Genomic DNA, 57,671 nt, shown 5'->3' with positions numbered 1-57,671 from the left:
TCAGACAAAATTGGCGGTCGTTAGGCGTATCACCGAAGTCGCCGCCGTAGGCCCAATAGGTTTGGCCGCTGTCATCTGTGCGATTCAGTGCCTGATCGACCCAGTCCCAGACAAAGCCCCCCTGGAGTCGCGGATGTTTACGAAAAGCCTGCCAGTAGCGATCAAAGCCACCAAAGCTGTTACCCATCGCATGAGCATACTCACACAGGATCAGTGGGCGGTTTTCATCGGGCATGCCGATCCACTTCTTGATCGACCATTTGGGTACTGCCGGGAAAGGCTGATCCTGATCGACGCGGGCATACATGGGGCACACAATATCCGTTGCCGCCGAATTGGCACCACCGCCTTCATATTGCACCGGACGAGTAGGATCCTGGCTTTTCACCCAGCGATAAAGCGCATCATGGTTGCTGCCGTGGCCGGACTCGTTGCCCAGAGACCAGATGATGATGCAGGCATGGTTGCGATCGCGTTGTACCATGCGCGTAACACGCTCGCTCATGGCAGGCAGCCAGAGCGGATCGTTCGACAGCCGGTTCATCGGCTGCATGCCATGCGTTTCAATGTTCGCCTCATCCACGACGTACAGGCCGTAGCGATCGCACAGCTTGTACCACAGCGGGTGGTTCGGATAATGGGAACAGCGCACGGCATTAAAATTATGCTGCTTCATCAGCAGGATATCCTGACGCATGGTGGCTTCATCCATGACCTGACCCTGCTCAGGATGGTGCTCATGGCGGTTGGTGCCACGTATTAATAGCGGCTGTCCGTTAAGCTTCAGTAAGCCGTTGCTGATTTCAACCTGGCGGAAACCCACGTCATAGGCTTCAGCCTCCACCAGTTCACCCGTTGGGGAGAGCAACTTGACCACGGCACGATACAGTGCCGGGTTCTCCGCACTCCACAAGGCGGGTTGATCCACCGGCAGGCGCAGGGTCGTACGCTCATCATAAGCGCCGCGCTCATCGATGATCTCGCTGCCAAAGGCCTGCGTTTGTTCGCCGATCAGGGCATCTTCACGCCACAGTTGCACCTGCACCCGGTGTTGTTGTGGCTGATGAGCTCGCACCTCTACCACCAGTTCCCCTCGGCGGAAACTGTCGCTTAATGGCGTGGTAATAGAGATATCGCTCAGATGAGTGGCGGGTTTATGCAACAGGCTGACATCGCGGAAAATCCCGCTCATGCGCCACATATCCTGATCTTCCAGATAACTGCCGTCGCACCAGCGTAATACCATCACCGCCAGCCGGTTTGCCCCTGGAACCAAAACGTCGCTGAGATCGAATTCAGCAGGTAAACGGCTGTCTTGTGAATAACCAACCCAGTGACCATTGCACCACAGATAAAACGCAGAATTGACACCGTCGAAAATAATCCGGGTCTGTCCCTGCGCTAGCCATCCCTCATCGACATTGAATGTGAGCGAATAACATCCTGTAGGGTTTTCTACCGGGACGAAAGGCGGATTAACCGGGATCGGATAGGTAACGTTGGTGTAAATCGGTGCATCGTAGCCAGCCAATTGCCAGTTTGACGGCACCTGTATTTCATCAGCGTTGTCTAGGTCGCTCTGTAGCCAGGTCTCCGGCACCCGTTCTGGCTGACTAAAATAGCTAAACTTCCAGGTGCCATTTAACGAAGCAGACTGAGTTGAAGCCCTATCTTCTTTTGCATCTTGCTCATTGCGCCAACTTTGAAATGGCGGATGCGCGGGTAGGCGACGGTATTGCGTACAGGCAGGATTTTCCCAGTCTCGACGAGATAAAACAGCGCTGAGTGATTTCCCTGTTTGAGATGAGTTCATGCTTCCCCTCTAAATGTTATACGCTCACAATTAACAATAAAATGAACAATGCGCGTAGGGGTGTAAAGCAAATATACTTGGGAAAGCGAGGTCGGTCACAAATTAAGCTCAGGGATCGCAACCGATCCCTGACGTTAGCGGCTATTTGCCCTCAAGCGCGGAGATTTGACGTGCGATACGCAGCAACTCCTGAGACAACGATTGCAGCGATACCTTATCCTGATTTATAGCCGCCGTTGTATGCCTTTGCACCAGACTAGTCGTCAGACGCAAAGAACCGGCATGAGGCACATGTCGATCTTCCAGACACTGAACCAGGCGTTTAACGCTTTCCTGCCCTAACATTCGAAAGTCCTGCTTAATGGTGGTCAGCGGTGGGTAATAAAAAGCACTGTCTTCAGTATCATCGTACCCCACTACCGACATTTGCACCGGAATGTGCAACCCATACTCCTGCAGCGCACGCAGCACGCCTAACGCCATTTGATCGTTAGCAACCAATATCGCCGTAGGGTGTTTTGGCAAGCTCAGGATCTGCCCGGCAAGCTGATAACCGGAAGCCGCACTCCAATCGCCATGGAGCACCGAACAAGGCTTCAGCTGATGCTCTGCTAAGGTCGTCAGCCACCCCTGATAGCGCAAACGCGCCGAAATCGAGACCAGCGGCCCGGTAATCAGTGCTATATCACGATGCCCAAGAGCAACGACATGTTCTACCCCTTGACGAGCCCCCTCATAGGGATCAAACAGAATGCTGGAGACATCAGAATCAGGGTCGACGTCCAAAAACAGCGCAGGCACCTCGCCACAAACTTGTTCAATTGCGTGAGAATCTTCAGCGCAGAGCGAAACATTAATCAGCAATCCATCTACCCTTTGCGACAACAGCTCATTTATCGCAGTACGACAGGCATGAACGCTAAGATCTTCCACCATGGAAATCACCACGTTAAATCCCATCTGGTTTGCCTGCGTTTTAATTGCCGACGCGATTTGAGAAGGTGCGTGCAGAGCTAGTTCTGTAGTTGCCAGCCCCAGGCTAAAACTCTGTTTACCTGCAAGCTGTTGTGCTACGCGGTTTGGTACGTAATTCAACGCAGCCATGGCTTGCTCGACCTTCGCGCGGGTTTTACCCGAAACGTGTTCAGCACGATTTAATACCCGCGACACGGTTTGGTACGACACTCCAGCATACTCGGCGACGTCATTCAGCGTGACAGATTTAGGCTTCATACGGTTTCTCGCGTCGATTAATGCAAAGAAATCAAGCTAATGAGTATCAATCATAGCAGTTTAAAAAGCTATCCAACCAGGTATTATTGACAGTACGGCCTGAAGGTATTGATTTCAGGCCTTCGTCCCCAAAAAGCGTGGCCCCATTCATCCCACAACCCTTATTTTTTACTAAAAACTGATGAAAGTTCGTCGACATCACTTACAATGCCAGATAACGAAGTTTGCCGTTCAGGCTGTGAGATAAGGATAGATATGGCAACGCTAAAAGATATCGCGGCCGAAGCGGGCGTTTCATTGGCGACGGTCTCCCGGGTTTTGAATGACGATCCTACGCTCAACGTCAAAGAAGAGACCAAGCATCGCATTCTGGAAATTGCCGAAAAGCTGGAATACAAGACCAGCAGTGCCAAAAAGCATCTGACTAACGCGGTAGTACAGCACCACGTGCTGGCGCTATACAGCTATAAGCAAGAGATGGAAATCAACGATCCTTATTACCTTTCCATCCGTCACGGCATCGAAACCCAGTGCGAGAGGCTGGGGATTGAACTCACTAACTGCTACAAAAATAACCAGCTACCGGACCTGAAGAAGATCACCGGCGTACTGATCGTCAGCAAACCCACGCCTGAGACCCTGCGTAAGGCAGCGGCGTTAACCGACAACATCTGCTTTATTGATTTTAACGAGCCCGGTTCCGAATACGACTCGGTGGATATCGATCTGGCAAGGATCAGCAAAGAGATCATCGACTTCTTTATTGAGCACGGGGCCAAACGCATCGGTTTTATCGGCGGAGCCGATGAGCCGAATAAAGCGGATATCCGCGAAGCGGCCTTTGTAGAATATGGGCGGCTGAAAGGCGTGGTCCGTGAGCAAGATATCTACCGTGGTGACTTCTCTAGCGCCTCCGGTTATGAGTTGGCGAAAAAAATGCTGGCTACCGCGGATTATCCTACCGCGCTGTTTGTCGCCTCAGACTCCATTGCCATTGGGGTGCTGCGCAGCATTCATGAGTTGGGGTTGAAAATCCCACAGGACATCGCCCTGATCAGCGTGAACGATATCCCGACCGCGCGTTTTACCTTCCCCCCGCTTTCTACCGTGCGTATCCACTCGGAAATGATGGGGATCCAAGGGGTCAACCTGCTGCTGGAGAAGTTCCGTGATGGCCGCGCCCTGCCGCTGCAGGTCTACGTGCCAAGCAAGTTAAAGCTGCGTGAAACCACCAAGTAACTGACCGCTCAAGTCTCACCATGTTGGGGCGCCGCATGCTGCGCCCGTTAAAGCACTAATCCCGCATCCAAACGCCCTGTTATTAGTAAAAAACACTAATAATTACGGGCTTTTTTACCTCAAAACCCACCAATTTAGGCCACTTCTCTCCGCCTACCACACCAATCAGCCATTTCTTTAACCCGATCACAGATCCACCAGCGCAATGAACATAAAGCGTGATCGAGTTAAAGCAAAACAAATTATCGGCTACTTTTTAGTAAATGTTTTACTAAAATCATTCCAAGCATTGACGCATTCCATGCCAAGACTGCGGCCTACAGCATTCAGACCAGGAGAGATGACGTGAATAATTGGGAAAACTTTCAACACCTGCATGAGAACCGAATGGCACCCCGCGCCTACTTCTTCTCATATGACTCACTCAAGCGTGCCCAAACCTTTCAGCGCGCCCTCAGCAGCCACTTTATGGCGCTCAGCGGCCAATGGAGCTTTAACTACTTCACCAACCCGCTGCTGGTGCCCGAAGACTTTTATTCACAAAGGATGACTGACTGGGGCCAGATCACGGTGCCCAACATGTGGCAAATGGAAGGCCATGGCATTCTGCAGTATACCGACGAAGGCTTCCCCTTCCCGATCGATGTGCCTTTCGTCCCCAAAGACAACCCAACCGGTGCTTACCAACGTAGCTTTACGCTGAGCGAACAGTGGAACGGGAAGCAGACCATCATCAAATTTGATGGGGTTGAGACCTATTTTGAAGTGTACGTTAACGGCCAATATGTGGGCTTTAGCAAGGGTAGCCGCCTGGCCGCCGAATTTGATATCTCCGGTTACGTGCGCTCAGGGGAAAACCTGCTGGCCGTGCGTGTCATGCAGTGGGCGGATTCGACCTACATTGAAGACCAGGATATGTGGTGGACGGCCGGCATCTTCCGCGATGTCTATCTGGTAGGCAAAGAGCCGGTTCACGTGCAGGATCTGACCGTTCGCACCGATTTTGCCGCCGACTACCAAAGCGCGACCCTGTCTTGCGTACTGGAGATCGAAAACCTATCGGGGACACCGCTAGCGGACTACGTGATTGAATATGCCCTGTTTGATAACGATAACCTGCTGGTACAGCAGAGTCTCGGCGCACAAACCCAAACCCATTTTGCTATCAATCTGGCAAATCCAATCCAGTGGTCAGCGGAAAACCCTTATCTCTATCAGCTGTTTATCACGCTTAAAGACCAAAGCGGCACCGTGCTGGAGGTGATACCTCAACGCGTCGGGTTCCGCGATATCAAGGTGCGTGATGGCCTGTTCTACATCAACAACCAGTATGTGATGCTGCACGGCGTCAACCGCCATGATAACGACCATCTGAAAGGCCGTGCGGTAGGCATGGATCGCGTCGAAAAAGATCTGATCCTGATGAAACAGCACAATATCAACTCGGTACGTACCGCCCATTACCCTAACGACCCGCGCTTTTATGAACTGTGCGACATTTACGGGCTGTTCGTCATGGCCGAAACCGACGTCGAAACCCACGGTTTTGCCAACGTGGGCGATCTGAGCCGCATCACCAACGATCCGGCCTGGGAAACGGTATTCGTCGATCGCATCGTGCGTCACGTTCACGCGCAAAAGAACCATCCGTCGATCGTGATGTGGTCGTTGGGCAATGAGTCCGGCTACGGTTGCAACATCCACGCGATGTACCACGCCACCAAGGCCATCGATGATACCCGCCTGGTACATTATGAAGAAGACCGCGACGCCGAGGTGGTGGATATCATCTCCACCATGTATACCCGCGCGCCATTGATGAATGAGTTTGGTGAACACCCGCACGCCAAACCACGCATCATCTGTGAATACGCGCACGCCATGGGCAATGGCCCCGGCGGCCTGACGGAATATCAGAACGTGTTTTACCAGCACGATCATATTCAGGGCCACTACGTTTGGGAATGGTGCGATCACGGCATTCTGGCGCACGATGAGCAAGGCCAGGCGTTTTACAAATACGGTGGCGACTTCGGCGACTATCCGAACAACTACAACTTCTGCATGGACGGGTTGATCTTCCCGGATCAAACGCCTGGGCCGGGCCTGAAGGAATACAAGCAGGTTATTGCGCCAGTGAAAATCCGCGCGCTTGAGGCTCGCCTTGGCACCTTCCTGGTTGAAAACAAGCTGTGGTTTACCAATCTGGATGACTACACCCTCACCGCCGAGATCCGCGCAGAAGGGGAAACGCTGGCAACGCGGTCTCTGCGGCTGAAAGATCTGGCGGCCAACTCTTCACGGGAGATCCGCCTTGAGCTGCCTGCACTGGATGAGCGCGAAGCCTTTGTGAACTTCACCGTGCGCAAGAACTCCAGCACCCTATACAGCCCGGCCAATCACGACATCGCGGTGTACCAGTTCCAGCTCAAAGAGAACACGGCGCAGGCAGAAACCTATATCAACCTCAACGCCCTGCCACTGCGAGTAGCGGAAAGCCGCCTGGCGTACAGCATCAGCGGCCAGGACTTTACGCTGACCTTCTCCAAGGTGAACGGCAAGCTGACCTCCTGGATGAGCAATGGGGAAGAAATCATCGCCTCTGCTCCGGCATTAAGCTTCTTCAAACCGATGATCGATAACCATAAACAGGAGTATCAGGGCCTGTGGGAACCCGCTCATCTGCAAATCATGCAAGAGCACTTCCGTACATTGGACGTCGTTCAGGCCGATGGCCGCGTTGAAATCACCGTCACCAGCATCATCGCCCCGCCGGTCTTCGACTTCGGCATGCGCTGCTGCTACCGCTACCAGATCAATGCCGAAGGCCAGCTCAACGTGGAACTCAGCGGCAAGCGTTATGGCGATTACCCGTACGTGATCCCGGCCATCGGGCTGGATGTCGGCATTAACGGCGGCTTTGAACGGGTGAACTACTACGGTCGCGGCCCGGAGGAAAACTATCAGGACAGCCAGCAGGCCAACCTGATCGATATCTACCAGACCACGGTGGCCGAGATGTTTGAACACTATCCGTTCCCACAAAACAACGGTAACCGCCAGCATGTGCGCTGGGCAGCGCTCACCAATCGCCACGGTACCGGCCTGCTGGTCAAACCGCAGCAACCGATCAACTTCAGCGCCTGGGAGTACACCAGCCAGAACCTGCATCAGGCGCAGCACACCAATGAGCTGCAACCAAGCGGTTATATCACCCTCAACCTCGATCACCAGGTGATGGGCCTGGGTTCCAACTCCTGGGGTAGCGAAGTCCTCGACTCCTACCGAGTTTATATGGCGCCCTTCCGCTATGGCCTGACCCTGATCCCGCTGCAAGCCGGTGACGTCAGCGCCCAGGCGCTGGCCAATCATGACTTTGCCAACGACTTCTTCACTCCAACCACCAACGAGGCCTGATCCATGCACGTATTAGACAACCTGGAGCAATTCAAAGTGGTTTACCGTGACGGCCGTAAATGGAACCGTTGTGTGGAAGCCATTGACAATATTGCCAATATCAAAGACGGCGTGATGCACTCCATCGGCGATACGCTGGTCTATATGATTGAAGACGGCGTCACCCGTAATCGCTCGACCTTTGAAGGCAATCGTCGTTATTTCACCATCCATTACTACCTCGAGGGCGGCGAAACGGTAGAGTTCGCGAAAAAATCCACCCTTTCCCCCGTTGAGGCCTACCGCGATGAAACCGACCGCGAATATCTGCAAGGTACCGGGCAAACCTGTGAGTTACGTGCCGGGCAACTGGCGATTTTTGACAACCAGGAAGCCTACCGCTTCCACGGCGATAACCGGGTAAGAAAAGTGGTGCTGCGGGTCACCATTGAGGATGGCTACATGTTGAACAAGTGATCCTGCTGGCTATGAAACGAAGCGGGCGGGAAATCACTCCCGCTCAATCCAGATTGAGTTCATCATTGATGTCGTTCATCGGAGGACGCTATGTCCGATTCTTTACGTGGCACGATTGGCAAGTTTGCCCTGTTGTCGATGACCTTTGCGGCGGTGTTCAACGTACGCAATATCGTCAACAACAACATTGAACTGGGCTTGAGTTCAGCCCCGGTATTTTTGTTTGCAACCCTGGTCTACTTCATTCCCTTTGTGTTTATTATCGCGGAGTTTGTGTCCGCCAATAAGAACTCAGAGTCGGGAATGTACGATTGGCTAAAACAGCCTCTGGGCACCCGAGCAGCCTATATGGGGTCGTTCCTGTATTGGTTCGTCAACCTGTTCTGGTTTGTATCATTGCTGCCTAACGTGATTGCCTATGCGTCGTACGCCATTATGGGCCGCGAATACGCCTTTTCACCGGTGATGGTATCGATCATCTCGATCGTACTTTTTGCCGCCACCACCCATATTTCCACCAAGGGGGCCAGTTGGCTGGGCAAGATTGCCGAAGTCGTCGCCTATGGGGTGTTTGCCCTGTTTGCGATTTACGTGCTGGGCGCGCTGATGGCGCTGAGCGGCGATCACGTCCCGGCGCAACCGATCACGCTGGAGGCGATGACGCCGACGGTGAACTGGGCAACGTTGGGTATCATGTGCTGGATCTTCCAGGCGGCTGGCGGTGCGGAAACGGCAGCGGCCTACCTCAATGACGTCAAAGGGGGCCAAAAGTCGTTTATCAAGGTGATTATCATTGCCGGTGCGGTTATCGGCGGGATGTATGCCGTCGGTTCCCTGCTGGTTAACGTGTTTGTCGCGCGTGAAAACCTGACCTACGCGGGCGGCATGGTGGAAATCTTCACCGGGATGGCCAAGTACTTCGGCATTTCAGAAACGCTGGTAGGCCGCCTGGTGGGTATCGTGCTGTTCATCGCCATTTTTGGTTCGATGATGATGTGGACCTCTGCGCCGGTGAAGATCCACTTCTCTGAGATCCCGAAAGGCGTTTACGGCCAGAAAACCACCGAGCTGAACAAGCATGGCGTTCCGGTACGTGCTGCATGGTGGCAATTTGCCTTCGTGTTCATGATGTTGGTGGTTAACGGCTTTGGTTCCGAATCGGTGCAGCAGATGATGAACACCGCGATCAACCTGACGGCGGGTACGGCGATGCTGCCGCCGATCTTTATCATGGTGGCCTACTTCGTGTTCCGCTGGAAGCATGACGATACGCCGCGCGAGTTCCGCATGGGATCGCGCAAGTTCGGGATGAGCGTGGTTTCGGTGCTGATCACCATCTTTGTGGTCAGCATGACGGCGTCGGCATTCCCGCCGGGGGTCGATCTGATGAAAGCCTTCTTTATCAACGTCTGTATGACCGCGGTATTCTCGGCACTGGCCTGGTGGTGGATTTCACGCTTCGAGGCTAAGCAGGTAAGAAATAAAGCGGCGCTGACCGAGCAGTAAGCTACATAGGGGCGAACATGCACATGTTCGCCCCCTACATATCAAGGCATAAACGCCTGCAAACGCTGTATCTGCTGGCCGTCGGAGCCAAAATTCTCGTCAGCCAGCCAACCTTCGAACGCACTACGCATCTGGGGCCAGTTTTGCTCGATCATGGCGAACCAGTCGGTATCCCGGTTGCGGCCCTTGATGACCAATGCCTGCATAAAACGCCCTTCGTAGTGGAAACCAAAGCGAAGTGCCGCCTGCCTGGAAGGCGCATTCAGGCTATCGCATTTCCATTCACAACGGCGATAGCCCAACTCGTCAAAGGTGTGGCGCAACATCAGGTAAATCGCCTCGGTGGCGCAGGAGCGCTGCTTCATCAGCGGTGACCAACAGACGTGACCAATTTCCAACACGCCGCTGGCCTCTTCAATCCGCATAAAGGCCACGGTACCGACGGGCAGATCGGTGGCTGAATCGAACACCACCAGATTTACCAGCGCCGGGTTAGCCTGCAGTTTTTCCAGATGCGCACGCATCTCCTGCGGGCTTTCAGGCCGCTCCCTCATCAGGTAAGTCCAGTCACGTCCATCTGGCGCAAGCTGGTAAGCCGCAAATAGCGCGGCAAAGTCCCGCTCGGCGTCCAACATCGCGAGGCGGCAAAATTTGCCCGTCAGCGTCACCTCCTGCGGCCGTGGCAAGGCATGCCATTGCACCAAGGGTTCGCCCACCGGCTGACCATATTGATTTATCGCCATAAAAGTATTCCGTCTGGTTGCAGCAAAAGTAGGTTCTCCGCAACAGCATATACCGATGCCAGATCTCAGCATACAGACCAATTAATCCCAGCGACTAGACCAATCACCAACCGCCTGTTAGGTGCTTTAGTCAAGGCAAATTGTTAATGGAATGATCTAAATCAAAAATAATGTGAAGAAAATGTTTTGAAACAGATGCTTTATTGTTTGTTTTAGCTGCCAAGACTTAAACTTGAATCACCATACCAGTAGCTCGCTAATTATTATTGGTCATGGAATAGCAACTCCCTCTGCCCGTTTTTACGGCCCAAGACTGCGGCCACGCGGGCATTTCTGTGAAACATATTCAAGGTGGAATTATGTCTCGACAGCACTCTCCAGAACCGCCTCGGCGGAACTTTCTAAAGAAAACGCTAGCACTAATACCGCTGGCAGCCGCTGGAGGTACCGGCGTTCTGACGATGACGCCCATGCCAACCTCGGCGGCAGGTGTCTCCTCTCACTATGTTCCCGCTTATTTCAATAACGAGGAATGGCGCTTCCTGCTGGCGGCCTGCGATCGACTGATCCCGAGCGATAGTAATGGTCCCGGCGCCGTCGAAGAAGGCGTGCCGATCTTTATCGATAAGCAAATGGAAACGCCTTATGGCCACGGTGGCCTGTGGTATATGCACCCGCCGTTTGTCCCTTCGGCCCCCGAACTAGGCTATCAGTCCAAACTGACGCCACGAGATACCTACCGTATTGGCATTCGAGGCCTCAATGCGCACTGCCAGCAGCAGTACCAGAAAGCCTTTGCAGACTTGGAACATAGCCAGCAAGAACAAATCCTGACGGCGCTGGAGAAAGGTGAGCTGGATTCCGAAGCCCTGCCCGGTCAAGCCTTTTTCAGCCAACTGCTGCAAAACACCAAAGAGGGTTATCTGGCCGATCCGCAGCACGGCGGTAACCAGTCGATGGCCTCATGGAAACTGATCGGTTTCCCTGGTGCGCGGGCGGATTACACCGACTGGGTCGATCATCCTAATCAGGCCTATCCCCTTGGCCCGGTAAGTATCTCCAGCAAAAGGAATGCATAAATGAGCACGATAAAAAAGCCACCGGTAGACGTGGTGATTGTCGGATTTGGCTGGACCGGTGCCATTATGGGCATGGAACTGACCGAAACCGGCCTGAGCGTATTGGCACTGGAGCGCGGTGAGCAGCGCGATACTTACCCTGATTTTGCCTATCCACGGATTGCCGACGAATTGACCTATGGCATCCGCCTGAAACTGGAGCAGGAGATGGCGCACGAGACCGTCACCGTGCGCCACACGCCAGCGGATTTCGCCGTGCCTTATCGTCAGCTTGGATCCTTTTTGCCCGGCAACGGCGTTGGCGGTGCAGGCGTCCACTGGAACGGCATGCACTGGCGCGCCCTGCCCGCCGATCTGAAAATGCGTACGACGGTGACGGAAAAGTATGGCGACAAATGGGTGCCCGAAGGCATGTTGTTGCAGGATTACCCTCTCAGTTACACCGAGCTGGAGCCTTACTTCGATAAGTTCGAGAAGGTCTGTGGCACCGCAGGCAAGGCCGGTAACCTGCAAGGCAACATCATCAAAGGCGGCAACCCGTTCGAAGGGCCACGCACTAGCGAATATCCCACTGCCCCCCTCAAGCAGCTCTATTCCGGTTCGCTGTTTGGCAAGGCGGCCGAGTCGCTCGGCTATCACCCGTTCAGCATTCCAGCAGCCAACTGCTCGGAGCCTTATACCAATCCCTACGGCGTGCAACTCGGCCCCTGTAACTACTGCGGTTACTGTGAGCGCTTCGGCTGCTTTATGTACTCCAAGGCCTCACCACAGACCACCATTCTGCCGGTGCTGATGAAGCGGAAAAACTTTGAATTGCGCACTCAGTCGCAGGTCATCAAGGTCAATTTGGACAGCAGTGGCAAAAAGGCCACCGGTGTCACCTATGTCGATGCCCAGGGCCAACAGATTGAACAACCGGCGGATCTGGTGATCCTCAGCGCCTTCCAACTGCATAACGTGCGTCTGCTGTTGCTCTCCGGCATCGGTAAACCTTATGACCCCGTCACCGGCGAAGGAGTTGTCGGCAAGAACTACGCCTATCAGATGAACAGCGGCATTTCGCTGTTTTACGATAAGGACACCCACTTCAACCCGTTTATCGGAGCCGGAGCCGCGGGCACGGTGATCGACGATCTCAACTCGGAAAACTTCGATCACGGCGCGCTAGGCTTTATCGGCGGCGCCTATATTTCCGCCACCCGCACCGGTGGCCGCCCGATCCAACAGATGTCGTTACCGCCGGGGACACCCACCTGGGGCAGTGGTTGGAAACAGGGTATCAAAGATAATTATCAGCACTCGATGAGTATTGGCTCTGAAGGCTCAGTGATGCCCTATCGCGACTGCTATCTCGATCTCGATCCCACCTATCGGGATGCCTATGGGCTACCGCTGCTGCGCATGACCTTCGACTGGAAGGCTAACGAGATCAAGATGACCCAGCACATTACCAGCAAGATGGCGAACATCGCCAAAGCCATGGAGCCGAAGCAGATGGCGATTTCGGTGATGGGCAGCGGTTCGCACTATGACGTGCGCCCGTATCAATCCACCCACACTACCGGCGGGGCAATCACCGGCGACAACCCAAAAACCAGCGTGGTGAACAAGTATCTGCAATGCTGGGACGTGCCCAACGTGTTTGTCACCGGCGCTTGCGCCTTCCCACAGAACCTGGCTTATAACCCCACCGGGATCGTCGGTGCGCTGGCCTATTATTCAGCGGAAGCGATCCGTAAGCAGTATCTGAACAACCCCGGCCCGTTGGTTCAGGCCTGATACGCAAGGAGAAGACGATGAAAGGATTAACCCCCTCGCTGCTGGCCTTGCTGGTATTTAGCGCCAGCGCTCTGGCCGCCGAGGATACCCACCAGGTCGGGAAAATCGCTCATGGCGAATATCTGGCCCGCGCCGGTGACTGTGCCGCCTGCCATACCGCGCCAGGTGGCATGGCGTTCGCCGGTGGGCTGAAGATGACCACCCCGGTTGGCGCGATCTATTCCACCAATATCACGCCAGACAAAACTACCGGCATCGGTGCCTACGATCTACAAGCGTTTGCCGACGCCCTGCGTAAAGGCATTAGGCGCGATGGCACTCGGCTCTACCCGGCCATGCCCTATCCTTCTTTCGCCAAAATCAATGATGAGGATATACGCGATCTGTATCTCTACTTCACCCAACGGGTAACGCCGGTGGTGCAGCAGAACAAGGCTAGCGATATCCCATGGCCGCTGAATATGCGCTGGCCGTTGGCGATGTGGGACGGCATATTCCGCGAGGATGGCGCCTATCAGCCAGACGCTAACCAAAGCGCACAATGGAACCGTGGGGCCTATCTGGTACAAGGATTGGGCCACTGCGGCAGTTGCCATACGCCACGCGGCATTGGCTTCCAGGAGAAGGCGCTGAACCAGACGGATGACGACTATCTGAGCGGTGGGACGCTGGAGGGTTGGCACGCCGCCAGCCTGCGTGGCGATGCAATCAGCGGGTTGGGTAGTTGGAACGCGGCAGATCTGACTCGTTTCCTGAAAACCGGCCACAGCGACAGATTTGCCGCCTTTGGCTCCATGGTAGACGTGGTACAAGACAGCACTCAGCACCTGAGCGATGAGGATTTGCAGGCGATCGCCGCCTATCTGAAATCGCTGCCTGCGGGGGATGAGCAGAAAACGCCAACGGCCAACCAGCCGCTGGCACTCTACAGCACCGACCAAGGCAACCCAGGCGGGCAGGCTTATTTGGACAACTGCGCCGCCTGCCACCGCAGCGATGGCCAGGGCTATCGCAATACCTTCCCACAGTTGGCCCATAATCCGGCGTTGCTGGCGGAAGACCCTGCTTCGGTGATCAGCATCATTCTGCATGGTTCACGTACGCCGATGACTTTAGACGCCCCTACCGGGCTAACCATGCCGGACTTTGGCTGGCGTCTGAGCGACCAGCAGGTAGCCCAGATAGCCACCTTTGTACGCACCAGTTGGGGGAATAACGCCGCTCCGGTCACTGCCGAACAGGTCAAAGAAATACGGGAGAGCAGCGCCGCCAAACCTTCTCAGTAGTAAATACCACAACGGGCCTGGTCTGCCAGGCCCAACCATTTCCACCGATCTCACCCTGCACGGTTGCACCGCCCGGCGAAATCACCTTAAATAAGCTATCGCATTGAGGCTACAGGATTTCGGTCGTCTATGAGCACGGATCCCAACCAGCGCCTGCTGGACAAACTACAACACGATCTCACCAGCGCTGGCGCTATGCCGCTCTACCTGCGCTTTAACGAATCGGTACGACAGGCCATTGAGCTTGGCATATTGAGCCAGGGGGTTTTTCTGCCCAGTGAGCGCCATTTCACCGAACGGCTGGGGATCTCGCGCATTACGGTACGCAAAGCCCTGGCCTGCCTGGAGCAGGACGGCATTATCGGCCGCTCGCGGGGCTATGGCACCTTCATTCAAAATACCGTGGCTCAACCTAAACTGGCCTATTCGCTGGCGGATGTGAAAGGCTTTTCACGCGAAGTGATGCTGCAAGGCCGTAAACCGGACACCATGTGGATCAGCCGTGAGCAAATCCCGGCGGATAGCGCACTGGCCGAGAAACTGTCGCTGGCCGAGCATACGCCGGTGTACAAACTCAAACGTATTCACTTTATCGATCAGCGCCCCATGTCGGTGGCGGTGTCTTATGTGGTGGCGGAGGCGATAGCCAACGTTGATGATATTGGCGTTTCTCTGTATGACTACTTCCGTTTGAACAACGTGGAGTTGGGATCGCTGCGCAGCCAGGTCAGCGCCGCCATGAGCGACGGTGAAACCCTGCAGGCGCTGCAGTTGAAAGAACCCATGCCGCTGCTGATCATCAAGCAAACGCTTTTCGACAGCCAGAAAAAGCCCATCGAATACAGCGAAAGCTTCTGCCGCAGCGACATGTACGAATTTATCAGCGAGGATTGAGTTCCTCGCTGGCCAGGAGCTGGGCCAGGGTTGGCGCACAATCCCCACCGGCCTGCGATACTACGTAACCGGCGATGCTATTGGCTAGCATCATGCTTTGGCGGGCAGTCAGGCCCAGTGCCAGCCCGGCGAGCAAACCGGCGCTGTGGCTATCGCCAGCACCAATGCTGTCTACCACTTTGACCTGACGAGCGGCTATCCAGCCTTGTTCCTCCGGCCCGGCAAAGTAATATCCACCTTCCCCGCCGCAGCGCACAATCACCAGTTGCCCGGTGGTTGACCATAACCGCTGGCAAAAACCGGCAATATCTTCCTGCATACCAAGGTGCTGGGCTTCACGCTGGTTTAGCGTCAGGATCACCCCAGGGCGGATCAGGCGTTGCAACAGGCTCTGCGCCATCACGTCAATGCGCGGGCCAATGTCCAGCACCACCCGCACCTGTTCGGGCAGGCGTAACAGCCAATCCACCAGCACGTGGCCCTGCCGGGCACCCAGTTGATAACCTGAAAGGTAAACTAGCCCGCTTTGTGGCGTCGCGTCTGCCAACCACTCCGGCTGCCACTGGTTCTCAATGCCATCGATAGAGATAAAGGTGCGCTCACCGTCCGGCTCGACCAACGCCAAACACCAGCCGTTATCCTCACCACCCACTTGCAGATCGGAACTCACGCCGCGCTGCGCCATCTCGCTACGCAAACGCTCCGCCCACACGCCTTCTCCCACCGGCAGCAGATTGCGGCTGGTAATGCCCAACTGGCGCAGAGCCACGGCGATATTCAGCGCGCAGCCCCCTAAATGCAGCCCCTGCATCTGGGCCGACACGTCGCCACCGCGCACTGGCAAGGCATCGGCGCTCACCACCATATCCATCACCGCTGCGCCAATCACCGTCACCGGGCACTGCTGATGCCAGCCGCCCTGGGTCAGCGTCTGTAATAACTCGCGTCTTTCGTTACTCATTCAGCCTCCTGCCAGCGCTGGCGGAAACGGAGAAAGGCCTGCGCGTAGTGGTTGATATCCAGCGGATTCACCCGCTTTAATTCTGCCAACATAGCCATGTCAAACGCGTCGATACCGTTCAGGGCACCACAGATCGCCGTTGCCATCGCGCCAATGGTGTCGGTATCACCGCCCAAGTTGGCGCACAGGATCGCACAGCGGGTAGGATCGGTTTGCGCCAGTTCGACCATCGCCAACGCGGCCGGCACGGATTCTATGGTGCTGACCCCTGCGCCAACCAGTTGGTAAACCCGTTCTGAGGCCTGCTCGGTACCGCCAGCCTGTTCAACTACCTGGAAGGCCAGTTCGATACGCGCCGCTAAAGAAGCGCTGAAGGTGGTGCTATGGCGGCGCTGAGCGTAATCTGCCACTCCCGGCAACGCCAGGCGGATCTCAGCCCAACTAGCCTCTTCGATCGCCTTGGCAACTGCCCAGGCAATCACCACCGCACCGGCAACCGCGATATCGGATTTATGCGTCGGGCTGGAGGCCAGCCAAACCTGCTGGCAAAACTGCTCCAACGGCGCAGAAGGCAGCACACAACCCAACGGGGAAACCCGCATCGCCGCGCCGTTGGTCACACCGTTGTTTTCCAAATTGCTAATCGGCGTGCCCTTCTTCTGCTCCCCCAACGCCAGTTTGGAACTTGGGCCAAGGATGTTTTTGTTGAAGGCGTCAAAACTATCGACCCAGTGGATCACGTTGCGAGCAATCAACTCTGGTACCACTTCACCGTCAGCCTCGATCAACGCGTCGGCTAACGCCAGTGCCATCGAGGTATCATCGGTATACTGCGCTGCCGTGAAATAGCAGGCGGCGCTGTTCTCTGCCGGGCCGTCAAGGAAGCGGTCGATCCAGCCAAAGTGGCGCTTAATCCGCTCACGCGGCCACAGCTCGGAAGGCATGCCGAGCGCGTCGCCCAACATCTGGCCATAAAGTGCACCCACCACGCGTTGTTCCTGGGTTAACTGCTTCATCTGTTTCTCCTGAATTTTTACCTTGCCGGACAACACGCCCGGCGCAATGAATTAAGACCGTGCCACGTCAATCGGGGTGATGTTGTCGCTGCTTTCACGGAAGAACAGCAGGAACAGCAGCATGACGCCCACCACCATCACCGCACCAACGCCCCACACGGCGAACCAGTCAAACGTCATACCGTCTCGCGGTTGTTCAAGGGCGAAAGTGGTCATTGCACGGCCCCCGAGCCAGTTACCGATAAAGCTGCCCAATCCCTGGCAAATCAGGGTGATCAGACCTTGAGCGGCGGTACGCATATGCGGCGGCGCTTTTTTGTCGACGTAGATATAGCCGGTCACGAAATAGAAATCGTAGCTGACGCCATGCAGCAAAATGCCCAGGAACAGCATGCTGTAGGCCCAGACGTCGGCGGTGCCGCCGTAGATAAAGAACACATAGCGGATCGCTGCGGTCACAAAGCCCAGCAGCAGCACCTTTTTGATGCCGTAACGCTTGAGCAGCAAAGGTAGCGCCAGCATGGCGAAGATTTCCGAAACCTGCCCCAGCGTCATCCAGCCGGTGGCATTTGGCAGCCCAACCTGCGTCAGATAACCATTGGCAAACTGGTAGTAAAACGCCAACGGCATACAGAACAGGAACGAGCACAGGGCGAAGGTGGCAAATGAGCGATCCTTCAGCAGGCCAAGCGCGTTCAGGCCCAGCAACGCCTTGATATCCACCGGGCCAGAGCCTTTGGCTGGCGTATTGGGCAGCACAAAGCTGTATAAACCGAGCGCGATCGAGGCCACGCCGGTAATGATTAACGGCAGGTTGCTATCGGAAATATTGCCTAACCCCAGCAGCGGCGGCAGCATAAAGCCCACCACCAGACCGGAGGCAATCCAACCCAAGGTGCCCAGTACGCGGATGCGCGGGAACTCTTTTTCGGTATCGGTAATGTTGGCAAAGGCGATGCTGTTGGTCAGCGCCACGGTCGGCATATAGGTGATGGCATAAATCACCAGCAGCGGGAAGAAGGTGGCAAAGGTGGTTTGCCAGGCGATGATAAACATCAGCACCCCGCCAGCCAGATGCAACCAGCCCAAGACTTTTTGCGCGGCGAAGTAGCGATCGGCAATAACGCCAACCAGTACCGGCGAGAGGATTGCCGCAATCGCCGTACTGCTGTACGACCAGGCAATTTCACCCGGCGTAAAGCCCAGTTTGTTGAGGTATTGCCATAGGGGAACAAACCACGCTCCCCAGATAAACCACTCGATAAACATCATGACAGACAGCTTCAGATGAGGACGTTTCATTATTATGTATCCTTGCTGGCTACCTTCCCGGCTTCGGCTCGGGAAAGCGGTGTAGGGTTCCTGGTGTTAGTATCATAACGATACCTATATAATACCTTAATGATACCTTTAATCCTTTGCAGCGATCCTGCTCACACTTCAGGCAGTCAGCTTTGTTTAAGTTTTGTTTACCTTTGGCACTGCGCTGTTTATCCTGCGTTTATCAGCCATTGCCGATAATCAATGGATGACAGAATTAAACGATCAGGGAATGGTCAGCTAATGCGCGTTACCACAACGTGGCCAACAGCGTGTAACCTTTTCAGTGTGGGTGCCTGGAGTTGCTCCCGCCTAAACAACAGGAGTCTGTACCATGCGAGTACTGGTTGTTGAAGACAATGGCCTATTGCGCCACCATCTTAGTGTGCAAATGCGTGAAATGGGGCATCAGGTTGATGCCGCAGAAGATGCCAAAGAAGCTGACTATTTTCTGCAGGAACATGCGCCTGATATCGCCATTGTCGATCTCGGGTTGCCGGGTGAAGATGGCCTGAGCCTGATCCGCCGTTGGCGTGCCAACCAGATGAAGTTGCCGATCCTGGTGCTGACCGCCCGTGAAAGCTGGCAGGATAAGGTGGCGGTGCTGGAAGCCGGTGCCGATGATTACGTCACCAAGCCCTTCCACCTGGAGGAAGTGATTGCCCGCATGCAGGCCTTGATGCGCCGCAATAGCGGCCTGGCCTCACAGGTGATCGTATTGCCGCCGTTCCAGATCGACCTCTCACGCCGTGAGCTGAGCGTCAACGAACAGCAAATCAAACTGACAGCCTTTGAGTACACCATTATCGAAACGTTGATCCGTAACGCGGGTAAAGTGGTCAGTAAAGATTCATTGATGTTGCAGCTCTACCCGGATGCCGAACTGCGCGAAAGCCACACCATCGACGTATTAATGGGCCGCCTGCGTAAAAAACTACAGGCCGAATACCCACAGGAAGTGATCACCACCGTACGTGGTCAGGGCTACCGTTTCGATGCCAAGTGAGCATAATGTTCAACAGAGATAAAAAGCCTTTCTCACTGCGCGCCCGCTTTCTGATGGCCACCGCCGGGGTGATCCTGGCGCTGTCGCTGTCCTACGGGCTGGTTGCGGTCGTCGGCTATATCGTCAGCTTTGATAAAACCGCCTTCCGCCTGCTGCGCGGTGAGAGCAACCTGTTCTTCAGCCTGGCGCAGTGGAAAGACCAGAAGTTGACCATTGCCATCCCGCCCGATCTCGATCTCAACTCCCCAACTCTGGTGTTTATCTACGACGAAAAAGGCAACCTGTTGTGGAGCCAGCGCTCGGTACCGGAGCTGGAAAAACGGATCCAGAAAGAGTGGCTGGAAGAGTCCGGTTTCTATGAGATAGACACCGACACCCGCATCAGTAGCGAAGTGCTGGGCGACAATCCCAAAGCACAGGATCAGCTGAAAGACTACGATGACACCGACCATGAGGCGTTAACCCACTCGGTAGCCGTCAATACCTATGCCGCCACCCCACGCCTGCCCGCCTTGAGCATCGTGGTGGTCGACAGCATTCCGCAGGAGCTGCAACGCTCGGACGTGGTGTGGGAATGGTTCAGCTACGTACTGCTGGCCAACCTGCTACTGGTCGTGCCTCTGCTCTGGCTAGCTGCGTATTGGAGTTTGCGGCCGATCAAGGCTCTGATAACCCAGGTGGGTGAATTGGAAAACGGCGAGCGCGAGCAACTGGATGAAAATCCCCCCAGTGAACTACGTGGCTTGGTACGGAACCTGAATATCCTGGTGCGCAACGAGCGCCAGCGCTACACAAAATACCGTACTACGCTGTCCGATCTCACCCACAGCCTGAAAACCCCGCTGGCGGTATTGCAGACCACCCTGCGCTCGCTGCGTTCCAGCAAGCAGACCACCATCGAAGAGGTCGAGCCGATCATGCTCGAGCAGATTAGCCGTATCTCGCAGCAGATTGGTTATTACCTGCATCGGGCCAGCATCAACTCTGGTCAAACCGTGCTGACCCGCGAGATCCATTCGGTTTCTGCCCTGCTCGACAGCCTTAGCGTGGCACTGAACAAGGTCTATCAGCGTAAAGGGGTAGTCATCACCCTCGATATCTCACCAGAAGTCACCTTTATGGGCGAGAAAAACGACTTTATGGAGGTGATGGGCAACGTGCTGGAGAACGCCTGTAAATATTGCCTGGAGTTTGTGGAGATCACCTCGCTGCACTCGGACAAATACCTGACGATCGTCATTGATGACGACGGCCCCGGCATCCCCGAAAGCAAGCGTGAACTGATCTTCCAACGCGGCCAACGCGTCGATACTCTGCGCCCCGGCCAGGGGATTGGCCTGTCGGTCGCCGCCGAGATCATCGAGCAATATGACGGACAAATTACCATCAGCGACAGCCCACTTGGTGGAGCACGGATGGAGGTCACCTTCTCCCGCCAGCACGACTCCCACCATCACGATTAAATTCTCTCGCTGAGGCCCCGATCCACGGGGCCTAACTTCCGTTATAATCCCTGCAGGCTCACTCTATCCTGGAATAGAACATGGATTACCAATTAGATCTCGACTGGAACGACTTTTTGCAACGCTATTGGCAAAAGCGCCCGGTAATTATCAAGCGTGGTTTTAACAACTTTATCGATCCGATTTCCCCGGATGAGCTGGCCGGGTTGGCTATGGAAAACGAGGTGGACAGCCGCCTGGTGAGCCATCAGGAAGGTCGCTGGCAGGTTGGCCACGGCCCGTTTGAAAGTTTCGACCATCTGGGCGAGAACAACTGGTCATTGCTGGTGCAGGCCGTTGATCACTGGCATCAGCCTTCCAGTGCGCTGATGCAACCGTTCCGTAAGCTGCCAGACTGGCGCATGGACGATCTGATGATTTCGTTCTCGGTGCCGGGCGGCGGCGTTGGCCCGCATCTCGATCAATACGACGTGTTCATCATCCAGGGTACTGGCCGCCGCCGTTGGCGCGTGGGCGAAAAAGTGCCGATGAAGCAGCACTGCCCGCACCCTGACCTGTTACAGGTTGAGCCGTTTGACGCCATCATTGACGAAGAGATGGAGCCTGGCGATATTCTGTATATCCCACCGGGATTCCCGCATGAAGGCTACTCGCTGGAAAATTCGCTCAACTATTCCGTCGGCTTCCGCGCACCGAATGGCCGCGAGATGGTGAGTGGCTATGCCGACTATGTGCTAGCGCGCGAGTTAGGCAGCAAACGTTACACCGATCCGGATATCGCGCTGCGCGATCATCCGGCGATGGTTCTCCCCCATGAGGTCGATGCGCTGCGTGGGATGATCCTGGAGCTGGTGCAGCAACCGGAGCACTTCCAGAACTGGTTTGGCGAGTTTATTTCGCAGTCGCGCCACGAGCTGGACATCGCGCCGCCAGAGCCGCCTTATCAGGCCGGTGAAATCTATGAGCTGCTGCAACAGGGTGAGCCATTACAACGTTTGGGTGGGTTACGCGTGCTGCGCGTTGGCGACCAATGCTTTGTCAACGGTGAGCTAATCGACACCGAACATCTGCAAGCCGCCGATGCGCTGTGCCAGCACGCCAGCGTTGATGCCGCCTTGCTGGGCGACGCGGTGGACGATCCATCGTTCCTGGCCCTGCTGACGGCGTTGATTAACAGCGGTTACTGGTATTTTAACGACTAATCATAATGAGTGGGGGGGCAAACTGGCCCCCTCACTCAATCTATTAACGCAAAAAACTACCGTTTAGCGCGCTCGGCGCTCAGAGTGGCAATGCGCATGATCACCGCAACCGCCTGCTCCATCCCTTCCAGCGTAATAAACTCATGCTTGCCATGGAAGTTATAGCCACCGGTAAACAGGTTTGGACAAGGCAGCCCCTTGAAGGATAGCTGCGCGCCATCGGTACCACCGCGGATCGGCTTCATCACCGGCTCAATATCGCAGTCCCGCATCGCCTGCTGTGCCAGCTCGATCACATGAGGATGCTCGGCCACCTGCTCACGCATGTTGTAGTAATTATCCTCGATCGCCACCTCAATGTAGCAATCCCGTGGTAACCCACGGCCAACCTTTTGCGCGACTGCAATCATCTTGCGCTTGCGAGCCTCAAAGCCTTCACGCTCAAAATCCCGCAAGATGTAGTGCATCTCGGCACGCTCAACGTTCCCCTTAATGCTGTTGAGATGGTAAAAGCCCTGATACCCCTCGGTATGCTCCGGTGTTTCCTCGGCCGGTAGCTCCTGTTGGAAACGGGTTGCCAGCGACAGCGCGTTCACCATCACCCCTTTGGCACTGCCAGGGTGGACATTATTGCCGACGATTTTGACCGTCACCGCCGCTGCATTGAAGTTTTCACACTCCAGTTCGCCCACCCCACCACCATCGACGGTGTAGGCCCACTCGGCATCGAACGCAGCAACATCAAAGAAATGCGCCCCTTTGCCCACCTCTTCATCCGGCGTGAACGCCACGCGGATATCGCCGTGAGGAATTTTTTGCTGCTTTAGCCGCACCATCGCGGTCAAGATCTCGGCAATACCGGCTTTATCGTCGGCCCCCAACAGCGTTTTGCCGTCGGTGGTGATCAGCGTTTGCCCCAGCATCTGATGCAAGATCGGGAACATCACCGGCGATAACACTTCATCACCGATGCCCAAGGCAATGTCACCGCCGCGATAGTTTTCCACTATCTGCGGTGTCACATGCTTACCCGAAAAATCGGGTGAGGTATCAAGGTGAGAAATAAAGCCAATGGCCGGCACTGGCCAGCTCACATTGCCAGGCAGCGTGCCCATCACGCAGCCATGTTCGCTTAGCGATACCCGTTCAAACCCCAGCCCAATCATTTCCTGTTGCAACGCACGCGCCAGCTTCAGTTGCCCTTCGGTACTAGGCACATGTTTGACGTTCGCTTTAGCCTGTGTGTCAAATGAGACGTAGTTAAAAAAGCGATCTAGTAGTTTATCCATGGTTCCGCCCTCAGAATTTCGCGTTTCATTATGCGGAACCGATCCGGATCAAATATTGAGACAGGTCATTAATAATCAGATTTAACACAAATCATTAAAGCAAGTGATGGTTTAATAGGGTAACTACCGACGCAAAAATCGGCCAACGGGCATGACTTATGGGCGGTTTGGCTTTCAATTACCGGATTCAGCGTCTATCATGCGCCCTCTTAAATTTTTGATCGGCGCCGCTGGCTTTGAGCTTCAGTACCTGACGGGTCACTCCCGTAAGCTCGCGCAGTCTTTTCCAGCGGCGGTTCTATCTGCACCACCGTACGGGATAGAGACACTAAAATGACTGAACAATCCTCTTTGGTTACACTGAACGCCCTGAGTAAAAGCTTTGACGGCAAAGAGATCATCCGCGATCTCAACCTAAAGATTAACGATGGTGAATTCCTGACCCTGCTTGGCCCTTCCGGCTGCGGGAAAACTACCGTGCTGCGGTTGATTGCCGGGTTGGAAAATGCCGACCACGGGCAGATCGTGCTCGACGGGCAAGATATCACCGCTATTCCGGCCGAGCATCGGCACGTTAACACCGTGTTTCAAAGCTATGCCCTGTTCCCCCATATGACCGTGTTTGAAAATGTCGCCTTTGGCCTGCGCATGCAGAAAACCCCAGAGGCGGAGCTAACGCCGCGCGTGGAGGAAGCCCTGCGCATGGTGCAATTGGACGAGTTCGCTCAGCGCCGCCCGCATCAGCTATCTGGTGGGCAACAGCAACGGGTCGCGATTGCCCGGGCCGTGGTGAATAAACCTAAACTGTTACTGCTCGACGAGTCGCTTTCGGCACTGGACTACAAGCTGCGCAAGCAGATGCAGAACGAGTTGAAGGCGCTACAGCGCCAATTGGGCATCACCTTTGTGTTCGTAACGCACGATCAGGAAGAGGCGCTAACCATGTCAGATCGGATTGTGGTGATGCGCGACGGGCGAATAGAACAGGACGGCACTCCACGGGAAATCTACGAGGAACCCAAGAACCTGTTTGTCGCCAGCTTTATCGGTGAGATCAATATCTTTGATGCGGTAGTGCTACATCGTATCGATCCGCAGCGGGTGCGCGCTCGTGTGGAAGGCCGCGAATGTGATATCTACGCCGATCTCCCGGTCGAGCCAGGGCAATCCCTGAAGGTTCTGCTGCGCCCAGAAGATCTGCGCGTCGAAGAGGTGAACGACAGCGAGCAGATAGATGGCCTGATTGGCTACGTGCGCGAACGCAACTATAAAGGCATGACGCTGGAGTCGGTGGTTGAACTGGAAAACGGTAAGATGGTGATGGTCAGCGAGTTCTTCAATGAAGACGATCCTGACTTTGATCACTCGTTAAACCAGAAGATGGCGATAACCTGGGTTGCAAGCTGGGAGGTAGTGCTGGCCGATGAAGAAATCGCGTAATTTGCTGCAAAACCTGGTGATCATCGGCACCGTCGGCTGGCTGGTGCTGTTTGTTTTTCTACCGAACCTGATGATCATCGGTACCAGTTTCCTCACCCGTGACGATGCCAATCTGGTGCAGATGGTGTTCACTCTGGATAATTATACCCGGCTGTTTGATCCCCTATACGGCCAGGTGATGCTGCACTCGCTGAACATGGCGGCGATCGCCACCTTGTGCTGCCTGCTGCTGGGTTATCCTTTTGCCTTTATTCTGGCTCGCCTGCCGCAAAGGCTGCGTCCGCTGCTGCTGTTCCTGCTGATTGTGCCCTTCTGGACCAACTCGCTGATCCGTATCTATGGCCTGAAGCTGTTTCTCAGCACTCGCGGCTATCTGAACGAGTTCCTGATGTGGGCCGGGATCATCGATACGCCGTTACGCATCATGTATACCTCTGGCGCCGTGGTGCTGGGGCTGGTCTACATCTTGCTGCCGTTTATGGTGATGCCGCTCTACTCAAGCCTGGAAAAGCTGGATAAATCCTGTCTGGAGGCGGCCCGCGATCTCGGGGCCAGCAAGCTGCAAACCTTTATCCGCATCATCATTCCGCTGACCATGCCAGGCATTATCGCCGGTTGCCTATTGGTGCTGCTGCCCGCTATGGGGCTGTTCTACGTGGCCGACCTGATGGGCGGAGCCAAAAACCTGCTGATCGGTAACGTCATCAAAAGCCAGTTCCTGAATATCCGTGACTGGCCGTTTGGTGCCGCCACCAGCATTTGCCTGACGCTGGTGATGGGGCTGATGCTGTGGATCTATTACCGGGCCGCCAAGCTGCTGAACAAAAAGGGGGAGCTGGAATGATCGGACGCCTGTTGCGCGGTGGCTTTATGAGCCTGATTTACGCCTATCTCTATATTCCCATCGTGATCCTGATCGTTAACTCGTTCAACACCTCGCGCTTTGGCATCAACTGGCGAGGTTTTACCACCCACTGGTACAGCATGTTGATGAACAACGACAGCCTGTTGCAGGCCGCTGGGCATTCACTGACCATGGCGGTGCTGTCCGCCAGCTTTGCTACCATGATCGGCTCTTTGGCGGCGGTGGCATTGTATCGCTATCGTTTTCGTGGGAAGCCCTTCGTCGGTGGCATGCTGTTTGTGGTGATGATGTCGCCGGATATCGTCATGGCCATCTCGCTGTTGGTGCTGTTTATGCTGCTAGGCGTCTCGTTGGGCTTCTGGTCGCTGTTATTTTCGCATATCACCTTCTGCCTGCCCTTTGTGGTGGTTACCGTCTATGCGCGTCTGAAGGGCTTTGACGTCAAGATGCTGGAAGCCGCACGCGATCTGGGTGCCAGCGAAATGGTGATCCTGCGCAAAATCATCCTGCCGCTGGCGATGCCCGCTGTCGCCGCCAGTTGGTTGCTAAGCTTCACGCTGTCGATGGATGATGTCGTGGTCTCTTCGTTCGTGACCGGGCCGAGCTACGAGATTTTGCCCTTGAAGATCTATTCGATGGTCAAGGTCGGCGTATCTCCTGAAGTGAACGCCCTGGCGACCATTCTGCTGGTGTTATCGCTAGCGCTGGTGCTCACCAGCCAACTGCTGCTGCGCGATCGGCAAAAACACTGATTTGCCAATGGGATAAGCGTCTTTACCCCGTTAGGTACGCCACTTATAATGGCCGCTCTCTGGGGTATGGCGCATCACGCTATACTGTAAAAACATGCACTGCTAAAGGATCCGCACCATGAAAAAGTGGTCACATCTGCTCGCAGCCGGGATGATGGCTCTGAGCATTGGCTCAGCAAACGCCGCGGACGACGGCAAAACGCTCTATTTCTACAACTGGACCGAGTATGTCCCACCGGGGCTGCTGGAACAGTTCACCAAAGAAACCGGTATCAAGGTGATTTACTCCACCTATGAATCGAACGAAAGCATGTATGCCAAGCTGAAAACCTATCAGGATGGCGCGTACGATCTGGTGGTGCCCTCCACCTATTTCATCGCCAAGATGAGCAAGGAAGGGATGCTGCAAAAGATCGACAAAAGCAAACTCAGCCACTTTAACGATCTCGATCCCAACCTGTTGCACAAGCCGTTCGATCCCAACAACGATTACTCCATTCCCTATATCTGGGGCGCCACCGCCATTGGCATCAATACCGATGCCATTGATGCCAACTCCGTAACCGCCTGGGCCGATCTGTGGAAACCGGAATACAAAGGCCGCGTGCTGCTCACCGATGATGCACGTGAAGTGTTCCAGGTCGCGCTACGCAAACTGGGATATTCAGGCAATACCACCGATCCTAAACAGATCGAGGCTGCCTATAACGAGCTCAAGAAGCTGATGCCAAACGTGCTGGCGTTTAACTCCGATAACCCGGGTAATCCGTATATGGAAGGTGAAGTCGATCTGGGCATGGTATGGAACGGTTCGGCCTATGTCGCGCGCCAGGCCGGTACCCCACTGGAGATCGTCTGGCCGAAAGAAGGCGGCATTTTCTGGATGGATAGCCTGGCCATTCCGGCTAACGCCAAGAACGTCGAGGGAGCGTTGAAGCTGATCGACTTCCTGCTACGCCCGGAGATCGCGGTGCAGGTGGCGGAAACCATCGGTTACCCTACCCCTAATCTGGCCGCGAGAAAGCTGTTGCCGAAGGAGATCGCCAACGACAAGTCGCTGTATCCGGATGATGCGGTGATTGAGAACGGTGAGTGGCAAAACGATGTGGGTGATACCAGTACGCTGTATGAGACCTACTTCCAGCAGCTAAAAGCTGGACGCTGACCTAGATTAAGGTGTGGAGAACATATTGAATTTCCCCACACCTTTTAACCCGACGCTCGATTAAGGCTTATCCGCCCGCTCGACCTTGCCCATCAGGAACTTGTGCACAAAGCGTGGCACCACTTCGCTGGCCGGACCGTAATGCTTCTCTTCGAACTGGCTTTCCACCAGGCTTGGCTCCAGGTTCAGCTCCATGGTATAAGCCCCGCCCAACCGTGCCTCGTGAACAAAACCTGCCGCCGGGTAAACATTGCCAGAGGTGCCAATCGCGATAAAGAAATCGGCCTTGGCCAACGCGGCGTAAATCTCATCCATCCCCAACGGCATTTCACCAAACCACACCACGTGAGGCCGCAGAGGCGCAGGGAACTGGCAACAGTGGCAACGTTCATCCACGCTCAGGTCTCCCAACCACTCCACCACCTGCCCAGAACTGGTGCAGCGTACTTTCAGCAGCTCGCCATGCATATGCAGCACATGCTTGCTACCGGCACGCTCGTGCAGGTTGTCGATATTCTGCGTAACCAGCAGGAAGTTCTCCTCCCCCAGCCACTCTTCCAAATCGGCCAGCGCACGATGAGCCGCATTAGGGCCGATATCCGACTGCTGCAGCTGCCGGCGGCGCGCATTATAAAACTCCTGCACCAAGGCCGGATCACGCTGATAACCGTCCAGGGTGGCGACATCTTCTACCTTGTGCTCTTCCCACAGCCCATCGGCAGCGCGGAAAGTACGGATGCCAGACTCGGCAGAGATCCCTGCTCCCGTCAGCACCACGACAAACGGCTTTTTCAGCTCTGCCGCCGCCATGGTATCGCGTTGGAATATCCGCGAGCGAAAACGCTGATGCCGCACATGCTTACTCTTGCGAAACTGACACAACCGATGGCGAGTGTGCATGAACTCTCCTTATTTATGACTTTCCACCAAATTGAGGAACGCTGCCCCACGAACACCGCCAGCATCGCCATAGCGTGCCTTCTCGATGCGTGGCAGTTTGGCTACCCGTAACAAATGGGCGGGCAAACGCTGGGGCAACGCCTGATAAATTGCGGCAAAATTCGATAAGCCGCCGCCAATCACCACCAGGTGGGGGTCGATGATGGTCAGCAGGTTGCCCAGGCAAATGGCCAGGACATCCAGAAATCGTTCTACGTGCGCCACGGCCTGTGGCTCACCGGCCTGATAATGCGCAATGATTTGCTGCGCTGGCAACCGTTGTTGATAAAAATGCGCATACATCCACTCAAATCCGCGGCCCGAGATGTAATTCTCGATGCAACCGTCATGGCCGCAGCCACAGGGAACGCGAGGAATATCACGCCCGAGCACCTCCAGCGCATCCACCGGCAAACGGAAGTGGCCAAACTCTCCAGTGATAAAGTTACGCCCAGAGACCACTTTACCATTAACGATCAAGCCACCGCCAACTCCGGTGCCCAGGATGATGCCTAGCACCGTCGGGTAATGGCGGAACTCTTCGTCCCAGGCTTCCGAGAGCGTGAAGCAGTTGGCGTCGTTATCGACCTTGACCTCGCGGCCAATCAGCTTGCTCAAATCGCGCGGCAGCGGCTGCCCCATCGCGGCCGGGACGTTGGCGGTAAACAAGGTGCCATCTTCATTTGGCAACCCGGGAATACCTATACCCACCAGCCCCTGCGTACCACAAACGGCATCGGCCTCAAGGGTGAGATCTCGTAATACCGCCAGCAGTTGCCGGTAGTCATCACGCGGCGTCGGCACCCGCTTTTGCCAGATACGCTGCAGATTGGCGTCGAACACCCCAAGTTCAATCTTGGTGCCGCCCATGTCGAAACCGTAGTACATATCTCGCCCTCAGGGTAAAAAAATGGGGCCCGCTACCGGCCCCAGGTTTTTATTACTGCCCGCTCAATACGCGGGCCGGATCGATGCGGCTGGCACGTCTGGCCGGATACCAACTGGCCAGCAGGCTAAGCACGATTGCCGTACCCAGTACGATAGCGACATCCAGCCAGTGCAGCTCGGACGGCAGGAAATCGATAAAGTAGATGTCGCCAGACAGGAAAGAGTGGCCCATCAGCTTTTCGATGCCTTTCATGATATTGGTCAACTGTAGCGAGGCAATCACGCCAACCACTACCCCGCTAAGGCTACCTACCAGCCCGGCCAACAAGCCATACCAGACAAAGATGGCGCGGATAAAGCCGTCTTTGGCCCCGAGCGTACGCAGCACGGCAATGTCGCCACTCTTGTCCTTCACCGCCATCACCAGGGTGGAAACAATGTTGAAACAGGCCACGCCGATCACCAGCACCATCGCCAGATACATGATGGCGCGGATCATCTGAATGTCGCGATACATAAATCCGTAGGTGCCAATCCAGCTCTTGATATAGACGGTGGCATCGGCGACTTCCCCGGCGTCACGCACCAGCTTGTTAGCGGCGAATACGTCGTTAACCTTGATGGCAATGCCGGTGACACTGTCACCCATATCCAGATAGTGCTGGGCATCCGCCAACGGCACCATGGCCAGACTGTGATCGAGCTGGCCACTAAGTTGTAAAATACCGGTGACATGCAGGCGAATACGCTTCGGCTGCAACAGTTTCATCTCAGGATCGCTGTTGGGGATCATCACCGTGACGTAAGAGCCCTGCTTCACGCCCAGAGCGTCGGCAACCCCTTTGCCCAGGATCACCTGCTGCTCACCGCTTTTGAAATTGGCCCAGGCATCGCCCTGCACATAACTTGGCAGCGCGCTAAGCTGTTTTTCCTGCGCAGGATCGACCCCTTTTACCTGCACGGCGCGTAGCTGAGCACCATTTTCCATCAGGCCGGTAAAGTTGATATAGGGTGCCGCAGCCAAAATGCCCGGTACCTTTTCGACCCGTTGCAGGATCTCCGGCCAGCCGGTGAACGGTTGCTTAACCGGTTCGATCTCACCGTGCGGCACCACCGCCAGAATACGGTTCTGCAGTTCACGTTCGAAGCCGTTCATCGCGCTTAGCCCGACGATCAGCACCGCCACGCCCAGCGCGATGCCGATGGTGGAGATCACCGAGATCAACGAAACCATGCCGCCGCGCCGCCGGCCACGGCTGAAGCGCAGCGCCATCAGCAATGAAAGTGGCGAAGCGCTCATTACTCGGCCCCCATCAGGGTCAATTGTGCCTGTAGACGGCCATCTGCCATTTCCAACTGGCGGCTCAGGCGTTTAGCGAGTTGCAGATCGTGGGTGACCACCAAAAATGCGGTGCCCTGGCGTACGTTCAATTCACCCAGTAAATCGAAGATGCTGTCTGCGGTGCGCTTATCCAGGTTGCCGGTCGGCTCATCTGCCAACACCAGTGAAGGATTATTCACCAACGCACGGGCAATCGCCACGCGCTGACGTTCACCGCCGGAAAGCTCGGAGGGCCGGTGTTTGCTACGTTTTTCCAGGCCCACGGCCGCCAGCATCTCCAGCGCCTTTTCCTTCGCCAGCGCCGGTTTCGTGCCACCGATCAGCAGCGGCATCGCGGCGTTTTCCAGCGCGGTGAAATCTGGCAGCAGATGATGGAACTGATAGATAAAGCCAAGCTGGCGGTTGCGCAGTTCGGCTTTGGCAGTGGAAGAAAGCTTGTTCAACGACTGCCCTTTGTAGATCACCTCACCCGAAGTGGGCGAATCCAGCCCCCCCAGCAGGTGCAGCAAAGTACTTTTACCGGAACCCGAGCTGCCGACGATCGCCATCATCTCGCCCGGTTGCATGGCAAAACTGACATTGCGCAGCACGTCGGTATGCAGGTTGCCTTCCTGATAGGTTTTACACAGGCGCTCACACTGCAATAAAAGATGGTTACTCATAACGTAAAGCCTCAGCGGGTTGTACGGCGGCAGCGCGCCATGAAGGGTAAAGCGTGGATAACAGTGAGACCGCCATCGCCACCACGGCAATGATCGTCACCTGAAGAGGGTCAACCGCCACCGGCAGAGAAGCCCCATCGATCAACGCGCCAAGGATCGGCATCAGGGTGTTCAGATTAATGGCAAACAGAACGCCTAACAGGGTGCCCAGCAACGAGCCGATAATCCCGGCGCTGGCCCCCTGCACCATAAAGACCGACATGATCTGCCGCCGCGTCAGGCCCAGGGTTTGCAGAATGGCCACTTCGCCCTGCTTCTCCATCACCAATAGGCCCAGCGAGGTAATGATATTGAATGCCGCCACCGCCACGATCAGGCTGAGCAGCAGCCCCATCATGTTTTTCTCCATGCGCACCGCCTGGAACAACTCGCCCTTGCGTTCGCGCCAGTCTTTCCACTGGGTGCCTTCCGGCAGCGTTTGCTGGCTAAGGGTGTCCACCGTCAACGGCTGTTGCAGGAACAGACGCCAGCCGGTGATATTGCCCGCCGGGTAGCGCATCAGACGTGAAGCATCTTGCTGGTTCGCCAGCAACTGATAGCCGTCCACTTCACTATTGGCATGGAAAGTGCCAATCACGGTGAACAGACGTTGGCTTGGGATGCGGCCCATCGGGGTAAACTGGCTCGCGCTCGGTACCATCAGACGCAGCTGATCGCCACGCTTGACGCCCAACTGCCCGGCAAGCTGTTCACCGATAATCAGGTTGTACTCACCCGGTTGCAGCTGTTGCTGTTTAACGTTGACCAGATAAGGCGTCAGCGGATCGGGCTGCTGCGGGTCAACCCCCAACATGACGCCAACGGCCACGCTGCGAGCGCTTTGCAGCACCACATCGCCGGTAGTCAACGGGGTGACTCGGGTGACACCATGCAGGTTTTGCATGGCAGAGGCTGGCAGCTGTTCAGGGTTGATTGAACCCTGCTTGCTGGTGATCAGCGCCTGCGGCATGAGCCCCAGGATGTTGTTTTCGAGATCTTTCTCGAAGCCATTCATCACTGAAAGCACCGTCACCAGCGCCATCACCCCCAGCGTAATGCCAATGGTGGATAGCCAGGAAACAAACCGCCCAAAGCGGTCTGAGGCTCGCCCACGCATATAACGCAGGCCAATAAATAACGCGACAGGTTGATACATGAAATCCGTTTTGTTGCCGTAGCTTAAGCAAAGTGATCAAGGATAATAAAGGCTCTACCGGGTTTATGGAACCACCCGGCCGGTTTTATTCATCATGTTTGCACGGGTTTACAGAAAATGCCGGATTTTGACCTTCCTGATGGCACGGTTGTTTCGACTGACAGCCGCTTAACCGTTTGACAATCCGTTTACAACGGGCAAATTAATAGACTGAACGAATCAATGCCAACCACATGAGGTAGCCATGACCGTTACGTCCCACTGCATCACCGCCGCCGATATTGCCAAAGCGGCCGAAATCCTGCAAAACCACGCGATCCGCACACCAGTAATGACTTCCCGCCAGGCGGATGAGATCGCCGGTGCCCAACTCTTTTTCAAGTGCGAGAATTTCCAGCGCATTGGGGCCTTTAAATTCCGTGGTGCCTTTAACGCCATCAGCCAATTGACTCCGGCTCAGCGCCAGGCCGGAGTGATCGCCTTCTCATCCGGTAACCATGCGCAGGCCATGGCGCTGGCGGCCCGTGAGCTTGGGGTAAGCGTCACCATTGTGATGCCACATGACGCCCCCGCCGCCAAGCTGGCGGCAACCCGTGGCTACGGTGCAAACGTGGTGATCTATCAGCGGCAAACCGAAGACCGGGAAGCCATCACCCAACGGCTAGCGGCGGAACAGGGCTTAACGGTGATCCCACCTTACGATTATCCGCAGGTGATGGCAGGCCAAGGCACCGCAGCTAAGGAGTTGATCGAAGAAGTTGGCCCGCTGGATATTTTGCTGGTTTGTACCGGTGGCGGCGGGCTGCTCTCTGGATGCGCCATTGCGGCACATCACTGGTCGCCCGGCTGCCGGGTATTTGGCGTCGAACCCGAGGCGGGCAACGATGTGCAACAGGCATTCCGCAGCGGTGAAAAAGTGTGGATCCCGGTACCAAAAACCATTGCCGACGGCGCACAGACCCAGCAGGTAGGCAATCTCACCTTCCCGATCATTCAACACTATGTGGAAGATATTCTGACGGTGACCGACCAACAGCTGTGCCAGCAAATGCGTTTCTTTATGGAGCGGATGAAGATGGTGGTTGAACCGACCGGCTGCCTGGCTGCCGCTGCAGCGATGAATCACGTCATCGATTTGCGGGGCAAAAAAGTCGGGGTGATCGTCAGCGGTGGCAACGTGGACGTCGATAAAATCGGCCAGTACCTCGCCATGGCGCAGAATTGATTAAATTACCGCCAACAGGAAGCTTGCTCGCGCTTTTACCGGTGTCAGTTTATACGCCGCTGGGCTAGTATAACCAAGGTAAAAGGTGATGGGCTTGAACCACTTTATAGCCCCCTCTCCCAAAGGGAGAGGGAACCGAATGTGCCTTAGCCATACTCCGTTACCTAACCGCAACACCGTTCCAGCTCCCTCTCCTTGGGGAGAGGGTTGGGGTGAGGGAGAACGAGTTAGCTTTAGCCAAACGCCAGGTAAACAGGATTTTGTGGTATTCACGCGTCGAGCGCCACGGTGAACACCACAAAAACTGTTATTCAATTCATTGATTAAAGATAACTGAATGAGCATTTCTGATAAAAGCCGCAGCTCCGCATCCTCCTACCGTTACTCTCTTCCTGACCGCGCGGGCGATTTACGCCAGCTAGGGCAGCTCACCGGTTCTGCCTGTGCCGTAGAATGCGCCGAAATTGCCGAACGCCATCCCGGCCCGGTGATGCTCATCGCCCCGGATATGCAGAATGCATTGCGGTTACGTGACGAAATCCAGCAGTTTACCGATCAGATGGTGACCACCCTTTCCGACTGGGAAACGCTGCCATACGACAGCTTCTCGCCCCATCAGGAAATCATCTCTGCGCGGCTTTCCAGCCTGTATCATCTGCCGAGCATGGCACGCGGCATCATCATTCTGCCGGTGAATACGCTGATGCAACGCGTCTGCCCGCATGAGTTCCTGCATGGCCATGCGTTGGTGATGAAAAAGGGCCAACGACTTTCGCGGGATCTGCTGCGGGCACAGTTGGAACAGGCCGGTTATCGCAGCGTCGACCAAGTGATGGAACATGGCGAATTTGCCACGCGCGGCGCGCTGCTTGACCTGTATCCCATGGGCAGCGAAGAACCTTATCGCATCGACTTTTTCGACGACGAGATCGACAGCCTGCGCACCTTTGATGTGGATAACCAACGCACATTGAGCGAAGTGGACGCCATCAACCTGCTGCCAGCGCACGAGTTCCCGACCGATAAGGCCGCCATTGAGCTGTTCCGCAGCCAGTGGCGTGAACAGTTTGAAGTGCGTCGCGACGCCGAACATATTTATCAGCAAGTGAGTAAAGGCACCTGGCCTGCCGGTATCGAATACTGGCAACCGCTGTTCTTCAGCCAGCCTCTGCCCTCACTGTTCAGCTATCTGCCAGCCAATACGCTGCTCGTCAACACCGGCAACCTGGAGGGAGCAGCCGAGCGTTTCTGGCTCGATATCAATCAACGCTATGAGAACCGGCGGATCGATCCGATGCGGCCGCTGCTGGCCCCGGATACCCTATGGCTGCGGGTCGATGCGCTATTTGCCGAGCTGAAAGCCTGGCCGCGAATGGCGTTGAAAACCGAGGAGCTGCCTGCCAAAGCCGGTTGCACCAACCTGGGCTATCAAACCCTGCCGGATCTCGCCGTCCAGGCCCAGCAGAAGGCCCCACTGGATAATCTGCGACGCTTTATTGAAAGCTTCACCGGTGGCGCGGTCTTCTCGGTAGAGAGTGAAGGCCGCCGCGAAACCCTGCAAGATCTGCTTGGTCGCATCAAGCTGAGTACCAGTCTGATCCATCATCTGGATGAGGTCGAAGCATCGGGCCGTTACATGATGGTCGGAGCCTCCGAGCGTGGCTTCCTGGATACGCTGCGTGATCGGGCGTTGATCTGTGAAAGCGATCTGCTCGGTGAACGCGTCAGCCGTCGTCGGCAGGATAATCGCCGCACCATCAATACCGATACCCTGATCCGCAACCTGGCAGAGCTGCACCCAGGGCAGCCAGTGGTGCATCTGGAACACGGCGTTGGCCGCTACGTTGGCCTGACCACGCTGGAAGCTGGGGGCATCAAGGCGGAATATCTGATCCTCTCCTACGCCGGTGAAGACAAGCTGTACGTGCCGGTCTCTTCCCTGCATCTGATCAGCCGCTATGCCGGAGGAGCCGACGAAAATGCCCCACTCCACCGTCTTGGTGGGGATGTTTGGTCACGAGCCAGGCAGAAAGCCGCCGAACGCGTGCGTGACGTGGCCGCCGAGCTGTTGGACATCTATGCCCAACGTGCCGCCAAGAGCGGTTTTGCGTTCAAACATAATCGTGAGCAGTATCAGCTGTTCTGCCAGACCTTCCCCTTTGAGACCACGCCAGATCAGGAACAGGCCATCAACGCGGTGCTGAGCGATATGTGCCAGCCACTGGCGATGGATCGTCTGGTCTGCGGCGACGTTGGCTTTGGTAAAACCGAAGTCGCGATGCGTGCCGCCTTCCTGGCCGTCGAAAACGGTAAGCAGGTCGCGGTACTGGTGCCGACAACCCTGCTGGCGCAGCAGCACTTCGACAACTTCCGCGATCGCTTTGCCACCTGGCCCATCCGCATCGAAATGATGTCGCGTTTTCGCAGCGCCAAAGAGCAGCAGCAGATCCTGGAAGAGGCGGCCGAGGGCAAAGTCGATATCCTCATTGGCACCCATAAGCTGTTGCAGAGCGATCTGCGCTGGAAAGATCTGGGGCTGTTGGTGGTTGATGAAGAACACCGCTTTGGCGTACGTCACAAAGAGCGTATCAAGGCGATGCGCGCAGACGTAGATATTCTGACGTTAACCGCCACGCCAATCCCACGCACCCTGAATATGGCCATGAGCGGCATGCGCGATCTGTCGATCATTGCTACCCCACCGGCCCGCCGTCTGGCAGTGAAAACCTTTGTCCGCGAGTACGACAGCCTGGTGGTGCGCGAGGCCATCCTGCGTGAGGTACTGCGCGGCGGCCAGGTGTATTACCTGTATAACGACGTCGAGAATATCGATAAGGCCGCCGAACGCCTGGCGGAGCTGGTGCCAGAAGCACGGATTGCCATTGGCCACGGCCAGATGCGGGAACGCGATCTGGAACGGGTGATGAACGATTTCCACCACCAGCGCTTCAACGTGCTGGTCTGTACCACCATTATTGAAACCGGTATCGATATCCCCAGCGCCAATACCATCATCATCGAACGGGCAGACCGCTTTGGCTTGGCGCAGCTACATCAGCTGCGTGGCCGCGTCGGGCGTTCGCACCATCAGGCCTATGCTTATCTGTTAACGCCAAACCCGAAGGTCATGAGCACCGACGCGCACAAGCGGTTGGAAGCGATTGCCTCGCTGGAAGATTTGGGGGCCGGGTTCGCGCTCGCCACCCACGATTTGGAAATCCGTGGTGCTGGGGAACTGCTGGGGGAAGACCAAAGCGGCCAGATGACCACCGTGGGCTTCTCGCTGTATATGGAGCTGTTGGAAAGCGCCGTCGACGCCCTGAAGAACGGGCGTGAGCCTTCGCTGGAAGATCTCACCAGTAATCAGACGGAAGTGGAACTGCGCATGCCTGCGCTGCTGCCCGATGACTTTATCCCAGACGTGAATACCCGTTTGTCCTTCTATAAACGCATTGCCAGCGCTAAAAATGAGGGTGAACTGGAGGAACTGAAGGTTGAGCTGATCGATCGCTTTGGCCTGCTGCCGGATGCGGCGCGTAACCTGCTGCAAAGCGCGGCGATGCGTCAACAGGCGCAGATACTGGGGATCAAACGTATCGAAGGTAACGAGCGCGGGGGCTTTATCGAGTTTGGCGAGAAGAACCGGGTCGATCCGGGTTATCTGATTGGCTTGCTGCAAAGCAAACCGCAGGTTTACCGCCTGGATGGGCCAACCAAGCTGAAGTTTATGCTGGATCTCACTGACCGGGCCGAACGACTGAAGTTTATCGGCGAGCTGCTGGCGGCGTTCCGGGAACATACTTTGGCAGTTTGATTACTGCACCGTTCTAGCGCCCTTTTAAGGGGAAAGCAGTTCCCTGATAAGGACGCCAGAACGGCTCCCTCTCCCTGTGGAGAGGGTTGGGCCGAGGGTAAACTCCGAAGATCAGACCTTGGTCAGCACCAACTGGCCACTTCTATCCAGCGGGATCTGGGTGCCTGGATCGTGATCCATGCGGATTTTGCCCTGCTGGTCGCCAATCTTGTAAGTCACGTCATAGCCCAGCGTTTTCTGCGATTTGTCATACACCGTTTTGCAGCGCTGCTGCGTGCTGGTGGTAGTGTCGTTGTCTTGCAAGGCCCCCTGCACCTGGTGACCGGCATAGCCCCCCCCCAACGCACCTACTACGGTCGCAACATCACGGCCACGGCCACCGCCAAACTGGTGACCAATCACCCCCCCAGCAACCGCGCCCAGCACGGAGCCAGCGATGCGGTTTTCATCCTGGACCGGCGCACGATGGGTCACCGTGACGTTCCGGCACTCCTGCCGAGGGGTTTTGATGGTTTCTTTGATCGGTGTTGCGGCGAGAACCTGCGCATATTGTGGGCCGGGAGTGAATACGTCCAGACCAGCTACGGCAGCAATTCCCAGAGCGGCTGCAATACCAATCCCAACACCGGCTAACATTGATTTGTTCACAGGAAATCCTCCTGAATGTGTTACCACGCATTATGCACCGGGCGAGCTCGCAGCGATCACAGGCGATTCCCCCGGTTTACGGCGTGCGTGACGCGCCGTCTGTAAACTCCCTAAAGTCTGCACAAGGAAGTTCACCCTCGCAATAAGACTCAATGAGCAAAACACCCTGAAAACGGGCCAAAACCAATGAATTGAGAAGAATCCTATCCCTGCCGGTCCCCTCTCTCACGGCAAGAAAAAACCCACGCGGCAAGCCTACGTGGGTTTTGAACAACCGAACTAGCGGATTAAAACATCAGTGCATCTTCAAGCGCGGACGGATCACGCGGTTGATACCACCCACCAGCATCATCAGGCCGGTTTTGGTATAGCCGTGCAGCGCTACCTGGTGCATACGGTACAGCGAAATATACACCACGCGGGCGATACGTCCTTCGACCATCATCGAACCACGCATCAGGTTGCCCATCAGGCTACCTACGGTGCTGAAGCGGGAAAGCGAGACCAGTGAACCATGATCCTTATATACGTAAGGCTTCATCGGCTGATCGTGCATCATCGCCAGGATATTGCTATAGCAACGTGATGCCATCTGGTGGGCAGACTGTGCCCGTGGTGGTACAAAACCGCCGCCTTCACGTGGGCAGGACGCGCAGTCACCAATAGCAAAGATGTTGGCATCGCGGGTAGTTTGCAGCGTTGGCTCAACCACCAGTTGATTGATGCGGTTGGTTTCCAGCCCGGCGATCTCTTTCATAAAGTCCGGTGCCTTGATGCCCGCTGCCCACACCATCAGATCGGCATTGATAAATTCGCCGCCTTTGGTGTTCAGGCCATGCTCATCGGCACTGGTCACCATGGTATTGGTTAATACCCGCACGCCAAGCTTGTTCAGCTCCTGGTGCGCCGCTGCGGAAATACGCGGCGGCAGAGCTGGCAGAATACGCTCACCGGCTTCAACCAGGGTAACCTTCAAGGCGCTGTTATCCAGCCCTTCAAAACCGTAGCTGTGCAGCTGTTTGACCGCGTTATGCAGTTCTGCCGACAGCTCAACGCCGGTAGCCCCACCGCCCACAATCGCGATATTCACGCTCTCCTTCTCTTCCGGATTGGCAGAGAACTTGAGGAACAGGTTCAACATCTCGTTATGGAAGCGGTGCGCCTGATTCGGGTTATCCAGGAAGATGCAGTTATCTCTTACCCCTGGGGTGCCAAAGTCGTTAGAGGTGCTGCCGAGCGCCATCACCAGGATGTCGTAGCTCAACTCGCGGGCGGGAACCAGTTGGCAGCCCTGCTCATCGCAGATCTGCGTCAACTGCAACGTTTTCTTTTCACGGTCAATGTTGACCAGTGAACCCAGTTGGAAGTTGAAGAAGTGGTTACGCGCATGCGCCAGGTAGTTCAACGCATCCACACCGTCGTCCAGGGAGCCGGTAGCCACTTCATGCAGCAACGGCTTCCACAGATGGCTGTGATTGCGATCCACCAGCGTGATCTCCGCTTTATGCTTACGACCCAGTTTATGGCCCAGGCTGGTTGCCAGCTCCAGACCACCGGCACCACCGCCGACAATAACGATTTTCTTCTTTGGCGTTGTCAAAATGACCCCCTGAATGTGAACCAATTGTTGCCTAAGGGTAAATAAATAATATCCTTAGAATACATAGGGTTCGCTTAAGTTAAACCTGCAATCTGGGGCCAGAATAACACGAGAGGTTATTTGGTCATACCAAAATTGATGTACGTCAAAGTTTTTTGGTTAAAGGCTGGACGAAGGGGTTTTTTGAGGATTGTGATTCAAATAGTTAGCGTGAGATCACAGTTTTGCATTTTGCTGCCCACCGGCGAAAACGGGCACGATAAAAACAAAAAAGCCGCAATTGCTGTCCTGTAGGAACAACGTTCACGGCTTGGTTAAGCGTTATAGGACTGTTACGCCAGCGTCTTGAAAGCCTTGATACGCTGAAGGTGTGGCGAGATGTTTTTAAACTTGTGACTCTGCTGCTCATCCCAGACGATTTCATAATACTTGTGCAGCAACTCGGCACTACGTTGGCTGTCCAACACTTCGTCCTGACGAGAAAGCACCACCAGGCAGCGATCGCGGTTCTTCTCGCGGAAATCTTCCACGCATTTGGTGGCGATATCGCGATACTCTTCCGGCCGGTCGATCTTGCCGTGCATATGCTCTTCCGGGTACAGGTTCGGGTTGAAGATCACCTGACGGATACCGCACAAGAAACCGATACGTTCGGCCCAAAAGCCCCCAAGACCCACGCCGCAGATCAGAGGATGGGCATCCCCTTCCTGCTGAACCGCCTTGTCCACCTCTTTCAATAAATGCTGCATATCATGGCGCGGATGCAAAGTGCTGTAGCTGATAAAGCGCACGTCCGGATCGATGAACTGTAACTGCATAATCTTTTCATGATTGCCGGGACTGGTGGAATCGAAGCCATGCAAATAGATAATCATGTGGTTCCTCGCAACAAGCTGGGGGCCGCTGGCAGCCCCCATTATTAACGCCGCCTTCTTGCGGCGCCCTGGCCGTTCACCCCGCTGAGCGTTGCTTATGCTCTTCCCAGCGTTCATGCAATTGACTCAGCGCACTATGCGCCTTTTGCCAACGGTCGGAATCGCGCAGTTCCTGACGGGTGAACTGACCGCGATGATATAACCGCTGCAATTTCTCTACTTTGACCGGGGACAGGTTATCTAACACGCTGACCGCCCCTGCCCGATTATTACAAACCAGGATCATATCGCAACCGGCATCCAGCGCCGCCTGGCCACGCTCGGCATAGCTGCCCATGATCGCCGCCCCTTCCATCGACAGATCGTCAGAGAAGATCACGCCCTCAAAGCCTAGCTCCTGACGCAAGATTTGCTGCAGCCAGTAAGGCGAGCCGCTGGCCGGGCGCGGGTCTGCTTCAGTATAGATAACATGGGCTGGCATGATGGCATCCAGCAATCCGCGTTGGATCAGCTCGCGGAAAATAGTCATATCATGTTCGCGGATTTGGGCCAATGGCCGCGGATCGCGCGGAGTTTCTTTATGCGAGTCCGCCGTGACTGCGCCATGCCCTGGGAAATGCTTGCCGGTGGTTTTCATCCCGGCGCTGTGCATCCCCTGGATAAAGCGTTCGGCCATCACTAACGCCTGCTGCGGATCGCTATGGAAAGAACGTTCGCCAATTGCCGCACTGGCGTGGCCGATGTCCAATACCGGGGCAAAGCTGATATCGATATCCTGGGCAATCATTTCCGAGGCCATCAGCCAGCCAGCTTCCTGAGCCAGACGCCCGCCTTCCTGAGCATCGTTGAGCGCCGCAAAGGACTGCGCCGCCGGTAAGCGGGTAAAACCTTCGCGAAAACGCTGCACGCGCCCGCCTTCCTGATCCACTGCCACCACCAACCGCGAATGCGAGGCCGCGCGGATTTGGCGAACCAGCTCACGCAACTGCTGCGGATCGGCAAAGTTGCGGGTAAACAGGATCAAGCCCCCTACCAGCGGGTGTTTTAAAATCTCACGTTCTTCTGCGTCCAGCTCATAGCCGACGACATCTAGCATTACTGGGCCCACGGCCACCTCACATCAGTATTCATGATTAATTTGACGATGATAAACAAAAACGCCGGTATAACGTTGCGCCCCAACGCAAAAATTCCGCATCCCGACACTGCTGCCAGCGCACTTCACACCACATCAGAATCAGGTAATCCACCCACGGCAACCAACGCTGGACCTGTGAGGCCAACTGCGGCAAATCGGCGTAGCCGTGAGGTTGGTATTGCTCCAAAAAGCGTTGTTGCTCAGCCGGGGAAAATTGATTGAAGCGAAACATCGCCGCCAGCTCCAGGGCGATATCGCCATCGGCGGCATACTCCCAGTCGATCAGCCTGAGCTGCCCGGTCTGTCGCAGCAGATTGCCAGCATGAATATCCATGTGCAGCGTTGCCAACTGCAACGGGCGCGGCATGGTGCCGTTGATGAAATAGCGCTGCCAACGCAGCCAACCAGGTGTGATCCGCCGGCGATCAATTTGCTGCCAATAGCGGGTAAATTGCTGTTGCAGATCCAGCCGGTAACCACTCAACCCTCGGTTATGCAGCCGAGCGGTCAGCGCTGCCAACTCCCCGTTGGCCAGTATGGAAGCAAACGCCGTTTCGTCAACGCTCTCACCGGCAAGCCATTCGACGATCAACCACTCAGGGCTCTGTAACCACACCTTTGGACCTATGCCCAATCCAGCACGCTTCAGCACTTGCCCCTCACGCCGACGGTTAACGCCGAGCATGCGTTTTTCCGGCGTCTGCGGACGGGCCAGTAGTTGCACATCGCCACTGTCGATCCGCCAGCTCTCGCCGCTCAACCCTTGTACCAGGCTAAAATGACAACCGGCGGTATTTACCGCCGGCAGTCTGTTACTCAAGAGTCGCCGCAGCTGGGATTCAGTATTTGACGTCGCCATTGCCTGACCAGACGATCTCACCGGTTTGCACCAGCATCAGCTGCATTTCCATCGACGGTGACTTCACATCGCCACTGACGGCGCTATACAACACGTATTGCGCGTTGACGATACGCGCCAAGCCAATCGCCTTGCTGCGCGACCCGAGGCTATCTTCCGCCGACAGGCCCAGCGTCTGTTTGGCGCTCGCCAACTGCGCTTCCGGCACGACGGCAAAGGTCTTGTTGGATGCCAAAGCCTGGTGCAGCGCCGAGGTAGCGTTGCCGATGCTCAATGAGCCATTGGTATTGTTTTTCACGCTGTCCAACAGCAATACGCTGCCAGGGGTGACGCCATCGGCCTTCAGCATCTGATTGACCAACGGCTGCACGCTGCCCAGCCAGTCAAGCTGCTGGATCTTCGGCGGCTGTGGCACCGGCTCGGTGGTTGGTGGCAACGGTTCAGGCTGAGGCTCTGGTTGCGGCTGTGGCTCGACCGTCACCGGGGCCGTAGGCTCTGGCGGGCGTGATGGACAACCAGTTAACACCAACGCGGCCAGCGCCACCCATAGGAACTTTTTCATTACCTTCTCCAACGTAACCCAAAACTTATAAGTATAAATACAGACGTACACGCTTGGCATCAAGGTTGCCATTCAACGAATAAATCTCGGCGTCTGAATTGGCAGCGACGGTGACCGTGCGCGGCTGTTCAAAAGGCAGGATGTCCAGCCCCTGTTTGTCATACCAGTAGAAACGATAGTGGAGGGTCACCGGCGTCGTCTGGGTGTTACTGAGCACCGAACTGGCCCGCAGACGGCCAGACGCGTCGGCAATAGACGGGTTATCCGCCAGAATACCTGCCGTCAGTACCGGTGAATCCATCACCACCGTTTGCCGTTCATTGACCGAGATGCCCTTCGGGCTGCTACAGCCCATCAGCATCACGGCGGGGAGCACCAGCGCCATCAAGTAACGCGTCGTGTGAATATAGCGCATGGCCTTCCTCGGTTAACGTGACAACAACGGGCCCAGAGCGTGCCCACCTACTAAATGCATATGAATATGATAGACCTCCTGCCCGCCGTGACGATTGCAATTGATGAGCAAGCGGTAACCGTCTTCGGCAATCCCTTCCTGCTCGGCAATTTTGGCCGCCACGGTGATCATACGGCCTAATGCGGCCTCGTGTTCCACGGTCACATCGTTCACCGTTGGAATGAGCACGTTCGGCACGATCAGGATATGGGTCGGTGCCTGTGGGGAAATATCACGAAATGCGGTAACCAGTTCGTCCTGGTAGACCACATCGGCAGGGATTTCACGGCGAATAATTTTACTGAAAATCGTTTCTTCGGCCATCTGGAACTCCTTGTTCAGCGAAAATATTGGTTTACGCAGTATCGTGACAAATTCTACTGCTATCAACCCGATTGCGCACTTTCCGTATCGAATGATGGAGAATCACTCAACCTTACGACTTTACCGGCGGTTATTGGCTACCGATCAACTGAGGCGCATGGTCACGCATCCAATCGGCCAACGAGTCTAGCGTGGGGCGCAACGTTTTACCCAGCGGCGTTATCTGGTACTCCACCCGTGGTGGCACCTCTGGAAACACCTGGCGAGTGACAAGACCGCATTGTTCAAACTGGCGGAGCTGACGCGTCAGCTCTTTTTGCGCGATTGGCGCCACCGCGCGCTGTAATTCGCTAAAGCGTATCGGGCCATCGATCACCATCAGGCGATACAGGATTGGGATGGCCCATTTGCCCGAAACCAAATTGACGAAGCTCACCATTGGGCACGGCTCCCCCGCAGGCGGTAACGTATAATTTTTTTCAACCTGCCCTTTCACTGTTGACGCCATTGCATCCCACCTTGTCCTTTAGTATCCAAATGGTACCTACTATGCAAAAGGTACTGACAGACCAATAATGGCGTAACTGACCAACGAGAGGAAGGGTTATGTCACGATTAGCAGGTAAATACGCGTTGATTACCGGGGGAACCAGCGGCATAGGGCTGGAGACGGCCCGGCAGTTTATTGCCGAAGGCGCCACCGTGGCGATCACTGGGCGCAGCGCTGGCGGGTTAACAGCAGCTGGCGAAACGCTAGGGGATGTCGTGCTGTTGCACAATGACGCTGGGGATATCGGCCAACAACCGATTTTGGCCGCGCAGTTGGCCAAAAGCTGGCCCCGTTTGGATATCCTGTATATCAACGCCGGTGATGTCACCCACCTGCCGTTGCAGGAATGGGATGAACAGCGCTATGACCAACTGATGAACACCAATCTCAAAGGCCCACTGTTTTTGATCCAGGCTCTGTTGCCGTTGTTGGGCAACCCTGCCTCTGTGATCCTGTGTGGTTCCGTCAGCGCGCATATTGGCCTGGCGCAAAGCAGCGTCTATGCCGCCAGTAAAGCCGGGATTTTGTCTTTGGCGCGTTCACTTTCAGCCGAGTTGCATCCGCGCGGAATTCGCGTCAACGGCCTCAGCCCTGGCCCAACGGCAACTCCGGCACTGGGTAAGCTGGGTTTACCGGCACAGGCTGAACAGGCGTTGCGCGAAGAGATCCACGCGCTGGTGCCGATTGGCCGCATGGGGACCGCGCTGGAATTGGCCAAAGCCGCCGTATTCCTCGCGTCTGACGAATCCAGCTACATGGTGGGCAGTGAACTGCTGATCGACGGTGGCGTGGGGAATTTAGCGCGGAGTTGAAAGGCTGTTGTAGGGGCGCTGCATCTGCGCCCAATGAGATCATGCCACTGTTTGTTCCACACGTTTAGCGCTTCAGCAAAACGTCTAACCTGGCTTTCACTCCACACCATTCATCATCGATGATGCTGAACCTGACCGAGTTACGTTTGCGCCCGTCGGGCATGATGCGCTCATGGCGTACAATCCCCTCCTGCTTGGCACCAATGCGCAGAATTGCCGCGCGTGACCTGTCGTTCAGTTCGTCGGTGGTGAACTGCACCCGTACCGCCTGTAAAACCTCAAAGGCATAGTTGAGCAGCAGGTATTTCGCTTCGGTATTCACGCCGGTGCGCTGCACCGACTGGCTCAGCCAGGAGTGGCCGATTTCCATTTTGCGATTACCCCGGTCGATTTTCCAGAAACGGGTGCTGCCGATAATGCGTCCGCTATCCCGCTGAACAATGACAAACGGCAGCATTGAGCCAGCATCACGGCCAGCCACGGCAGTGGCGATATAACTGTCGATCGTACTGGCACTCGGCACTGCGGTAACCTTCAGGTTCCACAGTTCGCCATCAGCAGCGGCGCTCAGCATTGCCTCACGGTGCTCTGGCTGCAAGGGTCGTAGTTCGATTTGATTGCCGATCAACGTTGGTGGATTGAGCACGGATTGGTTGGGCATTTTCCCCTCTCTTGCAGCGATCGATGGACAGCCATCAGCATCGCAATAAACAGGGAAAAAAACCAACAAATTAAGCAGGATGTACACTGAGCCCGTTCAGCTTACTTGTTCTATGTAACAAAGCGCTGATTTATTATCAGGCGGGATTAGGGGTAAAATTCGCGTGGGTGCTCTGGATCTTTTTGTCCTGAGCATGAGCAAGGGATAGAAAGAGAAAAGCCCCGAATCGATGTAAATCAACCCGAGGCCACTCTTATGCCCAAACACCATAAAGGTAGCCTCTTACCCGCCGAAAGGCAAGGACAAGGAGGCTATCATGCCGCAAAAATTAGTAGTAATGACTCTGGTTATTCTCTGTATCACCGTACTGGTGTTTACCTGGATGACCAGGAAAAGACTCTGTGAGATCCGCATTCGTAGCGGAGAAACGGAGGTTGCGGCCATGATGGCTTACGAATCCGTAAGGTAAGGCAACCCAACGGCGGGGCTTGCCCCGCCTGTTGGTTGTTTGAGCTGAGATCCATGAGCGCCCCTCCCCATGTTGTTAATCAACCCATAAAAAAAGGGAGGCCTAAGCCTCCCCATTAACTCCCCTACCTGAATCAGTTGTTACGGATGTATTCATCCATATCGGTTTTCAGGTTGTCGGATTTGGTACCAAAGATCGCCTGAACACCTGAGCCAGCCACAACTACACCGGCAGCACCCAGTTTCTTCAGACCAGCCTGGTCGACCTTGGATACGTCGGCCACGCTAACGCGCAGACGGGTAATACAGGCATCCAGGTTGGTGATGTTTTCTTTACCGCCGAATGCCTGAACCAGCGCAGCAGACATTTCAGAACCGCCCTGAGCCACCTGCTCGGAAGCATTGTCTTCACGGCCAGGGGTTTTCAGATCCAGTTTGGCAATCAGCACGCGGAAGATGGTGTAGTACACCAGACCGTAGATGACACCAACGATTGGGAACAGCCAGATTTTGCTGCTGTTGCCGCTCAGTACGATGAAGTCGATCAGGCCGTGTGAGAAGCTGGTACCGTCACGCATACCCAACAGAATACAGATTGGGAACGCCAGACCGGCCAGGATCGCATGGATTACGTACAGGATCGGCGCAACGAACATGAAGGAGAACTCGATCGGCTCGGTAATACCGGTCAAGAACGAGGTCAGCGCAGCGGAGATCATGATACCGCCGACTTTGGCACGGTTTTCCGGCTTGGCTGAGTGCCAGATGGCAATCGCAGCAGCAGGCAGACCATACATTTTGAACAGGAAGCCACCAGACAGCATACCCGCAGTTGGGTCACCCGCCATGTAACGTGGAATGTCGCCGTGGAACACTTGACCGGCCGCATTGGTATATTCACCAATCTGCATTTGGAACGGAACGTTCCAGATGTGGTGCAGGCCAAACGGTACCAGCGCACGCTCAACAAAACCGTAGATACCGAATGCCACCACTGGGTTCTGATAAGCCGCCCATTCGGAGAAGGTCTGGATAGCCGTACCGATTGGCGGCCAGATGAAGGAGAGGATCACACCCAGAATGATTGCGGCCAGACCAGAGATGATCGGCACAAAACGCTTACCGGCAAAGAAGCCCAGGTATTCTGGCAACTGAATGCGGAAGAAGCGGTTAAACATGTAGGCAGCAATGGCACCGGAGATAATCCCCCCGAGCACACCGGTATCCGCCAGGTGTTTGGCCGCAATCTCTTCGGCTGGCAAATGCAGCACCAGCGGCGCAACCACGGCCATGGTTTTCACCATGATGCCGTAAGCCACTACCGCGGCCAATGCAGAAACGCCGTCGTTGTTAGTGAAGCCCAGGGCAACACCGATAGCGAAGATCAACGGCATATTGGCGAATACGGAACCGCCGGCTTCCGCCATTACGTGAGAGACTACCAGCGGTAGCCAGCTAAAGTTGGCGGAACCGACGCCCAGCAGGATACCTGCGATAGGCAATACGGAAACCGGCAGCATCAGCGATTTACCTACTTTTTGCAGGTTGGCAAATGCGTTCTTGAACATAGTTGAGTGTGCTCCTGAGTAATAGTACTTTGCTACTTCTCGCGAATTTTCGCGTTGCAGAGGGGGGAGAGAAAACCCCTGCATTTTCAGGGTGTCTGAGCACCCCTTTAATTTTTACGCAGAGTAAAATAAATACCCTGAACAATGTTTGATGGCAGTCACGTTTCGATGAATCTGACCGGCCATTTTTCAAAAATCGTCTACTTTTTGTGAAGAAAGATGAAAATTTGCCCGGCCGTTCCCCTGAAACGGGTGGGAACATTACCCGTTTCGAGGATTAATTACGAGCTTAAAAAGAATTAGATTTTCGCCAGCGGTTCGCTAAGCCTAGACGAAGGATCAGAGTTCGATGTGAAACAAACGTGAAAAGTTGGCGGTGGTCGCTTGCGCCAGGTTTTCCAGGCTGACGCCTTTCAATACGGCCAGGTATTCTGCGACGTCACGCACATAGGCGGGTTGGTTTTCTTTGCCGCGATGAGGCACCGGTGCCAAGTATGGCGAGTCGGTTTCCACCAGCATACGATCTAATGGCACATAGCGGGCCACCTCGCGCAGCGGCTCGGCGTTACGGAAAGTGACAATACCGGAAAACGAGATATAGAAGCCCAGATCGAGCAAGGCTTTCGCCGTTGGCAAATCTTCGGTGAAGCAATGCAGCACGCCGCCGCAATCCTGTGCATTCTCTTCACGCAGAATGGCCAAGGTATCGTCACGCGCGTCACGCGTATGCACAATCACCGGTTTGTTGAGATCCCGGCCAATACGAATATGTTGGCGGAACGACTCTTGCTGTAACGGGATATTGTCTTGCTGATAGAAGTAATCCAGCCCGGTTTCCCCCAGGGCAACCACCTGCTCTGCCGCAGCCAGACTGCGCAGTTCGGCATAATCGTAGCCCCCCTCCAGATTCAACGGATGAACGCCACAGGAGAAGGCAACATCGTTACGTTGACCGATCAGTTGGGTCATCGCCTGGTAACCCGGCAGCGTGGTGGCAACCGCCAGTACAAAACCCACATCCTGCGCTTTGGCTTTGACCAGGGCATCGTCCACGCTGTGGTGCAAGGTGGCGAAGTCCAGGCTGTCGAGGTGGCAGTGAGAATCTACTAATAACATGATAATTAACTCTTTTACAACGAATGAGGGAGTGAGTAACCGGTAGCGCCGAGCATCTGCTCCCAACCGAGTAACTGTTCTGTCAGCAACAGCTCGCGATTAACGCCGACCACGCTGAGTAACTGATGGCGGCAGTTAAGCCACTGCTGCATGATTTGCTGGAGCGAAACGCTGCTCAACCGGCTGGCCAATTGCTGGACCAGCGGCAATTGATCCTGGTTCAGAGCATAGCTCGCGGCCCCCTGCTGGTATTTCATCGCATCCATCAGCAACGCGCATAGCCAGTGTAGCCGGTCCGCCACGTCGTCATGGTTCAGTGCTGGCAACAGGGCCAACATATCGCACTGCGGCAGAGCGGTGTTCAAGGCGTTGCACAGTGCGGCCCGCTGTTGCCAGCGATTCGGTTGCAGCAACTGTTCGGCTGCGAGTGGAGCACCGTCATGCAAACGTAATGCGGTCAGACGATCGACCGGATTGCCCGCGCCCTGGCGGTTAAGCCATTGCAGACTCAGCTGTTCATCCGGGCTGGCCAGATGCCAGTAGAAACAGCGGCTACGCAGTGTCGCCAGCAGGCGTGAGGGCTCACGGCAACCTAGCAGGAAGTAGGTATTGGCCGGAGGTTCTTCCAGGGTTTTCAGCAAGGCGTTGGCGGCGGCCTCGGTCAACAGTTCTGCCTGCGATAGCCACACCACCTTGGCTCCCCCCTGCTGGGCATGGGAATAGAGGACCTCAATCACCTGGCGGATAGGTTCGATACCCAAGCTACTCTTGCCCTTTTCCTGGGCCAATACGTGGTAGTCCGGGTGGTTGCCTGCCAGCATCAACCGGCAGCTGTGACACTCACCGCAGCTCTTTTCACCATTGCGCTTTTGGCAGATCAGCCAACGGCTAAGGGCATAGAGTAGCTCAGCATCGCCGTTGCCCTCCGCCGCATGCAGCAGTAATGCGTGATGGCCACGCCCAGCCGCATACTGCCCCACCAAATGACGATAGGGAGCGTTAAGCCACGGGTACCAGTTCATTACACCACTTCCTGCTGTTGCAGCCACTGTACAACCACCTGGCGAATATCGGCGGTGACCTGTTCCAGCGTTTGTGCCGCATCTATGGTAACGATGCTCGCATCCTGCGCCGCCAGTTCAAGATAGCGCGCGCGGGTACGTTCAAAGAACGGCAGCGCTTCTTGCTCAATACGGTCTAACTCTCCGCGCGCGCGCGCCCTTTGCAGGCCCACCGACGGAGGTAAGTCGAGATAAAGGGTCAAGTCGGGGCGGAAGTCACCCAATACCGTATCACGCAGCGAACTCATCAAGTGTGGATCGATTCCCCGCCCCCCGCCCTGATAGGCTTGTGCCGAAAGGTCGTGACGATCGCCAACTACCCAGGCTCCCCGCGCCAACGCCGGTTGGATCACGGTTTCCACCAGTTGCACCCGCGCGGCATATATCATCAGCAGTTCCGCCTTGATGGTCGGCAAATCGCCATCTGCGCCGCATTTAAACAGCTCGCGCAGCTTCTCCGCCAGTGGCGTACCGCCCGGTTCACGGGTAAACACAATGTCGTTAATACCCTGCTCGTTAAGCACGTTGACCACGGTATTGCGCGCGGTGGTTTTACCCGCTCCTTCCAACCCTTCAATCACTACAAAGTTACTTTTCATTCTTTTCCTTTTGTACCTGCCGATAGACACGCACCGCAGCATTATGGCTTGCCAGGTTGGTGGTGAACGTATGGCCACCCTTGCCGTCGGCAACAAAGTACAAATAATCGGTTTTAGCCGGATTGGCAGCGGCTTCCAGTGAAGCAAGGCTCGGCATGGCGATCGGCGTTGGCGGCAGGCCACTGATCACATAGGTGTTATAGGGCGTTGCCGTCTCCAGATCCTTACGGGTGATGTTCCCGGTGTAACTGTCGCCCATGCCGTAGATCACCGTAGGATCGGTTTGCAAACGCATGCCCAAACGCAGGCGATTGATAAACACCGAAGCGACCTTGGTGCGTTCCTCCGCTACAGCCGTCTCCTTCTCAACGATCGAAGCCATCGTCAGCAACTCTTCCGGCGTTTTATAAGGCAAGCTGGTATCTCGCGCATGCCAAACGTCCTGCAATGCCTTGTACATCCGCAACTGAGAACGCTTTAACAATGCCTGATCGGTGGTTCCTGCCGTATAGAGATAGGTATCTGGATACAAACGGCCTTCCAGCACGCCACCTTCTGGCAGCCCCAGCGCCTTGGCGATTTCCGCCTCGCTTTTGCCTGCAAGGGTATGTTTGACATACTTGGAGTCTTGCAGCACCTGCAGCCAATCTTTCAGACGCAAACCCTCGATAAAGCGCGCGCTGAACTGGGCTTCTTTGCCGCTCGCCAACAGTTTCAGCATCTGGCGCACCGTCATCCCCGGGGTTAAACGGTAGGTACCCGCCTTGAATTCTGCCAGTTCTGGCTCCAGGCGCAGTAACCACGGGAACCAACGGCCATTGTGGATCAGCTTGTCGCGTACCAGCAGCCCTTCCAGCGCCACACGGCCAGTGCCTGCGGGCAGTTTGAAGTAGGTTTCCTGCCCAATCGCCAGCGGAGTCTCGGCAAAGCGTTCAATCCGCTGATGCCCCCAATACAGAGAAGCCAACGCCAGGAGCAGCAGCAGTACAACAATCTTGAGCTTTTTTCTCTTCATCGATCAGCCATCATTAACAGTGTGGTCGCAAAAAATCATACAGTTGGCGCGAAGAATAGCACCATGATTGTGCCCTATTCACCGGCAGCAACGGCATCAGCGCGTTGCATATCAGCACTTCCTCCGCATCGGCCAGCGTCTCCAGCGGTTCACTGACGTAATGCAGTAGATACTCGCTGCCCGCCAGAAGTTCAATCACGCGGCGGCGCATCACACCAGCGACACCGGCCTGATCCAGGTTTGGCGTAAAGACGTTTTTTCCTTTGCGCCAGAACAAATTAGCCGCACAGCATTCCACCAGCATACCCGCAGTGTCAAGCACCAGCGCCTCATCGGCATCGGCCTGGTCAAGATCTGCGCGGATCAACACCTGCTCCAGGCGGTTAAGGTGTTTCAGACCTGCCAGCAGTGGATTACGCCCCAGGGCAACCGGGCTGAGCGTCAGGCTGATCCCTTCTTCACGCCATGACTGGTAGTGTATGGGATAGGCGCTGCGCGAAACGATCCTTGTAGGAGCAGCACAGCCGTGCGGGCTGTAACCTCGTCCGCCGCTGCCTCTGGTCAGTATCGCTTTGACCACGCCAAGGGACAGAGAGCCTGCCGCATGGCGCATCTCAAGTTCCAATGCCGCCCAGTCCACTGCAGGCAGCAGCAACCTCTGTGCCGCCTGCTGCATCCGCTCAAGATGCCAAGGGAAAAGATCGATGTTGCCATCCACTACTCTGGCGGTGGTAAAGCAGCCGTCGCCAAACTGCAAACCGCGATCGCTGGCTGCCAGGGCGTCATGTTGTTGTCCATTGATCCAGTACATGCGTTTCCTCACTGTGTTATCACTACAGCATAACAGGCGCATACTACGATAAACGGCCTGGAGCCATAAAAAAAGCCCGGTCAAAATGCACCGGGCCTTTATCAACTTAAGTTGGCAATAATTATACGCGACGGAAAATCAGCGAACCGTTGGTGCCACCGAAGCCGAAGGAGTTACACAGCGTGAACTCCATATCTTTGGTCTGGCGCGCTTCGTGTGGTACGAAGTCCAGATCGCAACCTTCATCCGGATTATCCAGATTGATGGTAGGTGGAACGGCCTGATCACGCAAAGCCAACACGGTAAAGATCGACTCAATCGCCCCAGCGGCCCCCAGCAGGTGGCCGGTCATTGACTTGGTGGAGCTGACCATCACCCGGTTGGCATCGCTGCCAAATACGGACTTCACCGCTTGGGTTTCGGCCTTATCACCGGCCGGCGTCGAGGTGCCATGCGCGTTGATATAGCCAATCTGTGACGTTGTCACACCCGCATCACGCAGTGCATTTTCCATCGCCAAGGCGGCACCAGCACCGTTTTCAGGTGGTGATGTCATATGGTAGGCATCGCTGCTCATACCAAACCCGACAATTTCGGCGTAAATTTTCGCACCGCGTTGTTTTGCGTGTTCGTACTCTTCCAGCACCATCATCCCCGCACCATCGCCCAGGACAAAACCATCACGGTCTTTATCCCAGGGGCGGCTTGCGGCCTGTGGGTTGTCATTGCGGGTTGAGAGCGCACGAGCCGCCCCAAAGCCGCCGACACCCAGAGGGGTACTGGCTTTTTCTGCGCCACCGGCCAGCATTACATCGGCATCATTGTAAGCAATGATACGTGCGGCATGGCCAATGTTATGGACACCTGAGGTACAGGCAGTAGCGATGGAAATACTTGGGCCACGCATGCCGTACATAATGGTCAGGTGACCGGCAATCATGTTCACAATGGTCGAAGGCACAAAAAACGGACTGATTTTCCGTGGGCCACCGTTAACCAGTGAGCTATGGTTTTCTTCAATCAACCCCAGGCCGCCGATACCAGAGCCGATAGCGGCACCAATACGATTGGCGTTCGCCTCGTTGATATCCAGCCCCGCATCCTGCATGGCTTGCATGCCGGCGACGATGCCGTATTGAATGAAGGCATCCATCTTGCGCGCATCTTTGCGCGAGATGAAATCTTCACAGTTAAAATTCTTTACCAAGCCAGCAAAGCGCGTTGCATAGGCAGTAGTATCGAAATGGTCGATCAGGCTGATGCCACTCTGACCGGCAAGAAGAGCATTCCATGTGGACTCTACAGTATTGCCGACAGGAGACAACATGCCCAGTCCGGTCACAACTACTCGACGCTTAGACACGTTTGTCCTCCAAGGAGGGAAAATATGACGCTAGGGATAGAAAAAACTTAGGCGGTCGAGTGACCGCCTAGATATGTTCGCTTACTGCTGGCTAGCGTTGATGAAATCAATAGCTGCTTGCACAGTAGTGATTTTCTCAGCTTCTTCGTCTGGAATTTCGGTGTCGAATTCTTCTTCCAGAGCCATTACCAGCTCAACGGTGTCAAGAGAATCAGCGCCCAGGTCTTCAACGAAAGAAGCGTTGTTCAATACTTCTTCCTGCTTAACACCCAGTTGCTCAACAATGATTTTCTTAACGCGTTCTTCGATAGTGCTCATACTCTTAAATTTCCTATCAAAACTCGCTTTCGCGATGGTTTTCGTAGTGTATAAAATGTTGAAAAAGATGCAACTAAATCCCGGCTGGTCAAACCACGATTTTACGCTATTTTGCGGTTTTTACCTCAAATAACGCAAATAGTTTTCGCATTTTTTAAATCATATACATGCCGCCATTGACATGTAACGTTTCACCGGTGATGTAGCTGGCCTCGTCAGAGGCTAAAAATGCAACAGCGCTGGCGATTTCTTTAGCTTCCCCAAGCCGGCTAGCCGGAACCTGAGTCAAAATGCCTGCGCGTTGATCTTCTGTCAACGCCCGTGTCATGTCCGTCTCAATAAAGCCAGGAGCCACGACGTTGACCGTAATGCCACGTGAAGCGATCTCACGTGCCAAAGACTTACTAAAACCAATCAGACCGGCTTTAGCCGCCGCGTAGTTAGCCTGCCCTGCATTCCCCATGGTGCCAACAACGGAACCGATAGAGATGATACGGCCAAACCGCTTTTTCATCATAGCTCGCATTACCGCTTTTGACAGACGGAATACGGAAGTCAGATTGGTGTCCAGGATATCCTGCCACTCCTCATCCTTCATTCGCATCAGCAGGTTATCACGCGTAATCCCGGCATTATTCACTAAAATGTCGATTTCGCCAAATTCTGCACGAATCGAGGTCAAAACGTTGTCGATAGATTGAGCATCAACCACGTTCAGCATATAGCCTTTGCCGTTCTCACCCAGATAGCTGCTGATGGCTTCAGCACCGCTCTCGCTGGTAGCGGTGCCGATAACCTTGGCGCCACGTGCAACAAACAACTCTGCAATAGCCCGGCCAATACCGCGGCTTGCGCCGGTGACCAGGACAATTTTCCCTTCGAAGCTCATGGTTATCCTCTTTTACTGTTCCAACGCCGCAGACAGGCTGGCAGTATCGTTAACCGCTGCCGCCGTCAAAGTGTCGACAATGCGTTTGGTCAGGCCGGTCAGCACTTTGCCTGGGCCCACTTCCAGCAGCAGAGTCACCCCCTCTGCCGCCATAAATTCTACGCTTTCCGTCCAGCGCACCGGGCTGTACAGCTGGCGAACCAACGCACTGCGGATTGCTTCTGGCGCGGTTTCTGCGCGTACATCAACGTTATTGACTACCGGAACCAGCGGCGCGTTGAAGGTGATGTCTTGCAGCGCTACAGCCAGCTTATCGGCAGCCGGTTTCATCAGTGCGCAGTGCGAAGGCACGCTCACCGGCAACGGCAGTGCACGTTTGGCACCGGCCGCCTTGCAAGCTGCACCTGCACGCTCAACCGCTTCTTTGTTGCCCGCGATAACGACCTGCCCCGGAGAGTTGAAGTTCACCGGTGAAACTACCTGGCCTTGAGCAGATTCCTCACAGGCTTTGGCAATCGAGGCATTATCCAGACCGATGATGGCGTACATGGCACCGGTACCTTCCGGTACCGCTTCCTGCATCAGCTTGCCGCGCAACTCTACCAAACGGATAGCCGCAGCAAAATCCAGTACACCGGCACACACCAGCGCCGAGTATTCACCCAGGCTGTGGCCGGCCATCATCACAGGCATATTACCGCCCTGCTGCTGCCAGACACGGAAGATGGCAACGGAGGCCGCCAACAACGCTGGCTGTGTCTGCCAGGTTTTATTCAGCTCTTCTGCCGGGCCAGTCTGTACCAACTGCCACAGATCGTAACCCAAAGCCGCTGATGCGTCGCTAAAAGTTTGTTCCACAATGGGAAACTGTGCGGCCAAATCGGCCAACATGCCAACGGTTTGTGAACCCTGGCCTGGAAAAACAAAAGCAGTTTGCGTCATTTTTTTATTCCTGTTGAATCAAAAGCGAACCAGCGCCGAGCCCCAGGTAAAGCCACCGCCGAATGCTTCCAGCAACACCAGCTGACCACGCTGGATGCGCCCGTCGCGTACGGCTTCGTCGAGCGCCGCAGGTACCGAGGCGGCAGAGGTGTTCCCGTGACGATCGAGCGTCACTACCACTTTCTCCATCCCCATACCCAGTTTTTTTGCCGTTGCGCTGATGATGCGCAGGTTGGCCTGATGCGGAACCAGCCAATCCAGTTCACTGCGGTCAAGATCGTTGGCCTTCAGCGTTTCATCAACGATATGTGCCAGTTCGGTGACTGCCACTTTAAACACTTCATTACCCGCCATGGTGACGTAAGCAGGCTGATCCGGGTTCTGACGATCTTTATTCGGCAGAGCCAGCAGATTGCCATAGCGACCATCGGCATGCAGATGGGTAGAGATAATGCCCTGGTCCTCAGAAGCCCCCAGCACTACCGCGCCAGCACCGTCGCCAAACAGGATGATCGTGCCGCGATCTTCAGGATCGAGCGTGCGCGACAGCACATCGGAGCCGATCACCAGCGCATGTTTTACCGCGCCGTTCTTGACGTACTGATCGGCCACGCTCAAGGCGTAGGTAAAGCCAGCACAGGCCGCCGCGATGTCAAACGCCGCGCAGTCCTGAATACCCAGCATCTGCTGCACCTGGCAAGCAGAACTTGGGAACGCATGGCTTGAGGTGGTGGTCGCCACCACGATCAGGCCGATATCTTCTTTAGCCACACCCGCCATTTCCAGCGCGTGAGACGCGGCATGGAAGCTCATGGTTGCCACGGTTTCATCCGGGGCAGCGATACGACGTTCACGAATACCGGTGCGAGTCACGATCCACTCGTCAGACGTATCCACCATTTTTTCTAAGTCAGCGTTGGTGCGCACTTGTGCGGGTAAGTAACTCCCCGTACCGAGAATCTTTGTATACATGAACGATCAGTCACTCTTGGGTAATACAGCTTCAAGGCGCGCAGCAATCCTGTCCGGAACTTGCCGCTGCACCGCCT

Annotated in this window: 53 protein-coding genes (2 of these 53 only partly in view); 19 read left to right on the top strand and 34 right to left on the bottom strand. The window is 55.4% G+C overall.

Annotated elements, in window-relative coordinates:
- Both AC6HVW_RS11200 and AC6HVW_RS11195 read right to left on the bottom strand, forming a co-directional pair.
- A protein-coding gene (locus tag AC6HVW_RS11200; protein ID WP_497569432.1) for a beta-galactosidase crosses the window boundary here: on the bottom strand, positions 1-1,813 show its 5' portion. The gene continues 1,280 nt to the left of window position 1, outside the view; the window shows 1,813 of its 3,093 coding nt (coding positions 1-1,813); the start codon lies at positions 1,811-1,813; its stop codon lies off the left edge, out of view.
- Positions 1,814-1,954: 141 nt separating this feature from the next.
- Positions 1,955-3,046, bottom strand: a complete 1,092-nt coding sequence (locus tag AC6HVW_RS11195) for a LacI family DNA-binding transcriptional regulator (protein WP_497569431.1) — start codon at positions 3,044-3,046, stop codon at positions 1,955-1,957.
- Positions 3,047-3,301: 255 nt separating this feature from the next.
- Here AC6HVW_RS11195 and ebgR point away from each other — a divergent pair, with 255 nt between their 5' ends.
- From ebgR to AC6HVW_RS11175, 4 genes are all read left to right on the top strand, one after another.
- A complete protein-coding gene (ebgR, locus tag AC6HVW_RS11190) occupies positions 3,302-4,285 on the top strand; it encodes a transcriptional regulator EbgR (protein WP_094981836.1) in 984 nt (327 codons plus the stop codon).
- A 345-nt stretch (positions 4,286-4,630) separates the two neighbouring features.
- Positions 4,631-7,702, top strand: a complete 3,072-nt coding sequence (ebgA, locus tag AC6HVW_RS11185) for a beta-galactosidase subunit alpha (protein WP_497569430.1) — start codon at positions 4,631-4,633, stop codon at positions 7,700-7,702.
- 3 nt (positions 7,703-7,705) lie between these two features.
- The gene (locus tag AC6HVW_RS11180) at positions 7,706-8,158 is read left to right on the top strand and encodes a beta-galactosidase subunit beta (RefSeq protein WP_059200577.1); all 453 of its coding nucleotides are present in this window, start codon (positions 7,706-7,708) and stop codon (positions 8,156-8,158) included.
- A 90-nt stretch (positions 8,159-8,248) separates the two neighbouring features.
- Positions 8,249-9,664: an amino acid permease gene (locus tag AC6HVW_RS11175; protein ID WP_186486009.1), complete on the top strand. Its 1,416-nt coding sequence runs from the start codon at positions 8,249-8,251 to the stop codon at positions 9,662-9,664.
- A gap of 41 nt (positions 9,665-9,705) precedes the next feature.
- On the opposite strand, the gene AC6HVW_RS11170 is transcribed toward AC6HVW_RS11175, so the two are convergent.
- Positions 9,706-10,407: a GNAT family N-acetyltransferase gene (locus tag AC6HVW_RS11170; protein ID WP_497569429.1), complete on the bottom strand. Its 702-nt coding sequence runs from the start codon at positions 10,405-10,407 to the stop codon at positions 9,706-9,708.
- A 359-nt stretch (positions 10,408-10,766) separates the two neighbouring features.
- On the opposite strand from AC6HVW_RS11170, the gene AC6HVW_RS11165 reads away from it, so the two are divergent.
- The 4 genes from AC6HVW_RS11165 (at position 10,767) to AC6HVW_RS11150 (ending at position 15,445) form a co-directional block, all read left to right on the top strand.
- Positions 10,767-11,486, top strand: coding sequence for a gluconate 2-dehydrogenase subunit 3 family protein (locus tag AC6HVW_RS11165; RefSeq protein WP_081366963.1), 720 nt, complete (start codon positions 10,767-10,769; stop codon positions 11,484-11,486).
- The gene (locus AC6HVW_RS11160) at positions 11,487-13,265 is read left to right on the top strand and encodes a GMC family oxidoreductase (RefSeq protein WP_059200576.1); all 1,779 of its coding nucleotides are present in this window, start codon (positions 11,487-11,489) and stop codon (positions 13,263-13,265) included.
- Positions 13,266-13,282: 17 nt separating this feature from the next.
- On the top strand, positions 13,283-14,551 hold the full coding sequence (locus tag AC6HVW_RS11155) for a c-type cytochrome (protein WP_071680483.1): 1,269 nt from the start codon (positions 13,283-13,285) through the stop codon (positions 14,549-14,551).
- A gap of 129 nt (positions 14,552-14,680) precedes the next feature.
- Positions 14,681-15,445: a GntR family transcriptional regulator gene (locus AC6HVW_RS11150; RefSeq protein WP_071680484.1), complete on the top strand. Its 765-nt coding sequence runs from the start codon at positions 14,681-14,683 to the stop codon at positions 15,443-15,445.
- Here AC6HVW_RS11150 and AC6HVW_RS11145 read toward each other — a convergent pair.
- Genes AC6HVW_RS11145 through AC6HVW_RS11135 form a run of 3 tightly spaced genes read right to left on the bottom strand, consistent with a single transcriptional unit; the run spans position 15,432 to position 18,724 of the window.
- Positions 15,432-16,406, bottom strand: a complete 975-nt coding sequence (locus AC6HVW_RS11145) for a PfkB family carbohydrate kinase (protein WP_071680485.1) — start codon at positions 16,404-16,406, stop codon at positions 15,432-15,434. The two genes, AC6HVW_RS11150 and AC6HVW_RS11145, sit on opposite strands and share 14 nt — an antisense overlap.
- On the bottom strand, positions 16,403-17,422 hold the full coding sequence (locus tag AC6HVW_RS11140) for an ADP-ribosylglycohydrolase family protein (protein ID WP_497569428.1): 1,020 nt from the start codon (positions 17,420-17,422) through the stop codon (positions 16,403-16,405). The genes AC6HVW_RS11145 and AC6HVW_RS11140 overlap by 4 nt, the downstream gene beginning before the upstream one ends.
- 51 nt (positions 17,423-17,473) lie before the next feature.
- Positions 17,474-18,724: a nucleoside permease gene (locus AC6HVW_RS11135; protein ID WP_071680487.1), complete on the bottom strand. Its 1,251-nt coding sequence runs from the start codon at positions 18,722-18,724 to the stop codon at positions 17,474-17,476.
- 352 nt (positions 18,725-19,076) lie between these two features.
- On the opposite strand from AC6HVW_RS11135, the gene phoP reads away from it, so the two are divergent.
- The 3 genes from phoP to AC6HVW_RS11120 all read left to right on the top strand — a co-directional run bounded on the left by phoP (position 19,077) and on the right by AC6HVW_RS11120 (position 22,413).
- Entirely contained in the window at positions 19,077-19,748 is a 672-nt protein-coding gene (gene phoP, locus AC6HVW_RS11130) for a two-component system response regulator PhoP (protein WP_021804688.1), read from the top strand.
- Between the two features lie 5 nt (positions 19,749-19,753).
- Entirely contained in the window at positions 19,754-21,211 is a 1,458-nt protein-coding gene (phoQ, locus tag AC6HVW_RS11125; protein ID WP_021804689.1) for a two-component system sensor histidine kinase PhoQ, read from the top strand.
- An 80-nt stretch (positions 21,212-21,291) separates the two neighbouring features.
- The gene (locus tag AC6HVW_RS11120) at positions 21,292-22,413 is read left to right on the top strand and encodes a ribosomal protein uL16 3-hydroxylase (RefSeq protein WP_021804690.1); all 1,122 of its coding nucleotides are present in this window, start codon (positions 21,292-21,294) and stop codon (positions 22,411-22,413) included.
- A gap of 56 nt (positions 22,414-22,469) precedes the next feature.
- Here the strand turns inward: AC6HVW_RS11120 and pepT are convergent, their stop codons facing one another.
- Positions 22,470-23,702: a peptidase T gene (gene pepT, locus AC6HVW_RS11115; protein WP_021178275.1), complete on the bottom strand. Its 1,233-nt coding sequence runs from the start codon at positions 23,700-23,702 to the stop codon at positions 22,470-22,472.
- A 333-nt stretch (positions 23,703-24,035) separates the two neighbouring features.
- On the opposite strand from pepT, the gene potA reads away from it, so the two are divergent.
- The 4 genes from potA to potD all read left to right on the top strand — a co-directional run bounded on the left by potA (position 24,036) and on the right by potD (position 27,924).
- On the top strand, positions 24,036-25,142 hold the full coding sequence (gene potA / locus AC6HVW_RS11110) for a spermidine/putrescine ABC transporter ATP-binding protein PotA (protein WP_059200571.1): 1,107 nt from the start codon (positions 24,036-24,038) through the stop codon (positions 25,140-25,142).
- Positions 25,126-25,986 (top strand): spermidine/putrescine ABC transporter permease PotB, encoded by an 861-nt coding sequence (gene potB, locus AC6HVW_RS11105; protein ID WP_021804692.1) that lies wholly within the window; start codon positions 25,126-25,128, stop codon positions 25,984-25,986. The genes potA and potB overlap by 17 nt, the downstream gene beginning before the upstream one ends.
- Positions 25,983-26,759, top strand: coding sequence for a spermidine/putrescine ABC transporter permease PotC (gene potC, locus AC6HVW_RS11100; protein ID WP_021804693.1), 777 nt, complete (start codon positions 25,983-25,985; stop codon positions 26,757-26,759). Before potB ends, potC begins: the two co-directional genes overlap by 4 nt.
- Before the next feature lie 118 nt (positions 26,760-26,877).
- The gene (gene potD, locus AC6HVW_RS11095) at positions 26,878-27,924 is read left to right on the top strand and encodes a spermidine/putrescine ABC transporter substrate-binding protein PotD (protein ID WP_071680489.1); all 1,047 of its coding nucleotides are present in this window, start codon (positions 26,878-26,880) and stop codon (positions 27,922-27,924) included.
- Positions 27,925-27,984: 60 nt separating this feature from the next.
- Here potD and cobB read toward each other — a convergent pair whose 3' ends face one another.
- The 5 genes from cobB to lolC are packed head-to-tail and all read right to left on the bottom strand — an operon-like array spanning position 27,985 to position 32,950.
- Positions 27,985-28,824 carry a Sir2 family NAD+-dependent deacetylase gene (cobB, locus tag AC6HVW_RS11090; protein ID WP_059200568.1) on the bottom strand — a complete coding sequence of 280 codons (840 nt, stop codon included), beginning with the start codon at positions 28,822-28,824 and terminating at the stop codon, positions 27,985-27,987.
- 9 nt (positions 28,825-28,833) lie between these two features.
- On the bottom strand, positions 28,834-29,751 hold the full coding sequence (gene nagK / locus AC6HVW_RS11085; RefSeq protein ID WP_071680490.1) for an N-acetylglucosamine kinase: 918 nt from the start codon (positions 29,749-29,751) through the stop codon (positions 28,834-28,836).
- A 52-nt stretch (positions 29,752-29,803) separates the two neighbouring features.
- A complete protein-coding gene (gene lolE / locus AC6HVW_RS11080; protein WP_021804697.1) occupies positions 29,804-31,051 on the bottom strand; it encodes a lipoprotein-releasing ABC transporter permease subunit LolE in 1,248 nt (415 codons plus the stop codon).
- Positions 31,051-31,755, bottom strand: coding sequence for a lipoprotein-releasing ABC transporter ATP-binding protein LolD (lolD, locus tag AC6HVW_RS11075; protein WP_071680491.1), 705 nt, complete (start codon positions 31,753-31,755; stop codon positions 31,051-31,053). Before lolD ends, lolE begins: the two co-directional genes overlap by 1 nt.
- Entirely contained in the window at positions 31,748-32,950 is a 1,203-nt protein-coding gene (gene lolC / locus AC6HVW_RS11070; protein ID WP_071680492.1) for a lipoprotein-releasing ABC transporter permease subunit LolC, read from the bottom strand. Before lolC ends, lolD begins: the two co-directional genes overlap by 8 nt.
- A 244-nt stretch (positions 32,951-33,194) precedes the next feature.
- On the opposite strand from lolC, the gene AC6HVW_RS11065 reads away from it, so the two are divergent.
- Both AC6HVW_RS11065 and mfd read left to right on the top strand, forming a co-directional pair.
- Positions 33,195-34,175 carry a threo-3-hydroxy-L-aspartate ammonia-lyase gene (locus AC6HVW_RS11065; RefSeq protein WP_071680493.1) on the top strand — a complete coding sequence of 327 codons (981 nt, stop codon included), beginning with the start codon at positions 33,195-33,197 and terminating at the stop codon, positions 34,173-34,175.
- 337 nt (positions 34,176-34,512) lie between these two features.
- Positions 34,513-37,989, top strand: coding sequence for a transcription-repair coupling factor (mfd, locus tag AC6HVW_RS11060; protein ID WP_071680494.1), 3,477 nt, complete (start codon positions 34,513-34,515; stop codon positions 37,987-37,989).
- Positions 37,990-38,100: 111 nt separating this feature from the next.
- On the opposite strand, the gene AC6HVW_RS11055 is transcribed toward mfd, so the two are convergent.
- From AC6HVW_RS11055 to AC6HVW_RS11015, 9 genes are all read right to left on the bottom strand, one after another.
- Complete coding sequence (locus AC6HVW_RS11055) at positions 38,101-38,637, bottom strand: glycine zipper 2TM domain-containing protein (RefSeq protein WP_166734786.1); 537 nt, start codon at positions 38,635-38,637, stop codon at positions 38,101-38,103.
- Positions 38,638-38,932: 295 nt separating this feature from the next.
- Positions 38,933-40,237 carry an NAD(P)/FAD-dependent oxidoreductase gene (locus AC6HVW_RS11050; protein WP_024485958.1) on the bottom strand — a complete coding sequence of 435 codons (1,305 nt, stop codon included), beginning with the start codon at positions 40,235-40,237 and terminating at the stop codon, positions 38,933-38,935.
- A 332-nt stretch (positions 40,238-40,569) separates the two neighbouring features.
- Positions 40,570-41,112, bottom strand: a complete 543-nt coding sequence (gene ycfP / locus AC6HVW_RS11045) for an alpha/beta hydrolase YcfP (protein ID WP_024485957.1) — start codon at positions 41,110-41,112, stop codon at positions 40,570-40,572.
- 76 nt (positions 41,113-41,188) lie between these two features.
- A complete protein-coding gene (nagZ, locus tag AC6HVW_RS11040; RefSeq protein ID WP_071680496.1) occupies positions 41,189-42,208 on the bottom strand; it encodes a beta-N-acetylhexosaminidase in 1,020 nt (339 codons plus the stop codon).
- 37 nt (positions 42,209-42,245) lie between these two features.
- Positions 42,246-43,109: a phosphotransferase gene (locus AC6HVW_RS11035; RefSeq protein WP_186486005.1), complete on the bottom strand. Its 864-nt coding sequence runs from the start codon at positions 43,107-43,109 to the stop codon at positions 42,246-42,248.
- Entirely contained in the window at positions 43,090-43,671 is a 582-nt protein-coding gene (lpoB, locus tag AC6HVW_RS11030) for a penicillin-binding protein activator LpoB (protein ID WP_037374848.1), read from the bottom strand. The genes AC6HVW_RS11035 and lpoB overlap by 20 nt, the downstream gene beginning before the upstream one ends.
- A 25-nt stretch (positions 43,672-43,696) precedes the next feature.
- On the bottom strand, positions 43,697-44,086 hold the full coding sequence (locus AC6HVW_RS11025; RefSeq protein ID WP_071680498.1) for a YcfL family putative periplasmic lipoprotein: 390 nt from the start codon (positions 44,084-44,086) through the stop codon (positions 43,697-43,699).
- A gap of 12 nt (positions 44,087-44,098) precedes the next feature.
- Positions 44,099-44,449 (bottom strand): purine nucleoside phosphoramidase, encoded by a 351-nt coding sequence (hinT, locus tag AC6HVW_RS11020; RefSeq protein WP_497569427.1) that lies wholly within the window; start codon positions 44,447-44,449, stop codon positions 44,099-44,101.
- Positions 44,450-44,579: 130 nt separating this feature from the next.
- Positions 44,580-44,888, bottom strand: a complete 309-nt coding sequence (locus tag AC6HVW_RS11015; protein WP_174332915.1) for a winged helix-turn-helix transcriptional regulator — start codon at positions 44,886-44,888, stop codon at positions 44,580-44,582.
- 167 nt (positions 44,889-45,055) lie between these two features.
- Between AC6HVW_RS11015 and AC6HVW_RS11010 the strand changes: the two genes are divergently transcribed.
- Positions 45,056-45,811 carry an SDR family oxidoreductase gene (locus AC6HVW_RS11010; RefSeq protein ID WP_186486004.1) on the top strand — a complete coding sequence of 252 codons (756 nt, stop codon included), beginning with the start codon at positions 45,056-45,058 and terminating at the stop codon, positions 45,809-45,811.
- Between the two features lie 64 nt (positions 45,812-45,875).
- On the opposite strand, the gene AC6HVW_RS11005 is transcribed toward AC6HVW_RS11010, so the two are convergent.
- The gene (locus AC6HVW_RS11005) at positions 45,876-46,472 is read right to left on the bottom strand and encodes a GNAT family N-acetyltransferase (RefSeq protein ID WP_071680500.1); all 597 of its coding nucleotides are present in this window, start codon (positions 46,470-46,472) and stop codon (positions 45,876-45,878) included.
- 316 nt (positions 46,473-46,788) lie between these two features.
- Here AC6HVW_RS11005 and AC6HVW_RS11000 point away from each other — a divergent pair, with 316 nt between their 5' ends.
- Positions 46,789-46,941 (top strand): type I toxin-antitoxin system Hok family toxin, encoded by a 153-nt coding sequence (locus AC6HVW_RS11000; protein ID WP_081366964.1) that lies wholly within the window; start codon positions 46,789-46,791, stop codon positions 46,939-46,941.
- A 133-nt stretch (positions 46,942-47,074) separates the two neighbouring features.
- On the opposite strand, the gene ptsG is transcribed toward AC6HVW_RS11000, so the two are convergent.
- The 12 genes from ptsG to plsX all read right to left on the bottom strand — a co-directional run.
- The gene (gene ptsG / locus AC6HVW_RS10995) at positions 47,075-48,508 is read right to left on the bottom strand and encodes a PTS glucose transporter subunit IIBC (protein WP_021804710.1); all 1,434 of its coding nucleotides are present in this window, start codon (positions 48,506-48,508) and stop codon (positions 47,075-47,077) included.
- A gap of 339 nt (positions 48,509-48,847) precedes the next feature.
- A complete protein-coding gene (locus AC6HVW_RS10990) occupies positions 48,848-49,624 on the bottom strand; it encodes a metal-dependent hydrolase (protein WP_059200559.1) in 777 nt (258 codons plus the stop codon).
- A 14-nt stretch (positions 49,625-49,638) separates the two neighbouring features.
- A complete protein-coding gene (holB, locus tag AC6HVW_RS10985) occupies positions 49,639-50,646 on the bottom strand; it encodes a DNA polymerase III subunit delta' (protein ID WP_071680502.1) in 1,008 nt (335 codons plus the stop codon).
- The gene (gene tmk, locus AC6HVW_RS10980) at positions 50,646-51,284 is read right to left on the bottom strand and encodes a dTMP kinase (RefSeq protein WP_071680503.1); all 639 of its coding nucleotides are present in this window, start codon (positions 51,282-51,284) and stop codon (positions 50,646-50,648) included. Before tmk ends, holB begins: the two co-directional genes overlap by 1 nt.
- On the bottom strand, positions 51,274-52,299 hold the full coding sequence (gene mltG, locus AC6HVW_RS10975) for an endolytic transglycosylase MltG (protein WP_071680504.1): 1,026 nt from the start codon (positions 52,297-52,299) through the stop codon (positions 51,274-51,276). Before mltG ends, tmk begins: the two co-directional genes overlap by 11 nt.
- A 13-nt stretch (positions 52,300-52,312) precedes the next feature.
- Positions 52,313-53,110: an aminodeoxychorismate lyase gene (gene pabC / locus AC6HVW_RS10970; protein ID WP_071680505.1), complete on the bottom strand. Its 798-nt coding sequence runs from the start codon at positions 53,108-53,110 to the stop codon at positions 52,313-52,315.
- A gap of 121 nt (positions 53,111-53,231) precedes the next feature.
- On the bottom strand, positions 53,232-54,473 hold the full coding sequence (fabF, locus tag AC6HVW_RS10965) for a beta-ketoacyl-ACP synthase II (RefSeq protein ID WP_024485943.1): 1,242 nt from the start codon (positions 54,471-54,473) through the stop codon (positions 53,232-53,234).
- Between the two features lie 81 nt (positions 54,474-54,554).
- Entirely contained in the window at positions 54,555-54,791 is a 237-nt protein-coding gene (gene acpP / locus AC6HVW_RS10960; protein WP_004719003.1) for an acyl carrier protein, read from the bottom strand.
- Positions 54,792-54,945: 154 nt separating this feature from the next.
- Positions 54,946-55,680 (bottom strand): 3-oxoacyl-ACP reductase FabG, encoded by a 735-nt coding sequence (gene fabG / locus AC6HVW_RS10955; RefSeq protein WP_021178306.1) that lies wholly within the window; start codon positions 55,678-55,680, stop codon positions 54,946-54,948.
- 12 nt (positions 55,681-55,692) lie between these two features.
- Positions 55,693-56,622 carry an ACP S-malonyltransferase gene (fabD, locus tag AC6HVW_RS10950; RefSeq protein WP_021804717.1) on the bottom strand — a complete coding sequence of 310 codons (930 nt, stop codon included), beginning with the start codon at positions 56,620-56,622 and terminating at the stop codon, positions 55,693-55,695.
- 18 nt (positions 56,623-56,640) lie between these two features.
- Positions 56,641-57,594, bottom strand: a complete 954-nt coding sequence (locus AC6HVW_RS10945; protein ID WP_037374855.1) for a beta-ketoacyl-ACP synthase III — start codon at positions 57,592-57,594, stop codon at positions 56,641-56,643.
- Between the two features lie 6 nt (positions 57,595-57,600).
- A protein-coding gene (gene plsX / locus AC6HVW_RS10940; protein ID WP_071680507.1) for a phosphate acyltransferase PlsX crosses the window boundary here: on the bottom strand, positions 57,601-57,671 show its 3' end. Its footprint extends 964 nt past the window's final position; only the last 71 of its 1,035 coding nucleotides appear in the window; its start codon lies off the right edge, out of view; the stop codon is at positions 57,601-57,603.

It is taken from the genome of Serratia sp. NCCP-200 (genome assembly GCF_059697885.1).
This window is presented reverse-complemented; position numbering and strand designations above follow the sequence as displayed.

Coding starts and splice junctions, on each gene's coding strand:
- AC6HVW_RS11195 (WP_497569431.1), bottom strand. CDS start 3,046: ATGAAGCCTAAATCTGTCACGCTGAATGACGTCGCCGAGTATGCTGGA.
- ebgR (WP_094981836.1), top strand. CDS start 3,302: ATGGCAACGCTAAAAGATATCGCGGCCGAAGCGGGCGTTTCATTGGCG.
- AC6HVW_RS11180 (WP_059200577.1), top strand. CDS start 7,706: ATGCACGTATTAGACAACCTGGAGCAATTCAAAGTGGTTTACCGTGAC.
- AC6HVW_RS11175 (WP_186486009.1), top strand. CDS start 8,249: ATGTCCGATTCTTTACGTGGCACGATTGGCAAGTTTGCCCTGTTGTCG.
- AC6HVW_RS11170 (WP_497569429.1), bottom strand. CDS start 10,407: ATGGCGATAAATCAATATGGTCAGCCGGTGGGCGAACCCTTGGTGCAA.
- AC6HVW_RS11165 (WP_081366963.1), top strand. CDS start 10,767: ATGTCTCGACAGCACTCTCCAGAACCGCCTCGGCGGAACTTTCTAAAG.
- AC6HVW_RS11160 (WP_059200576.1), top strand. CDS start 11,487: ATGAGCACGATAAAAAAGCCACCGGTAGACGTGGTGATTGTCGGATTT.
- AC6HVW_RS11155 (WP_071680483.1), top strand. CDS start 13,283: ATGAAAGGATTAACCCCCTCGCTGCTGGCCTTGCTGGTATTTAGCGCC.
- AC6HVW_RS11150 (WP_071680484.1), top strand. CDS start 14,681: ATGAGCACGGATCCCAACCAGCGCCTGCTGGACAAACTACAACACGAT.
- AC6HVW_RS11145 (WP_071680485.1), bottom strand. CDS start 16,406: ATGAGTAACGAAAGACGCGAGTTATTACAGACGCTGACCCAGGGCGGC.
- AC6HVW_RS11140 (WP_497569428.1), bottom strand. CDS start 17,422: ATGAAGCAGTTAACCCAGGAACAACGCGTGGTGGGTGCACTTTATGGC.
- AC6HVW_RS11135 (WP_071680487.1), bottom strand. CDS start 18,724: ATGAAACGTCCTCATCTGAAGCTGTCTGTCATGATGTTTATCGAGTGG.
- phoP (WP_021804688.1), top strand. CDS start 19,077: ATGCGAGTACTGGTTGTTGAAGACAATGGCCTATTGCGCCACCATCTT.
- phoQ (WP_021804689.1), top strand. CDS start 19,754: ATGTTCAACAGAGATAAAAAGCCTTTCTCACTGCGCGCCCGCTTTCTG.
- AC6HVW_RS11120 (WP_021804690.1), top strand. CDS start 21,292: ATGGATTACCAATTAGATCTCGACTGGAACGACTTTTTGCAACGCTAT.
- pepT (WP_021178275.1), bottom strand. CDS start 23,702: ATGGATAAACTACTAGATCGCTTTTTTAACTACGTCTCATTTGACACA.
- potA (WP_059200571.1), top strand. CDS start 24,036: ATGACTGAACAATCCTCTTTGGTTACACTGAACGCCCTGAGTAAAAGC.
- potB (WP_021804692.1), top strand. CDS start 25,126: ATGAAGAAATCGCGTAATTTGCTGCAAAACCTGGTGATCATCGGCACC.
- potC (WP_021804693.1), top strand. CDS start 25,983: ATGATCGGACGCCTGTTGCGCGGTGGCTTTATGAGCCTGATTTACGCC.
- potD (WP_071680489.1), top strand. CDS start 26,878: ATGAAAAAGTGGTCACATCTGCTCGCAGCCGGGATGATGGCTCTGAGC.
- cobB (WP_059200568.1), bottom strand. CDS start 28,824: ATGCACACTCGCCATCGGTTGTGTCAGTTTCGCAAGAGTAAGCATGTG.
- nagK (WP_071680490.1), bottom strand. CDS start 29,751: ATGTACTACGGTTTCGACATGGGCGGCACCAAGATTGAACTTGGGGTG.
- lolE (WP_021804697.1), bottom strand. CDS start 31,051: ATGAGCGCTTCGCCACTTTCATTGCTGATGGCGCTGCGCTTCAGCCGT.
- lolD (WP_071680491.1), bottom strand. CDS start 31,755: ATGAGTAACCATCTTTTATTGCAGTGTGAGCGCCTGTGTAAAACCTAT.
- lolC (WP_071680492.1), bottom strand. CDS start 32,950: ATGTATCAACCTGTCGCGTTATTTATTGGCCTGCGTTATATGCGTGGG.
- AC6HVW_RS11065 (WP_071680493.1), top strand. CDS start 33,195: ATGACCGTTACGTCCCACTGCATCACCGCCGCCGATATTGCCAAAGCG.
- mfd (WP_071680494.1), top strand. CDS start 34,513: ATGAGCATTTCTGATAAAAGCCGCAGCTCCGCATCCTCCTACCGTTAC.
- ycfP (WP_024485957.1), bottom strand. CDS start 41,112: ATGATTATCTATTTGCATGGCTTCGATTCCACCAGTCCCGGCAATCAT.
- nagZ (WP_071680496.1), bottom strand. CDS start 42,208: ATGCTAGATGTCGTCGGCTATGAGCTGGACGCAGAAGAACGTGAGATT.
- AC6HVW_RS11035 (WP_186486005.1), bottom strand. CDS start 43,109: ATGGCGACGTCAAATACTGAATCCCAGCTGCGGCGACTCTTGAGTAAC.
- lpoB (WP_037374848.1), bottom strand. CDS start 43,671: ATGAAAAAGTTCCTATGGGTGGCGCTGGCCGCGTTGGTGTTAACTGGT.
- AC6HVW_RS11025 (WP_071680498.1), bottom strand. CDS start 44,086: ATGCGCTATATTCACACGACGCGTTACTTGATGGCGCTGGTGCTCCCC.
- hinT (WP_497569427.1), bottom strand. CDS start 44,449: ATGGCCGAAGAAACGATTTTCAGTAAAATTATTCGCCGTGAAATCCCT.
- AC6HVW_RS11015 (WP_174332915.1), bottom strand. CDS start 44,888: ATGGTGAGCTTCGTCAATTTGGTTTCGGGCAAATGGGCCATCCCAATC.
- AC6HVW_RS11010 (WP_186486004.1), top strand. CDS start 45,056: ATGTCACGATTAGCAGGTAAATACGCGTTGATTACCGGGGGAACCAGC.
- AC6HVW_RS11005 (WP_071680500.1), bottom strand. CDS start 46,472: ATGCCCAACCAATCCGTGCTCAATCCACCAACGTTGATCGGCAATCAA.
- AC6HVW_RS11000 (WP_081366964.1), top strand. CDS start 46,789: ATGCCGCAAAAATTAGTAGTAATGACTCTGGTTATTCTCTGTATCACC.
- ptsG (WP_021804710.1), bottom strand. CDS start 48,508: ATGTTCAAGAACGCATTTGCCAACCTGCAAAAAGTAGGTAAATCGCTG.
- AC6HVW_RS10990 (WP_059200559.1), bottom strand. CDS start 49,624: ATGTTATTAGTAGATTCTCACTGCCACCTCGACAGCCTGGACTTCGCC.
- holB (WP_071680502.1), bottom strand. CDS start 50,646: ATGAACTGGTACCCGTGGCTTAACGCTCCCTATCGTCATTTGGTGGGG.
- tmk (WP_071680503.1), bottom strand. CDS start 51,284: ATGAAAAGTAACTTTGTAGTGATTGAAGGGTTGGAAGGAGCGGGTAAA.
- mltG (WP_071680504.1), bottom strand. CDS start 52,299: ATGAAGAGAAAAAAGCTCAAGATTGTTGTACTGCTGCTGCTCCTGGCG.
- pabC (WP_071680505.1), bottom strand. CDS start 53,110: ATGTACTGGATCAATGGACAACAACATGACGCCCTGGCAGCCAGCGAT.
- acpP (WP_004719003.1), bottom strand. CDS start 54,791: ATGAGCACTATCGAAGAACGCGTTAAGAAAATCATTGTTGAGCAACTG.
- fabG (WP_021178306.1), bottom strand. CDS start 55,680: ATGAGCTTCGAAGGGAAAATTGTCCTGGTCACCGGCGCAAGCCGCGGT.
- fabD (WP_021804717.1), bottom strand. CDS start 56,622: ATGACGCAAACTGCTTTTGTTTTTCCAGGCCAGGGTTCACAAACCGTT.
- AC6HVW_RS10945 (WP_037374855.1), bottom strand. CDS start 57,594: ATGTATACAAAGATTCTCGGTACGGGGAGTTACTTACCCGCACAAGTG.